The following is a 55,041-nucleotide window of genomic DNA, read 5'->3' on the forward strand; positions in this document are numbered from 1 at the left end:
CTTGGGAAAGAACGGCCGCAAGCGCTCAACCTGCTCGTCCGTCAGCCAAAAAAGGTCGCTCATCCTCGGTCTCCTCGCGGAACCTGAATCAGACCGCGGACCTCACATCAATGGGTCCTGACCCTAGCGGCCCTGGTGCTCCCTCAGCCTTCTGCTGGTGCAGCGCTGGTGGATCCAAGAACATTCCTGATGAAGGAGCTCGTCGAACTCGACGATAGCAACATCGTAGATCATTGCTTGCAAGAAAGTGGAGGGGTGACGTCGTAAATTCTACGATGCTCCTCCTACGAATACGATAGGAAGGATAATATATGGATCGACGTTCGTCATGAGATTGAGCGAGGGCATATAATGAGCCAAGAAGAAATTGAATTTCATGAGATGTTATGGGACATTAGAACATCGCATGGGTGTAAAAAGGAGCAGATGTTGGACACCGGTACATTTGGATTACTTATTTACGTGGATTGCTGGCACAATGCTTTAGCGAAAAAGATAAGGCAGTTTTCGGCGAAGTTGTCGCGGTGAAAAGCGGGGATGCAGCGGAAAATCTTTACATCGAAGGCTGTTCTGCCCATTCGCGCTCATTCGCAACCGCTTGCTCGAAAGAACCCGCACCGGCGCGGCCGCACCGACCGCGCCTCGCCGCCGCCACCTCAGCGCGGCGGCACGTCGTTCTGCGAGATCGGCACCACCTTGATCTCCACGCGGCGGTTGGCGGCGCGGCCCTGCTCGGTGTCGTTGGTCTCGATCGGCTGGGTCTCGCCGAAGCCGCGCGTCGCGATCCGCGCCGCCTGCACGCCGTGGCTCGATAGATAGTCCGCCACCGAGGTCGCGCGCCGCTCCGACAGATCCTGGTTGTACGAGTCGCTCCCGGTCGAGTCGGTATGGCCGTACACGTCGATATAGGTCTGCGGGTAGTCCGCCAGCACACTCGCCACCTTGTCGAGCGTGCCGCGGAACTGCGGCTGCACGTTCGCCGAATTGTACGCGAAGTTGATCCCCGACGGGATGTTGAGCAGCAGGTCGTCGCCTTGGCGGGTCACCTGCACGTCCGTGCCGCGGGTGCGCTCTCGCATCTCGCGCTCCTGCTTGTCCATGTAAGCGCCGATCCCGGCGCCGGCGATCCCGCCGATGCCCGCGCCCAGGATCTTCTCGGTCCGGTCGCGCCGTCCGCCGACGAGGTCGCCGAGCAGATAGCCGCCGAGCGCGCCGCCGAGGCCGCCGATCGCGGTCTTCGAGATGCGCCGCTCGCCCGTCTCCGGATCGGTGGTGCAGGCCGCGACCGACACCAGTGACAGCGCGGACGCGGCCGCGACCAGCTTCGACGAGAGCTTCATGCTGTTCCCTTTCCCCAGATCCTTGCCGGACAACCCGACGCGCGCGACCCTTGTTCCTCCCGCGCTGAATGCGCGATGACGGAGCGAACCGCCACTTTGCGGATTGTCGCGCGACCGCTTTACCGCCAAGAGGGCGCCACGAACATGCTACCGCCGTTCCCCTGGATCGACGTCGTCATCATCCTGGCGCTGGTCGCGCTCAACGGCGTGTTCGCGATGAGCGAGCTGGCGATCGTGTCGGCGCGCAAGGCGCGGCTGGAGGCGATGGCGCGCAGCGGCCGCCGCGGCGCCGCCATCGCGATCGAGCTCGCCGCCGATCCGGGCAAGTTCCTTTCCGCCGTCCAGATCGGCATCACGCTGATCGGCATCGTCGCGGGCGCTTACTCGGGCGCGAGCCTCGGCACGCCCACCGCGGCGCGGCTGGAAGCGCTCGGGCTCGGCCATGCCGCGGCGGAGCGGCTCGGCTATATCCTGGTGATCGGGCTCACCACCTACGCCTCGCTGATCATCGGCGAGCTCGTCCCCAAGCAGTTCGCGCTGCGCAAGCCCGAGACGGTCGCCGCGCTGATAGCGCTGCCGATGGCCTATCTGGCGCGCTTCACCAAGCCGATCGTGTGGCTGCTCGATTCGACCAGCGCGCTGGCCTTCCGTCTGCTCGGGCTGACGCGCGAGAACGAGGACCAGGTCACCGCCGAGGAACTTCACCTCATCGTCGCCGAGGCGAGCAAGTCGGGGGTGATCGAGGAGCATGAGCGCTCCATCATCTCGGGCGTGGTGCGGCTCGCCGACCGGCCTGTGCGCGAGGTGATGACGCCACGCACCGAGGTGGAATGGATCGACGTCTCGCTCGACGACGCCGCGATCCGCGCCAAGCTGCTCGACACCGCGCACAGCCGGCTGCCCGTGGCGGAAGGGTCGATCGACTCGGTGATCGGTGTTATGCAGGCGCGCGACGTGGCGATGGCGCTGTTCCGTGGGGAGCCGCTCGACGTGGCGCGGCTGATGCGCCGCGCGCCGGTGGTGATCGACCAGATCGACGCGATGGACGCGCTCGACGCGCTGCGCCGCGCCGAGGTGCCGATGGCACTGATCCATGACGAATACGGCCATTTCGAGGGGATCGTCACGCCCGCTGACCTGCTCGCCGCGATCGCGGGTGAGTTCGTCTCCGACGCCGATCCCGACGAGGCGCCCAACGTGGTCGAGCGCGACGACGGCTCGCTGCTGGTCGCGGGCACGATGGCGGCCGACGCGCTGGCGGAGCGGCTCGGCATCGACCTGCCCGAGGACCGCGACTATGCGACCGTCGCCGGCCTCGCGCTGGCGGCGTTCCGCAAGCTACCGGCGGAGGGTGAGAGTTTCGAGGAGCAGGGCTGGAAGTTCGAGGTGGTCGACCTCGACGGCCGCCGCATCGACAAGCTGCTCGTCAGCGCGGCGTGAGCGCGACGGCGCGCGACCGCCCTTAGAGCGGCGACTTTCACCGCGCGATCCTCAGCCGCCGACGCTCAGCACCTCGATCGCCTCCTCGCGGCCGTTGAAGGCGACGGCCTCACCCTCGCTCGCGCCGAGCAGCGCGCGCGCGAGCGGAGCCGAGAGCGCGAGCAGCCCGGCGGCGGGGTCGGCCTCGTCGTCGCCGACGATCGTCACCCGCCGCTCGCGCCCGTCGAGCGTGAAGGTCACGATAGTGCCGAACCCCACCACGCCGTCGGCGCGCGCGGCGGTCTCGATCGCGGTGGCGCGGCGCGTTCTCCAGTAGCGCAGGTCACGCGCCACCGCCTTGCGCGCCTCCTCGTCCTCGGCTGCGGCCAGCGCGCTCTCCAACGCGGCGACCCGCTCCTCGATCAGCGCGCGCCCGCGCGCGGTCACGAGATTGGGTCCTGGCGGGATCGGCAGCTCGAAGCGCGGTTCGAGGTGCTCGTCGTCGCTCTCTCGGCGGAAGGCGACGCTCATCCCAGCTTCCCGAACTGCGCCTCGTAGCCGGCGCGATCGCCCTGCGCGAGCAGACGCGCCTGCTCGCGCCAGCGGTCGCGCTCCATCCGGCCGGTGAAGACGCCGAGCTGCGAGTCGAGCTGGGCCGCCTCGGCGTCGTCGAGCCAGGCGATCTGGTCGACGCGCGTGACGCCGAGCTCGCCGAGCCGCGTCGCGATCTTGGGGCCGAGGCCCTTGAGCAGCGTGATCGACTGCGCGCCGGGCGTTTCGTCCGCCGCCACGCGCGGTGTGTCCGCCGCGGCGCTGGCGGGCGACGCGTCGAGCGGCGCCGCGGCAACGATCGGCTCGCCGGCGAGCGGCGGCTCGGGCGGTGCTTCGTCGGCTGGGCGCTCGTCATGGATCGGCGAGGGACGGGCAGCAGGCTGTGTCTCCTGCTCCGGCACCGGATGGCGTCGCTCCTCGCTCGCGCGGTCGTCGCCGCGCATGATCGGCGGCACGCCGTCGGCGGTGTTGGTGACCTCTACCCCGTCGGCGCGCAGCTCCTCGATACGCTGCTGCTCCTCCGCCTCGGCGGCACGGCGCTTGGCCTTGAGCCGGGCGCCCCAGACCATGCCGATCACGGTGAGCACCGCCAGCAGGGCGACCAGCGCGAGCGCGACGGTGACGAGCACCTGATCCTGCGAGATGGGTTCCAGAGCATAGCTGGAGGAGTTCATCGGCGAGTCCTAGCGTCGGTCAGCATGCGCGGATCAACCATCGGCGTGCGCCTTCGCTCCGATGTCGCGGCGGAAGAAGCCGGTGGGAAAGTCGATCGCCTCGACCGCGCGATAGGCGGCGGCGCGCGCGGCGGCGACGTCGGCGCCGGTCGCAGTGACCGCGAGCACGCGGCCGCCGCTCGCCACCAGCGTGTCGCCGTCCCGCCGCGTGCCCGCCTGGAACACGGACGCGCCGGCCGCCTCGGCAGCGTCGATCCCGGCGATCGCGCCGCCGGTGCGCGGCGTGCCGGGATAACCCTCGGCCGCCAGCACCACGGTCAAGGCGGCATCATCGGCGAAGGCGGGGGCAGGAAGATCGGCGAGCCGTCCCTCGGCCACCGCGAGCAGCACCTCGACGAGGTCTCCGGCGAAGCGCGCCATCAGTACCTGGCACTCGGGATCGCCGAAGCGGACATTATATTCGATCAGCTTGGGGCCGTCCGCGGTCAGCATCAGCCCAGCGTAGAGAACGCCGACATAGGGCGTACCCGAGGCAGCAAGCGCGTCGATCGTCGGACGTACGATCTCGCCGAGCGCCTGCTCCTCCAACTCGGGGGTCAGCACCAGCGCGGGGCTGTAGGCGCCCATGCCGCCGGTGTTGGGTCCGGTGTCGCCGTCGCCGACGCGCTTGTGATCCTGCGCCGAGCCGAAGGCGGCGACGGAGGTACCGTCGCTCAGCACGAACAGGCTCGCCTCGGGCCCCTCAAGCCGCTCCTCGATCACCGCCTCGACCGATCCCTGCGCGTAGAGGTCCCGGATGGCGGCCTCGGCCTCGGCGCGCGACATCGCGACGACCACCCCCTTGCCTGCGGCGAGTCCATCGGCCTTGATGACGCAGGTCTCGCCGAAATCGTCTAGGCAGGCGAGTGCGCCGTCGCGTGAGGTCACCTTGAAATAGCGTGCCGTGGGGATGCCGACGCGCGCGCATAGGTCCTTGGTGAAGCCCTTCGATCCCTCCAGCTTCGCTGCCTCGCGCCCGGGGCCGAACACCGGCACGCCGATCGCGCGGATATTGTCGGCGAGGCCGCGCACCAGCGGCACCTCCGGCCCGATCACGACCAGGCCGATCTGGTGGCGGCGGACGAAGTCGATCACGGCGCGATGGTCGTCGACGTCCAGCTCCGCGATCGTGGCGTGCCGCGCGATGCCGGGGTTGCCCGGCGCCGCGAAGAGCGTATCGAGACGGGGAGATTGCGCCAGTTTCCACGCGAGTGCGTGCTCGCGTCCCCCCGATCCCACCAGCAGGATGTTCATGGCCGACCCCCTCTACGATACTCAGGCGGGCCGGCTGGTAGCCGAGGCCACGCCCGGCGACAATGCGATGGCGGTCAGCGTCAGCGAGCTGTCGGGACGGCTCAAGCGGATGGTCGAGGGCGAGTTCGGCAGCGTGCGGCTGCGCGGCGAGATCTCGGGCTACAAGCGCGCGACCTCAGGGCACGCCTATCTGTGCCTCAAGGACGACGCCGCGGTGATCGACGGCGTGATGTGGAAGGGCAGCGCCGCCGGGCTCGCCTTCCGTCCCGAGGACGGCATCGAGGTGGTCGCGACCGGCCGGCTGACGACCTATCCGGGCCGTTCCAAATATCAGATCGTGATCGAACGGATGGAGCTCGCCGGCGCGGGCGCGCTGATGGCGCTGCTCGAGAAGCTTCGGCTCAAGCTGGCGGCGGAGGGGCTGTTCGACCGGGAGCGCAAGCAGGGGCTGCCGTTCATGCCCCGGACGATCGGCGTCGTCACCTCGCCGACCGGCGCGGTGATCCGAGACATCCTCCACCGGCTCGAGGACCGCTGCCCCACGCACGTGATCGTCTGGCCGGTGAAGGTGCAGGGCGCCGGCGCGGCCGAGGAAGTGGCGGCGGCGGTGCGCGGCTTCGACTCGCTGCCGGAGGACGGTCCGGTACGTCGCCCCGACCTTGTGATCGTCGCGCGCGGCGGCGGCTCGATCGAGGACCTGTGGGCCTTCAACGAAGAGGTGGTGGTGCGCGCCGTCGCGGCCTGCTCGATCCCGATCATCTCGGCGGTCGGGCACGAGACCGACACGACGCTGTGCGACCATGCGGCCGACCTGCGCGCGCCCACGCCCAGCGCGGCGGCCGAGATCGCGGTGCCCGTGCTGGCCGAGCTGCGGCTGTCACTCGACGCCATGCGCCAGCGCAGCGAGCGCTGCGCGCGTCGTCACGTCGAGCGCGGGCGCGAGCGGCTCGACGCGCTCGCGCGCGTGATGCCGACGCGCGATCGGCTGCTGGGGCCGCAGCGCCAGCGGATCGACGAGCTCGGCGTGCGCCTCGACCGCGGGCTGGAGCGGCGCGTGACCCGCGCGCGCGGCGAGCTCGACCGCACCGCCGGCGCGATCCGCCCGGCCGCGCTGGACCGCCGGCTGGAGGCCGGACGCGCGCGGCTCGCCGATCTGGGCCGGCTGGTCGAGAGCCTCAACCCGGACAAGCTGCTGGATCGCGGCTATGTACGGGTAGAGGCCGCGGCGGGCGGCATGGTGACCAGCGCGGACGCCGCGCGCGCCACGGGTGCGCTGCTGCTCCACTTCCGCGACGGCGCGGTGGCGGCGCAGGTGGGGGAGGGGGCGCCGGCGCGCGCGCCCAAGCTTGAGGCCAAGCCGCCGCGTGCCTATCCTGACAAGCCCGACCAGCCGCGCCTGATCTGAGAGTTGTCCCGATGTTGATGAGCCACACCGACCGACCCGCCAAGCTCCACTATCTCGCCAACGGCTTCCGCGTGCTGGTCCCGGGCGACCATGTGGTGTGCGCGGTGTCGGGCGCGCGCATCCCGCTCGAGGATCTGCGCTACTGGGACGCGGCGACGCAGCGTCCCTTCGCCAGCGCCGCGATCGCGACCGAGGCCTTGGCGCCGCGGTGAGCGGGCGTTCTTTCACGCTGGTGTTGGCGGGCGCAGCGGCGCTCGCCGCCTGCGTACCGGCGCCCGTGACCGCGCCTCCCGCTGCCCCGGTCGAGCGGGCGCCGGCGACGCGCGAAGAGGCGCCGACGCGGCCGACGCTGCCCCCGCCGCCAGAGCTGGTCGCGCCCGCGCGGTTCGGGCTCCCGTCCGCGATCGCGCAGGGCGGTCTCGCGCTCGGCACCGCCCCCGCGGCGACGACGCGGCTTACGCTCGACGGGGCTGCGGTCCCGCTCGCGCCGGACGGTCGTTTCCTCATCGCCGCCGACCGCGATGCGAGCGGCACGATGACGCTGATCGCCGCGCTGCCCGATGCGCGCACGGTCACCGCGACGCTGCCGGTGACGCCGCGCGCGTGGCGGCTCGAGCGGCTCGACCAGGTCGCCAAGGTGCCCGTGCCCGACGCCGACTTCGCGCGCCGCCGCCCCGCCGAGCTGAAGCAGATCGCCGCCGCGCGCGCGGTCGAGGCCGCCTCGGACGGCTGGCGCCAGCGCTTCCGCTGGCCGGTGACGGGGCGGATCTCCGGGTTGTTCGGCGCGCAGCGGATCTATCGCGGCGAGCCCGGTAGCTATCACGCCGGCGTCGACGTGGCGCGCGGCGAGGGCACGCCGGTGGTCGCCCCGGCCGACGGCGTGGTCACGCTCGCCGCCGACCCGCCCTTCACGCTGGAAGGGCGGCTGCTGATCCTCGACCATGGCGCGGGACTGACCAGCGCCTTTCTCCACCTCTCGCGGATCGACGTCGGGCTCGGCCAGCGGGTGCGCCAGGGCGAGCCGATCGGCCTGGTCGGCCACACCGGTCGCGCCTCGGGACCGCACCTGCACTGGGCGATGACGTGGCGCGGCAAGCGGATCGACCCGCAGCCGGTCGCGGGAGCGATGCCGGCTGGTTAGGGTTCAGCGCAGGCGCACCGCGCGGTAGCTCCGCCCGTCGACGTTGAGGAAGAAGGCGCCGATCGCGCCCTTGCGGATCCGCACTTTAGCCCCGGCCTTCGGCGGGAAGGGCATCGGATCGGTGGTCTGCCACACCGGGCCGCCCTCGTCCGCCAGCGTGATCTCCGCGCGGCCATTGCCACCGGCGCGCGCGCTGCGCACGGTGGTGTTGATCTCGCTGAACGTCTCGCGCTGATCGGCCTCGCCGCGATCGGTCGCACCGCCGAGCAGGCCGAGATCGGGCAGGTTGAGCCCGAACAAGGATCGCCGCGCGCGCCTGACCTCGGCGCGATCGACGATCCGGACGTCGTTCTGCTTGACCGCCTGCTCCAGCGCGGCACTCGCTTTGTCGTAGCAAGCGAGCCGCTCGCCCGGGTCCGGGATCGCGCGGCACGCCGCGAACCCGTCGAGCACGCGCTGCGCGCCGCCGCCCGATTGCGCGCTCACCGGCACCGCCACGACCACCGCACCCGTGGCGATCGCCGTCCAAAGTGGCCGCATCGTCACACCCCTTCTGCTCACCCGCATGCCCCGTTGGCTACCACACCATACTTCATCTGTGTCATTGAAGTTACACTCTTTCAAAAACGCGACGTGAGAGGCCTGCCATGTTGCTGTGCAGCGCGGCTTCACGCTAGCCATCGGCATCCCGGGTGGCCGCGCCGACCCGGAGCACATTCTGTGAATGCCGGAAAACCGGCCACAAAGGGGATAATTGATGCTGAACGCCTATCGTTCGCGCCTGCTCGCCTCGACGCTGCTGGTCGGCGCCGTCGCGATTGCCGCTCCGGCGACCGCGCAGACCGCGGATCCCGCCAGCCAGCCCAAGACGGGCGTGCAGAGCACCGATCCCAACGCGCCCGCCGCCGGCATCTCGAGCCAGGAATCCGCCCCGCCCGCGGGTGAGAACAGCTCGGGTGACATCGTCGTCACCGGCACGCTGATCCGTAACCCCAACCTCGTCTCCTCCAGCCCGGTCACCGTGGTCGGCCAGGAAGAGATCACGCTGCGCCAGAAGAACACCGCCGAGGAGCTGCTGCGCGACCTGCCGGGCCTGACCCCGAGCATCGGCTCGGCCGTCAACAACGGCAACGGGGGCGCCTCCTATGTCGACCTTCGCGGCCTCGGCAACTTCCGCAACGTCGTGCTGCTCGACGGCGCGCGCATCGCTCCCTCGGGGCTGGTCGGTCGCGTCGACCTCAACAACATCCCGCTGGCGCTGGTCGAGCGCGTCGACAGCCTGACCGGCGGTGCCGCGGTGACCTATGGCGCCGACGCGGTGTCGGGCGTCGTCAACTTCATCACCCGGTCGGATTTCTCGGGCGTCGAGGCCTCGGTCTCCAACTCGATCACCGAGCGCGGTGACGGCGCCTATTTCCGCGGCGACCTGACCGTGGGCGCCAACTTCGACGACGGCCGCGGCAATGCGGTGTTCTCGATCGGCTACCAGCAGGCCGACCCGGTGTATCAGGGCGCGCGTGACTTCTCGCGCAACAACTACACCTCGACCTCGGGCGGCCTCGGCGGCTCGGGCACGACGATCCCGTCGCGCTTCACCGGCGCGGCGCTGGGCACCGGCACGCCGACCAACTTCAACGACCCGAACTATCTGTCGGCGAACCGCATCTACAACCCGACCACGGGCGCGCTGCGCGGCTACACCGCCTCGCGCGACGCGTTCAACTTCAACCCGTACAACATCTTCCAGACGCCCTTCGAGCGTTTCAACATGTACGGCGCGGGTCACTACGACATCTCGGACAGCATCCAGGTCTACTCGCGCGGCCTGTTCTCGAAGAACACGGTGACCACGGTGCTCGCGCCGGCGGGTCTGTTCGGCGAGTCGCTGACGATCAACCTCAACAACCCGTACCTCCCGTCGACCGTGCGCCAGCAGTTCTGCGCGCTCAACGTCGCACCGGTCGGCGCCGATGGCACGCGCAGCGCCTACACGCCGCGCTTCACGCCGGCCGAGTGCGCCGCGGCGGCGACGGCGACCGGGCCGAGCGACCCGAACTACCGCACCGTCACCAGCACGGTCGCGCGCCGCACCACCGAGGCCGGCTCGCGCATCACCGACTACACGACCCAGATCTTCGACTATCGCGCCGGCGTGAAGATCGGCCTGACCGAGAAGATCGGCCTCGACCTCACGGGCGCCTATGGCGAGAGCCAGAACGACCAGGTCATCACCGGCTACCTGCGTCGCTCGCGCATCCAGCAGGCGCTGCTGGCGAACAGCACCACGGCGTGCATCGACACGTCGAACAACTGCGTGCCGATTAACCTGTTCGGGTCGGCGGGGAGCATCAACTCCGACATGCTCGGCTTCGTGACCGCCGACAGCCAGGTGACGACCAAGACCTCGCTGGCGCAGGCACGCGCCTTGCTCTCGGGCGACTTCGGCGCGACGCTGCCGTGGGCGTCCGAGCCGATCGGCTTCGCGGCCGGTGCCGAGTATCGCAAGTACCGCGCCTCGCAGATCGCCGACATCCTCTCGCAGCAGGCCGGCGAGCTCAGCGGCACCGGCGGCGCGACGCCCAACGTGTCGGGCGGCTATGAGGTGAAGGAAGCCTATGGCGAGCTCATCGCGCCGCTCGTCGCCGACGCGCCCTTCTTCAAGAGCCTGACGATCGAGGGTGGCATCCGCTACTCCGACTACAAGGTTTTCGCGGCCGGTTCGCCCTCGTACAATTCGACGACCTACAAGGGCGGCGGCAGCTGGGAGCCGGTCGACGGCATCAAGTTGCGCGGCAACTATCAGCGCGCGGTGCGTGCGCCGAACATCTCGGAGCTGTTCTCGCCGCAGAACACCGGCCTGACCAGCCTCTCGGCCGATCCGTGCGCCGGCACCGCGCCGAGCTCCAACGCCAACCTGCGCGCGATCTGTATCGCGCAGGGCGCGCCGGCGGGCACGATCGGCATCATCGAGCAGCCGAGCGCGTCGCAGATCAACGCGACCACGGGCGGCAACCTCAACCTGAGGCCCGAGAAGTCGGACAGCTTCACGGTCGGGCTCGTGCTACAGCCGCGCATCGTCCCGGGCCTGTCGATCACGGTCGATTACTATAACATCAAGATCAAGGACGCGATCTCGCAGCCCACGGTCAGTGATGCGATCGCCGCCTGCTTCGGCAACATCACCGCGGCCAGCGCGGCGAGCGCGGCCTGTACCCAGATCCGGCGTAATCCGGATACGGGTGGCCTCGACGGTAGCCCCGCGACCACGCCCGGCCTGCTGCTCGCGGCGTCCAACCTGGGCACGATCAAGACGGACGGTATCGACCTTCAGGTCTCCTACCGGCGCGATCTAGGTTTCGCGAAGCTCAACCTGAACTTCCAGGGGAATTGGACCAACCGTGCCGAGTTCCAGGCGACCCCGACCTCGATCAACCGCGAGTGCATCGGCTATTACAGCGTCAACTGCGGTTCGCCGGGTTCGGCGGGTCCGAGCTCGGCGCCGGGTTCGCTCCAGCCGGAGTTCACATGGAACCAGCGCACCACGCTGTCGTTCGGGCCGGCCGACATCTCGCTGCTGTGGCGTCACCTCAGCGGCCTGGAGGCGGAGCCGGGCGACGATCAGCCGGCGCGCTTCGTCGGCAACCTGACCGGCGGCGCGCTCGACGGCGTCGCGGTGGACTTCAGCAAGATCAAGGCCTTCAACTACTTCGACCTCGCGACGCGGGTCGGCGTGGGCGAGCAGGTCGATCTGACGCTGACGGTCACCAACCTGTTCGACAAGCAGCCGCCGCTCGTCGGCGGGTCGATCGGCTCGGTGTCGTTCAACAGCGGCAACACCTATCCCTCGACCTATGACGCGCTGGGCCGGCGCTTCACGGTGGGTGCGCGCTTCAAGTTCTGATCGCGCGCAGCCGGAACGAATGACCAGGGGGTGGGCTTCGGCCCGCCCCCTTCTCGTATGTACCGGACGGCCTTGCATCACCGGCTGCGGCCGCGCACATCGCGGCGGATGGATCCGGTGGTCACCCGCTTCGCGCCCTCGCCGACGGGTCGGCTCCACCTCGGCCACGCCTACTCCGCGATCCAGGCGCACGATCACGCGCGCCGGCACGAAGGGCGTTTCCTGCTACGCATCGAGGACATCGACCGCACCCGCAGCCGCCCCGAGCATATCGGCGCGATCCTCGCCGATCTCGCCTGGCTCGGCCTGACGTGGGACGGCGAGGTGGTCCAACAGTCGCACCGGCTGAGTCTGTACACCGTCGCGTTGGAGCGGCTGCGCGATATGGGGCTGCTGTATCCCTGTTTCTGCACGCGCGCCGAGATCGCCGAGGCGATGAGCGCGCCGCACGGCGCCGCGCCGCTCTACCCCGGCACCTGCCGTACGCTCGCGTCCGCCGACCTCTCGCGCCCGCACGCCTGGCGGCTCGACATGACCGTCGCGGTCGCGCGCGTCGGTGCGCTCGAGTGGCGCGATGGCGACCGCGTCATCGCCGCGGACCCGCTCGCGCAGGGGGACGTCGTCTTGGCGCGTAAGGATGCGCCCGCCAGCTACCATCTCGCGGTGACGGTCGACGACGCCGCGCAGGGCATCACCGACGTGGTGCGCGGGGTCGATCTGTTCGACGCGACCCACGTCCACCGCCTGCTCCAGGCGCTGCTCGACCTGCCGGTGCCGCGTTGGCACCATCACGCGCTGCTCACCGGCACCGACGGCGAGCGGCTCGCCAAGCGCCACGGCGCGCCCGCGCTGGCGACGCTGCGCGAGCGCGGCGACGCCGGGCGCGCGCTGGCCGATCGGCTGCGCGCGGGCGACTTCCCAAACGCCGCCATCATCCCTACCTTCGGCCTATGAACACCTTCCTCGTGATCCTGCTGGTGGCGGCGATGCTGGCCACTGTGGTCGCTCTGGTGCGCGGCATCGTCTCCTTCCTCCAGGAAGCCTCGGCGAACGCCCGCGGCGAGGGAGGCGGGCCTACCGCGGCGCAGCTCAAGAGCAACCGCATGATGCAGCAACGCATCCTGTTCCAGGCGCTGGCGGTGCTGGTCGTCGTGGTGATGCTGTTCGCCGCCGGCCGCACCTGACCCGGCGGATGGTCAAGCTCAACCGCATCTACACCCGCACAGGCGACGCGGGGACGACCGGACTGGTCGACGGTAGCCGCGTCCGCAAGGACGACACGCGCATGGTCGCGATCGGCGACGTCGACGAAGCGAATAGTGCGATCGGTGTCGCCGCCGAGACGCTCCCTGGCGCCGACCACGTGGCGGCGCTCCGTCGCGTGCAGAACGATCTGTTCGACCTCGGGGCCGACCTCGCCACGCCGGGCGACGACTTCACCCCGTCCGAGTTGGTGCTGCGGGTTGTGCCCGCGCAGGTAGAGCGGCTCGAGCGCGAGATCGACTCGCTCAACGCCGACCTGCCGCCGCTGACCAGCTTCGTGCTCCCGGGCGGCGCGGCGGCGTCGCTCCATCTCGCGCGCGCGATCGTGCGCCGCGCCGAGCGCAGCGCCGTCGCTGTACTGCCGCACGCCAACCCGCAGGCGGTGATGTACTTGAACCGCTTGTCCGATTTCCTGTTCGTCCTGTGCCGCGCGGTGAACAAAATGGGGAATGACGACGTTCTGTGGGTCGCGGGGGCCAATCGTTAACTTAGGATAAGGCCGTCGTGAGCGTCGCGCGGGCGCGGGGCTCAGCGCGATGGGTGGGAGACGATCCGATGGCAGCGCTGCCTGACCCGCTGACCGGCGCTGCGTCGCTGGGTGAGCGTTACCGCCGCGTCCGCTCGCTGAGCGAGGCACTGGTGGCGCCGCTCTCCGATGCCGACGCGACCGTCCAGTCGATGGACGATGCCAGCCCGGCCAAATGGCATCTCGCGCACACCACCTGGTTCTTCGAGACCTTCGTGCTGCGCGACCATGTCGCCGGCTATCAGCGCCACGACGAGCGCTTCCCCTTTCTGTTCAACAGCTATTACGAGGCCGAGGGCCGCCGCCACGCCCGCGCCCGGCGTGGCATGATCACGCGCCCGACGCTCGACGAGGTGCGCGCCTATCGCACCGCGGTCGACTCGGCACTGCTCGACGCCTTGCCGAAACTCGCGGCGGCAGCGCGTGACCTCGTCGCGCTCGGCTGCCACCACGAGGAGCAGCATCAGGAACTGCTCGTCACCGACATGCTCCACCTCTTCGGCGAGAACCCGCTCGAACCGGCGATCTGGCCGGCGGCGCGCAAGGTACCGGTAGCGATGCCGGGACCTATCCGCTGGATCGAGCGCGGCGAGAGCGTGGTCGAGGTCGGCCATGCCGGGGGTAGCTTCGCCTTCGATTGCGAGGGACCGCGGCATCGTGCGCTACTCGCGCCGCACGCGCTGGCCGATCGCACCGTGACCAACGGGGAGTGGGCCGCCTTCATCGCCGACGGCGGCTATCAGACCCCGCGCTGGTGGCTCGCGGACGGCTGGGCGTGGGTGCAGCGCGAGGGCGTTGGCGCGCCGCTCTACTGGGAGCAGCTGGACGGCATGTGGACGCGCTTCGGTCTCGACGGCCGCCGCGCGATCGACCCCGCGGCGCCGGCCACGCATGTCAGCTTCTTCGAGGCCGACGCTTATGCCAGCTGGGCGGGAGCGCGGCTGCCGACCGAGTTCGAGTGGGAGGCCGCGGCCTCAGCTTATGACCCTGCCGGCGGCAACCAGCTCGATCGCGCCGGCGCGGTCGAGCCGCGCCCCGCGAGCGACGGTCCGGCGTTCTTCGGCGACGTGTGGGAGTGGACCGGTTCGGCCTATCGCCCCTATCCCGGCTTCCGCGCGGTCGAGGGCGCCGTCGGCGAGTATAACGGCAAGTTCATGAGTGGGCAGTTCGTGCTGCGTGGCGGCAGCTGCGCCACGCCGCGTGGACACGCGCGCGCCAGCTACCGCAACTTCTTCTACCCTCATCAGCGCTGGCAGTTCACCGGCGTTCGTCTCGCGAAGGACCTCTGACATGCTCAAGCCCGAGATCGACGACGGCCAGGCCAGTCTCGCCGATCCGCAGTTCCGCGCCGACGTGCTCGCTGGCCTCGCGCGCCGCCCGCGCGCGATCCCCGCGCGCTGGTTCTACGATCATCGCGGCTCGCAGCTGTTCGAGCAGATCACCGAGCTGCCCGAATATTATCCGACGCGTACCGAGACCGCGCTGCTGCACGATCTCTGCCCCGAGCTGCGCCAGCTCGCCGGGCCGGGGCGCGCCGTGGTCGAGTTCGGCTCCGGCTCGTCGACCAAGACGCCCACTGTGCTGCGCTGCGTCGAGCCAGCCGCTTATGTGCCGATCGATATCTCGGGCGATTTCTTGCGCGAGTCGGCGCAGGCGCTGGCGCAGGCCTTCCCTGGCCTGCCGGTGCTGCCGTTCGAGGGCGATTTCACACGTCCGCTGACGCTGCCCGTGCAGGTGGCGGAGCTGCCGAAGCTCGGCTTCTTCCCGGGCTCGACGATCGGCAACCTGATCCCGCTCGCCGCGGTCGACCTGCTGCGCGCGATGCGCGCCTCGCTCGGCGAGGGAGCGATGCTGCTGGTCGGGATGGACCGGATCAAGCGCCCCGACGTGCTGCTGCCCGCCTATGACGACGCGCAGGGCGTCACCGCGGCGTTCAACCTCAACCTGCTCGATCGGATCAACCGCGAGTTGGCCGGTACGATCCCGCTCGACGCCTTCCGCCACTGCGCGGTGTGGAATGACGACCGCGCGCGCGTGGAGATGCACCTCGAGGCGCGCCGCGACGTCGCCTTCCAGGTCGACGGACGCGCGTTCGACATCGCCGAGGGCGAGACGATCCACACCGAGAACAGCCACAAATATGGCGAGCGCGACGCGCGTATCCTGCTCCGCAGCGGCGGTTGGACTCCCGTGCGCGAGTGGACCGACGACAAGGGCCTGTTCGCGGTGATCCTGGCCGAGGCGCAGCCCGAGCGGCCGGCGCCGTGACGCGGGGAACACCCATACGCTGAAGTGAGAACGGCCCCGGCATCGCTGCCGGGGCCGTTCTCACTCGTGAGCTAGCCTTCGCGGGCTCTAGGTGACCGTGCTCCGGCGTACGCCGGAGCCCAGGGCCGCGAGCGCGGAGGCTCCTGATCCTGGGCTCCTGCGTGTGCAGGAGCACGGCGTTCGCTCAGTCGCGGTCGCCGGTGAGGAAGGCCGGGGCGAACGCGGGCGCATCGCCCTCGTCGCCGCCTTCCTTGGCGCCGCCCTCGGCGCGCTCGCGGCGCGGGCCGCGGCCCTCGCGGCGCGGACCGCGGTCACCGCCCCTGTCACCACTGCGCTCACCACCGCGGCCGACGTCACGCCCGCCGCCCTCGCGGCGCGGGCCGCGATCGCTGCGCTCGGCGCGCGGCTCGCGCGCGGGGCGGGTGTCTTCCAGCTCGGCGCCGGTCTCCTGGTCGACGACGCGCATCGACAGGCGAACCTTGCCGCGCGGGTCGATCTCGAGGACCTTGACCTTCACTTCCTGGCCCTCGGTGACGACGTCACCCGGCTTCTCGACGCGCTCGTTCTTCATCTCGGAGACGTGGACGAGACCGTCCTTGCCGCCCATGAAGTTCACGAAAGCGCCGAAGTCGACGATATTGACGACCTTGCCGTTGTAGATCTTGCCGACCTCGGCTTCCTCGACGATGCCGCGGATCCAGTTCATCGCCGCCTCGATCTGCGCGCCGTCCGACGAGCTGATCTTGATCACGCCTTCGTCGTCGATGTCGACCTTGGCGCCGGTGGTGGCGACGATCTCGCGGATCACCTTGCCGCCGGTGCCGATCACGTCGCGGATCTTCGACTTGTCGATCTGCATCGTCTCGATCCGCGGTGCATGCGCGGACAACTCGGTGCGGGTCTCACCCAGCGCCTTGTTCATCTCGACGAGGATGTGCGCGCGGCCGTCCTTGGCCTGCGCCAGCGCGACCTTCATGATCTCCTCGGTGATCCCGGCGATCTTGATGTCCATCTGCAGGCTGGTGATGCCCTCGGACGTGCCCGCCACCTTGAAGTCCATGTCGCCGAGGTGATCCTCGTCGCCGAGGATGTCGCTGAGGACCGCGAAGTCCTTGCCCTCCAGGATGAGGCCCATCGCGATGCCCGAGACCGGACGCTTGAGCGGCACGCCCGCGTCCATCAGCGCGAGGCTGCCGCCGCACACCGTCGCCATCGACGACGAGCCGTTGCTCTCCGTGATGTCGCTGGTGACTCGGATCGTATAGGGGAACTCTTCCTTGGTCGGCAGCACCGGGTGCAGCGCGCGCCACGCCAACTTGCCATGGCCGATCTCGCGACGGCCCGGCGCACCGAAGCGGCCCACTTCACCGACCGAATAGGGCGGGAAATTATAGTGCAGCATGAAGTGCTGGTAGGAGAGGCCGTTGAGCCCGTCGATCATCTGCTCGGCGTCGCGCGTGCCCAGCGTCGTGGTGGCGATCGTCTGGGTCTCGCCGCGGGTGAACAGCGCCGAGCCGTGCGCGCGCGGCAGGAAGTGGACCTCGGCGGCGATCGGACGCACCGTCTTGGTGTCGCGCCCGTCGATGCGGCGGCCGCTCTTGAGGATCGCGCCGCGGACGATGTCGGCCTCGAGCTTCTTCACCAGCTTGAGCGTGCCGAGATACTGCGCCGGGTCGCTCTCCTTCAGGTCGGCGAACGCCTCGCGCGCCTTGGTGCGCGCGGCGTTGAGCGCGTTCTGGCGCGCCTGCTTGTCGGTCAGCTTGTAGGCTGCCTCGACGTCCTTGCCGATCGCCTTCTTCAGCTTGGCCATGGTCGCGGTCTTGTCGTCGACCGGGGCGAGCTCCCACGGATCCTTGGCCGACTGCTCGGCGAGATCGATGATCGCGTTGATGATCTGCTGCGACGCCTTGTGCGCGAACATCACCGCGCCGAGCATCACCTCTTCCGACAGCTCCTTGGCCTCGGACTCGACCATCATCACCGCGTCGTGCGTGGCGGCGACGACCAGGTCGAGCTCGCCCTCGGCGACCTCGCCGTCGGTCGGGTTGAGCTGATACTCGCCGTCCTTGTAGCCGACGCGCGCGCAGCCGATCGGGCCCATGAAGGGCACGCCCGAGATGGTCAGCGCGGCCGAGGCCGCGACCATCGCGACGATGTCGGGCTCATTCTCGCCGTCATACGAGAGCACCTGCGCGATGCAGTTGATCTCGTTGTAGAAGCCTTCCGGGAACAGCGGGCGGACCGGGCGGTCGATGAGACGGCTGATCAGCGTCTCGCGCTCGGTCGCGCCGCGCTCGCGCTTGAAGAAGCCGCCGGGGATACGGCCGCTGGCGGAGAACTTCTCCTGATAATGGACGGTGAGCGGGAAGAAATCCTGCCCCTCCTTGACCGTCTTGGCGGCGGTCACCGCGCACAGCACGACCGTCTCGCCGAGCGTCGCGATCACGGCGCCGTCGGCCTGGCGCGCGACGCGGCCGGTTTCCAGCGTCAGCGTCTTGCCGCCCCACTGGATTTCCACCTTCTTGGTATCGAACATATGATTTCCTTCACTCCCCGGTGCGGATCACCGGGGGGCCTGCGTACGGACCGACATTGGTCCGGGAAGATCGGGCCGTATTGCCCTCTCTTCCGTCACCCCGACGGTAGGTCGGGGTCCAGCTCCAGCGGCTGGGGGGAGGCGCTCCCGCGCCCGTTCTCATGCTGGATCCCGGATCGGAGTCCGGGATGACAAAAGGGGCGGACCTTGCGGGCCGCCCCTTTGTGTCACTTACGAAGACCGAGCTTCGCGATCAGGGCGACGTAGCGGTCACCGTCGCGCTTGCGGAGATAGTCGAGCAGCGAGCGCCGCTTGTTGACCATCATCAGCAGGCCGCGGCGGGAGTGGTTGTCCTTCGCGTGGCCCTTGAAGTGCTCGGTCAGATTCTTGATCCGCTCGGTCAGGATCGCGACCTGGACCTCGACCGACCCGGTGTCGCCATCGGCGCGGGCGTGATCCTTGATGACTTCCTGGCGGCGTTCAGCGGTGATCGTCATTTATTTTCCTAGCGACATCTTTGCGTTACAGGTTGAAGCCGCGGATGACGCGGGCAAGCCCGCTTTCCACCTCGACCAGCGCGACGGGCGTCTCACCCAGCAGCGCGAGGGCCTGGCCGTCATCGGCGGCGATCCCGGCCAGCACTCGCCCCTGACGGAGCGCCCCTGCCTGGTCGGGAGTGAGCGATAGAGCCGGGATGTCGTCCAGCCCCGCGCCCAGTGGCAGAAGGGAGTGTTCAAGACCGCGCGCCTTAGCGAGTTCGTCGAGTTTGTCCAGCGATATCGCCTCGGCGAGCGTGAACGGGCCGGCCTTGGTGCGGCGCAGATAGGTCACGTGGCCGACCGTGCCGAGCGCCAGCGCGATGTCGCGCGCCAGGCTGCGGATGTAGGTGCCCTTGGAGACGGAAGCGGTGAGGGTGACCTCTTGCAGATCCTCCCCTGCAAGGGGAGAGGGACCGCTCGGCGAAGGCGAGTGGTGGAGGGGGCTCTCCGCGAGCGACTCGCTCATGGCTGGCTCCCCTCCACCATCGCTGCGCGCTGGTCCCCGTTTCCGTGCCCGGGAGGATTTTCGGACATCAAGCCCATGCACCGTGACGTCCCGGGTCGCGAGCACCACCTCCTCGCCCGCGCGCGCGCGATCATAGGCCCGCGCGCCATCCACCTTGAGCGCCGAATAGGCCGGGGGCACCTGCGCGATCGGGCCGGTGAAGCGGGCCAGCACCGCCTCCAGCGCCGCGAACGTCGGCCGCGCCTCGCTCGTCGCGATCACCGCGCCCTCCGCATCCAGCGTGTCGGTCTGCTCGCCGAAGCGGATCGTGAAGTCGTACACCTTGTCGCCGTCGAGCATCCGCCCCGCGAGCTTGGTCGCCTCGCCGATCGCGATCGGCAGCACGCCGGTGGCGAGCGGGTCGAGTGTCCCGCCGTGCCCAACCTTGAGCTTGGGCGCGCCTGCGGTCCGCAGCGCGCGCTTCACCGCGGCGACGCCCTGCGTCGACCCCAGCCCGAGCGGCTTGTCGAGGATCAGCCAGCCATGCACGCGCTTAGCCCGCGATCGACTGGGCGAGGCCGAGATACCATTCGGTCAGCGCCTGCGCGGGCGGCGCGACCAGCCGCTGGACGATGTTGGCGCCCGGCACGATCGACGGCAGCACCAGCAGCAGCAGGATGAACAGCAGCAGCCCATAGCGCGCGAGCTGGTCCCAGCGCTGCGCGAGCCGCTCCGGCAGCAGCCCGGCGACGACGTGCCCGCCGTCGAACGGCGGCAGGGGAATGAGGTTGAAGATCGCGAGGAAGACGTTGATCATCACGAAGTTGAGCAGGTTGGCCGCGACGAACGCGGTGAGGCTGCCGGGCGCGATGCCGTAGAGGTTCGGCGTCAGCGCGCCGAGCAGCACCGCGCCGACCAGCGCGAGCACGAGGTTCGATCCCGGTCCGGCGAGCGCCACCAGCATCATGTCGCGCCGCGGATGGGGCAGGCGGCGCGCGTCGACCGGGACCGGCCTGGCCCAGCCGAACACCGGCGCCTTGGCCAGCGCGAGCAGGAGCGGCAGGATGACGGTGCCGACCGGGTCGACGTGGCGCAGCGGGTTGAGCGACAGGCGGCGCTGTTCCGCTGCGGTAGGGTCGCCGAGCGCGCGCGCGGCGAGGCCGTGGCTCACCTCGTGGAAGACGATCGCGAGCACCAGCGGGATGATCCACACTGCCGCTCGCCAGATGATGCCGGTGGGGTCCATGAGGCGCGAGATAGGGTAGGGGCGGCGGTTCGGCTAGCGGGTGATCCAAAAGGTTGGAACCAGCGGGGTGCTCCCGCGGACGCAGGAGCCCAGAGCCACGAGCGTCACGCCTGCGGCCCTAGGCCCCGGCGTTCGCCGGAGCACGGTTCACTGGCGGCGGTTCAGGCTGGAGGTGGCCGGCGCGTCCGGAGTAAACACGGTCACGCCCTTGCAGGATGGTCGCGATAGTGCGCCAACCGCGTCTCTAGCGACCCAAGGTGGATCTCCAGCTTGTGGCCGTCGGGATCGAGGAAATAGGTCGACGCGCCCTCGCTGCGGTCGGTTTTCCAGATCACGCACTCGGCCGTCAGGCGCGTGCTGAGCGCGGGATAGTCCGCCGCGGTCACGCTGAAGGCGAGGTGGGTATAGTCCGGGTGCGGCGTCGTGCGCGTCACGTCGTCGTGGAGCAGGCACAGCCACAGCGTGCCCGCCTCGACATAGGCGCCGCTCTACCAGCGCGCGCGCACGGTGCAGCCCAGCACGTCGCGGTAGAAGGCGAGCGAGCGCGTCACGTCGCTCACCGCGAGCGTGACATGGTTGATGCCGCTCACCCGCGGGGTCGGCGCAGCGCTCACCCCTCCGCCAGCGCCGCGTTGAAGTGGCGGCGGCACAGCGCGACATAGCGGTCGTTGCCGCCGATCTCGGTCTGGCGCCCGGCGGTGACCGGGCAGCCAGCGGCGTCGACGCGCAGGTTCATCGTCGCCTTGCGGCCGCACGCGCACACCGACTTGATCTCTTCCAGCGAGTCAGCGAGCGCGAGCAGTCGCGCCGAGCCGGCGAAGAGCTGGCCAACGAAGTCGGTGCGCAGGCCGTAGGCGAGCACGGGCACGTCCTCGACGTCGGCCAGCCAGGCGAGCTGGTCCACCTGCGGCGCGGTGAGGAACTGCGCTTCGTCCACCAGCACGCACGCCAGCGGCGCGCGCGCGTGCTCGGCCGCGACCAGTGCGGCGAGATCGGTCGTGGCGTCGAACATCGTCGCGGGGGCGGCGAGACCGATGCGCGACGTGATCGTGCCCGCGGCGAAGCGATCGTCCACCGCGGCGGTGAACAGCATCGTCCGCATCCCGCGCTCGCGATAGTTGAAGTCGGCCTGGAGCAGGTTGGTCGACTTCCCCGCGTTCATACTGGCGTAGTAGAAATACAGCTTGGCCATCAGGCGAGCGTCTCGATCGCGAGCGGCGCGTCGGCACCGGCGTGCTGTGCGAGGCGGCGGTCGAAGGTGATGAACGCGCGTGCCCCGATGGCAGCGACCAAATGGAGCATGTCCGGCAAGTCGCCGCCAGCGGCATGGCGGGCGAGTGCCCAGCGCACACCGACCTCCTGCTCGACGCTGACATGTTCGAGCGAGATCAGCGTCGCGAGTGCGGCGTTCAGCCCGGCGCGATCGAAGGCGTAGCGCTGCCGTAGCACCCAGGCGACCTCGATCAGAACGGTGAGGGTGATCAACGTCGGTGCGGACAGTACCGCGTCGGCGAGCGCGGCCTGCTGCTCCTCGTCTCGCGTCAACCAGCGGACTAGGACATTGGCATCGACGGATCTCACCGCGTGCGACGGTCCCGCTCGGCCACAGCTTCCGCGATCGCCTCGTCCATCTCCTCCAACGTCACAGGTGGGCCCTTGTGCGTGTAGATCGCGCGCATTCGCTCGACCGCCTCCGCCACGCTCAGACTCTTGTGCGTGCGTCGCGGCCGCAGCAGCACGCCGTCGCCGGCGTCGACCACCTCGAGGTCGAGCCCCGGCGCCCACCCTTTCAGGTCGCGGATCGCCTTGGGGACGACGACCTGGCCCTTGTCAGAGAGGCGTGTGACGGCGTTCATGCCGGTAAGATGCGTCTTACCGGCAGCAGCGTCAATCGTCCCCGCCCTCGGCAGGAAGGTCGCGCGCGACCTCAGGGCGACGCAGCAGCGAGTCGATGTGGCTGCCCTCGTCGAAGCTCTCGTCCGCTAGGAACTTGAGCTTGGCGGCATATTTCGTCCGCACGCGGTGCGCGACCTCGCGCTGGAGATAGGCGGTGTTGGTGCGCAGCGCCTTGAGCACCGCTTCCTCGTCGCGCCCGAGGAGCGGCTTCACGAACACCGTGGCATGGCGCAGGTCGGGCGACATGCGCACCTCGGTGATGCTGACCATGTGCGACGACAGCGTGTCATCGTGGACGTCGCCGCGCTGGAGGATCTCCGACAGCACGTGCCGCACCTGTTCGCCGACGCGCAGCGTGCGGACCGATTTTTCCTGGGGCTGGTTCATCTCATCCCTGACCCTCTCCCCGCCGGGAAGAGGGCCCTCCGTCGCTCGTTACAGCGTGCGCTCGCGCAGCTCGACCTCGTACGTCTCGAGATAGTCGCCGGCCTTGATGTCGACGAAGTTCTGCGAGAACGTCACACCGCACTCCAGGCCCGCGCGCACCTCGGCGACATCGTCCTTGAAGCGGCGCAGCGACGCGATCTCACCCTGGTAGATGATGACATCGTTGCGCGTGATGCGGGCCTTGAGCGCCTTGCGGATGACCCCCTCGGTGACGAGCAGACCCGCCGCCTTGCCGTGCTTGCCCGCGGAGAAGACCTCGCGGATCTCGGCGCGGCCGACGACCGTCTCGAACGCCTCCGGCCCGAGCTCGCCCGCCATGCCGGCGCGGATCTCATCGATCAGGTCATAGATGACGTCATAATATTTCAGCGCGACCTTCTGCCGCTCGGCGATCTCGCGTGCCTTGGCATTGGCGCGGACGTGGAAGCCGATGATCGGCGCCCCCGACGCACCCGCCAAGGTCACGTCGCTCTCGGTGATCCCGCCGACGCCCGAGTGCAGCACCCGCGCCTTGATGAGATCGGTCGAGATCTTGTTGATCGAGGCGACGATCGCCTCGACCGTGCCCTGCGTGTCGGCCTTCACCACGAGCGGATACTCGATCGCGGCGTTGGCGCGCAGCGCCGAGAACATGTTCTCGAGACTGGTGGGCGCCGCGGTGGTGCGCTTCTGAAGCAATACGCTCTGGCGGTACTCGGCCACCTCACGCGCACGCGCCTCGTTCTCCACCACCTGCAGCTGGTCGCCTGCCGACGGCGTGCCCGACAGCCCGAGCACCTCGACCGGAGTCGACGGGCCCGCCTGCTTGAGCTGGCGCCCCTTGTCGTCGACCAGCGCGCGGACCTTGCCGCTCTCGGCGCCGACGACGAAGACGTCGCCCACTTTGAGCGTGCCGCGCGTGACGAGCACGGTCGCGACCGGACCGCGGCCCTTGTCGAGCTTCGCCTCGATCACGCTGCCCTCGGCGGCACGATCGGGGTTCGCGGTGAGATCGAGCAGCTCGGCCTGAAGCTGGATCTTCTCGATCAGTTCGTCGAGCCCGGTCCGCTTGATGGCCGAGACCTCGACGTCCTGCGTCTCGCCGCCCATCATCTCGACCTGCACGTCATGCTCGAGCAGACGCTCGCGCACGCGCTGCGGATTGGCATCGTGCTTGTCGATCTTGTTGATCGCCACGATCATCGGCTTGCCCGCCGCCTTGGTGTGGTTGATCGCCTCGATCGTCTGCGGCATCAACCCGTCGTCGGCGGCGACCACCAGCACCACGATGTCGGTCACGTCCGCGCCGCGCGCGCGCATCGCGGTGAAAGCCTCGTGGCCCGGCGTGTCGAGGAAAGTGACCTTCGACTTGTCCTTCAGCGTGACCTGGTAGGCGCCGATATGCTGGGTGATGCCGCCGGCCTCGCCCTTGGCGACGTCGGTCCCGCGCAGCGCGTCGAGCAGGCTGGTCTTGCCGTGATCGACGTGGCCCATGATCGTGACCACCGGCGGACGCGGCTGGAGCTCGTCCGACGTATCCTCTGTCGTGTCGAGTGCGAGGTCGACGTCCGAGTCGGACACACGGACGATGTTATGGCCGAACTCGGTCACCAGCAATTCGGCGGTGTCCTGGTCGATCGTCTGCGTCATCGTGACGGGCATGCCCATCTTGAACAACGTCTTCACCAGATCGGCGCCGCGCTCCGCCATACGGTTGGCGAGTTCCTGCACGGTGATCGCCTCGGGCACCTGGACGTCGCGGACCTGCTTGGCCTGCGGCTCGCGCGGACCAGAGAAGCCGCGCTTCTCCTTCTCGCGCGCGCGCTTCAGCGCGGCGAGGCTGCGCGCGCGCGCGCCGTCCTCGTTGAGCGCGCGGGTGACGGTCAGCTTGCCGCCGCGGCGCTCATCGCCCTTGCGGTCGCGCTGCTGCGGTCGCGCCGCGGGGGCGGCATTGCGCGGGGTGGCCTGGCCGCTCGGCAGGCTGCGCGGCGCGCCGCCCGCGGTATTGCCGCCGCTGGCCGCGGGGGCGGCGCTGGCGGTCGGCACGGCTGCGGGCTTCGGCTCGGGCTTGGGCTGCGGCTTCGGGATCTCTGGGCGCGCGACGGGCGAGAAGCGGCGCGGCGCCGGCATGGCCGGATCGCGCCCCAGTTCGAGCGCCGGCGGCGGTGCCGCGGGAGTCGGAGTCGGCGACGGGCGCGACACGGCGACTCGTGCTGGCTCCGGAGCAGGTGCAGGCGCTGGCGGCGCACTCTGCACCTCAGCGACGGGAGCAGGATCGGGCGTGGGGGCAACGACCGGCGCCGGCGTCGGCTCGTCCGCCGGGGCCGGGGTGGGGGTCGGCTCCGGCGCGGGCGCTGCCGCGGCGGCGCGTGCCTCCGCCTCGCTGCGCGCGCGCTCCTCGGCACGGCGACGTTCATCCTCGACCGCCCGCTGGCGCTCGGCCTCTTCGCGGCGGCGCGCTTCCTCCAGCGCGTGCATGCGCTGGTCCTCAGCCTCGCGCAGCAGACGGGCCTGACGCTCCTGCGCGCTCTCGTTCGAGACTGGCGGGCGCGGCGCCGGACGCGCCGGGGCGGGCGCTGGCGCGGTGGCGACCGGCTCGGGTGCGGGCGCCTGCGTCGGCTCCGGCGTGCCCTGCGGACCGAGCACGCGGCGACGCTTCACCTCGACCACCACCGTATTGCTACGGCCGTGGCTGAAGCTCTGCTTCACCTTGCCGGTCTCGACCGTGCGCTTCAGCCCCAGCGGCGCGCGCATCCCGAGTTTCGGCTTGTCGTTGTCGGTCTCGCTCACTCAAATTCCTCGTGCAATCTCACGGCCGAAACGGGCCCGGCGGTGCCGGGCGCCGATGCGCCTTGCGCGGCCGTAGCGCAAGGTGCGGGGGTCAGTTCAGGGCCGATAAAGTGCAGCCAGCGGTCGAGCGCTTCGCCCAATCGTCCGGCCGCGGTGCGGTCTATGACGCCGATGTGTACCACATTCTCGCGGCCCAGCGCCAACGACAATATGGGGCGCTCGACCGGTAACGCCAAGCCCTTGAGGTCACTTCCTTCGCGATCGCTGCCGACGCGCCATGCCTGCGCCAGCTTGCGGCGCCCGTCCTCGCTCGCGTCGGCGGCGTGGTAGAGCGCGTGAAGCTTGCCCGAACGTGCCGCGGTTTCGATCCGCTCGGCACCGGTCGCGATCGCGCCGGCGCGCGCCTCCAGGCCGAGTCGGTCGAGCGCGTTGCGCTCCAGCGCGGCGGCGATCAGGTCGGGCAGGTCGTCGGGGACGCTGAGGTCGCCGGTCTTGAACGCACGCGCCAGCGCACCGCGCAGCTTGCCCTTGGCGATCGCCCGCTCGAGCTCGGGACGCGCGACGCCGATCCACGCGCCGCGTCCGGGCGCCTTGGCGCGGACGTCGGGCAGCACACGTCCGTCCGGCGCGAGCGCGAGCCGGATGAGCCGCGCCGGATCGGCACGCTCGCGTGTGAGGATGCAGGAGCGGACGGGATCGCTCATGCGGCGCGCTCCTCGGAGGCAAGAGGTTGCAGTCGCCGATCCCCATATCCCGTCATCCCGGGATTGACCCGGGATCCATCGCGACGCGAACGCCACAGCTGCGCGAAGACGGACGACACACCCCCGCTCCCCGCGCCACGACAGGCGACGCGGGTGAACGAACGATGCTGCGCGAGACCGCCTAGGGTCTCATCGCCCCGGTGCCGCATGCGCGTCTCCCTGGCTGGGAGACGCGGCACCCGCCACGCCCGCGTCGCGGTCGGCGAGCAGTTTCCCCCCCGCGCCATAATTCTCGGTCGACACTTCCTCGATCACGATCTGCACCGCGGCCGGGTTCTTACCCAGCCGCGTCACCAGCGAGGACGTGACATCGGCCACGATCCCCGCCTTCTGCTCACGCGTCGCGTTGCCCGTCAGTCGGATCGAGACGAACGGCATCAGGCCTCCGTCTCCTGCTCGGCGGTCTCGTCGCCGGCGCTGTCCGCGTCGGCCGCCTCGTCCGTGGCGCCGCCCTCGTCCTCGAACCAGTGCGCGCGCGCGGCCATGATGATCTCATTGCCCTGCTCGTCGCTCAGCCCGTACTCGCCGAGCACGCCGCCGTTGCCGCGTCCGTCGTTGCGCGAGTCGCGGCGCGGCGCGTCGTCGTTGCGGCGGCGCGGCTCGGCGCGCTTCTTCTCGACCAGCTCGTCGGTGGCGAGGTCCGCCAGGTCGTCCAGCGTCTTGATGCCCGCCTTGCCGAGCGTGACCAGCATCGCCTCGGTGAGATACGGCAGCTCGGCGAGTGCGTCCTCGACCCCCAGCGCCTGGCGCTCCTCGCGCGCGGCCTGCTCGCGGCGGTCGAGCGCCTCCTGCGCGCGGCTCTGCAGCTCCTGCGCGAGATCCTCGTCGAAGCCCTCGATCCCGGCGAGCTCGTCGAGCTCGACATAGGCGACCTCTTCCAGCGCGCCGAAGCCCTCGGCCACCAGCAGCTGCGCCAGCGTCTCGTCGACGTCGAGCTCGTTCTGGAACAGCTCGGAATTCTTCACGAACTCCTGCTGGCGCTTCTCGCTGGCGTCGGTCTCGGTGAGGATGTCGATCGCCTTGGCGGTGAGCTGCGAGGCGAGGCGGACGTTCTGGCCGCGACGGCCGATCGCGAGGCTCAGCTGGTCGTCGGGGACGACGACCTCGATCCGGTCCTCTTCCTCGTCGATCACCACGCGCGCGACATTGGCTGGCTGGAGCGCGTTGACGACGAAGGTGGCGGTGTCGGGCGACCAGGGGATGATGTCGATCTTCTCGCCCTGCATCTCCTGCACCACCGCCTGGACGCGGCTGCCCTTCATGCCGACGCAGGCGCCGACCGGGTCGATGCTGGAATCGTGCGAGATCACGCCGATCTTGGCGCGGCTGCCCGGGTCGCGCGCGGCCGCCTTGATCTCGATGATGCCGTCGTAGATCTCGGGCACTTCCTGCGCGAACAGCTTCTTCATGAAGTCGGGATGCGCGCGGCTGAGGAAGATCTGCGGCCCGCGGTTCTCGCGCACCACCTTGAGGATCAGCGAGCGGATGCGGTCGTTGACGCGCACCACCTCGCGCGGGATCTGCGCGTCGCGGCGGATCACGCCCTCGGCGCGGCCGAGGTCTACGACGATGTGGCCGAACTCGACCCGCTTGACGACACCGGTGATGATCTCGCCGGCGCGATCCTTGAACTCCTCATATTGGCGCTCGCGCTCGGCGTCGCGCACCTTCTGGAAGATCGTCTGCTTGGCGGCCTGCGCCTGGATGCGGCCGAACTCGATCGGGGGCAGCGGATCGACCAGATAGTCGCCCACGCTCGCGCCCGGCTGGAGCTTCTGCGCGCCGGCGACGTCGACCTGCTTGTAGATGTCGTCGACCAGCTCGACCACCTCGACGACGCGCCACAGCCGCAGGTCGCCGTTGTTGGGATCGAGCTTGGCGCGGATGTCCATCTCCTGGCCGTAGCGGGTTCGCGCGGCGCGCTGGATCGCGTCCTCCATCGCCTCGATGACGATCGCCTTGTCGATCATCTTCTCCGACGCGACCGAGTTGGCGATCGCGATCAGCTCGGCACGGTTGGCGGTGACCCCGGTGGCCATCAGTTCGATTCCTCTTCTTCCACGGTGTCCGCGTCGGCGGACAGGTCTTCTATCTCTTCGTCGGCGCCCTCCATCGAGAGCGGCACGGTCGCGGCGATCAGCCGGTCGGTGAGCACCAGCTTGGCGTCGGCGATCAGCGCGAACGGCACGCGCGCCAGCTCGTGCGTGCGCGAATGACGGATCGCGATCTGGCCATCGGCGTCGATGCCTTCCAGATCGCCCTTGAACTGCTTCTGCCCGTCGACCGGCTCAGTGAGCACGATGCGTGCCTCGTGACCCGCCCAGTCGGTGAAATCCTGGCGGCGAGTCAGCGGCCGGTCGATGCCGGGCGACGACACCTCGAGCCGATAGCCGCCCTCGATCGGGTCGCGCCCCTCGGCCTCGAGCTGGTCGAGCATGTCGGACAGCCGACGCGACAATTCGGCGCAGTCGTCGATGGTGAGCTGTCGCGTATCGGGGCGCTCGGCCATCACCTGGAGCGTGCGCTCGTCACCTTTGCCGAACAACCGGACGCGCACCAGCGCGAAGCCGAGCGCCTGCGCCTCGGGCTCGATCAGTCGGTAGAGGGAGTCGTTGTCGCTCAAGTGCACCTGCCGGACATGCGTTGGTCGCCGCCGCGGAGCGAGCCCCGCAGCCCCTTGCACCTCGCGATGTAAGAGAAAGCACGGCGGATATAGCCGCGTCGCGGCGCGGTCGCAAGCGGCAGGGTGGCGGTCGGGCATTTTACGCGACGCCTTCACCGCGGCGCGCCATCCCTACGTCCCGGCTCGCCTTGACGCTGCACCGCACAATCGCCAGCTAGCACCGACACAGCCTAATAACGGGGACACTCTATGGCGACCGCCATCGCCGACGTGCGCCAGGCGCCCGTCGGGCTGATCCATCTGTCGCTCGCGGTCGGCGGGTTCGCGATCGGCACCACCGAGTTCGCGACGATGAGCCTTCTGCCAGAGATGGCACATAGCCTCGGCGTCGACGCTCCCACCGCCGGTCACGTCATCAGCGCCTATGCGCTCGGCGTGGTGGTAGGAGCGCCGACGCTCGCCGTGCTGGGCGCCCGGATGGCGCGTCGTACACTGCTGATCGCGCTGATGACGCTGTTCGCCGTCGGTAACCTGCTGTCCGCGGTGGCGCCGAGCTACGCGACGATGATGCTGGCGCGCTTCGTGGCGGGGCTGCCGCACGGCGCCTATTTCGGTATCGCCATGCTGGTGGCCGCCTCGCTGGTCGAGCAGGGCCGGCGCACCCAGGCGGTGGCGCGGGTGATGCTGGGGCTGACGGTGGCGACGATCATCGGCGTACCGCTCGCCAACTTCATGGGCCAGGTGCTCGGCTGGAGGTCCTGCTTCGTCGTGGTGACGGCGCTCGCCGGGCTGACCGCCGCGCTAGTCGCCGCCTTCGCGCCGCGCGACCGCGGTGATCCCGCCGCCAGTCCGCTGCGAGAGCTCGGCGCGCTGCGGCGCGCGCAGGTGTGGCTGACGCTGGGCATCGGCGCGATCGGCTTCGGGGGATTGTTCGCGGTGTACACGTATCTCGCCGATACGATGGCGGCGGTGACCCAGGTCGGTCCGCGCACGGTGCCGCTCGCCCTGATGAGCTTCGGCGTCGGCATGACCCTCGGCAACATCGTCGTGCCGCGCTTCGCCGATCGCGCGCTGCTGCCGACCGCGGCGGTGGTGCTGGTGTGGGCGCTCGTCGCGCTGCTGCTCTGGCCGCTGGCGGCGCCGCATCTCTGGTCGGTGCTAGCGGCGATGTTCGCGATCGGGGTGAGCGGCGCGCTCGGCAGCGTGCTCCAGACCCGTCTGATGGACGTGGCGGGCGACGCGCAGGCGCTGGCGGCGGCGCTCAACCACTCCGCGTTCAACACCGCCAATGCGCTCGGGCCGTGGCTCGGCGGGATGGTGATCGCAGCGGGCTATGGCTGGACCTCGACGGGTTATGTCGGGGCGGGGTTGGCGTTATGCGGGCTGGCGGTGCTGGGTGTGTCGGCGCTGGTAGAGCGATCGTCAACTAGGACGCATCCTGCGCGCATTTGAGCAGACGATCCACGAGCGTAGCGCTCGAGCTTCAGCGTGCGTCCGTCTCCCAAGGCGACTATGTGACGGCGTGGCGTGGTTCCGGCCATAACACCAACGCTGCTGACTCATCGACTTCGGCCGTCCCTCCACAGCGCGACATGGTCTCACATCACGATACCGGGCTTGGCCTCCGCGATCGCGGCGAGCACCATCCGCTCCCACACCGCGACGTCACCCGCCGCCGCCATCGCCGGGCTGGGCGCGCGCAACGTGTGGAGCACCGCGATCGCGTCGTCGCGATAGTCTTTCCATGTCGCATCGACCTGCGCGCTCGCGGACTCCGAATCGCCGTGCCCGTTGGCACTTAGGTGCTGTCCGGCGAGCACGCGCGCGATGCGGTCGACGGCGGGCGAGGTGGCGGTGTCCATGCGAGCTGCTCCTTCTCTGCGGGAGCAAACGTCTTAGCACGAGCGCGGCTCCGCCGATGCATGCCGCCCTACGCGGCGAACGCGATTGACTCGGGCCGCGCTTGCCGTAGAGCAGCGGGACGTCGATGCCGGGTGACCGGCATGGGCAGGCGCGGGAGAGTGCGGCGGGCCTTGCAGGCCGGGAGCCGCCGCCGAAGGAGCAACCACCCCGGAATCTCTCAGGCAGCAGGGACCGCGCCGGCCTTCATTGACACTCTGGAAAGCGGCGGCGCGCACCCGCGGGATCGCGCCACCCACCGAAGGGGTAACCCGGTGTCGACCGGGGAAAGCTCTCAGGTCCCGTGACAGAGGGGGAACGGATCAGCGCCGGGCAGCCGGCACGATTCGCCCTCGCACGTACGGACATGATGATGAGCGACCCGGTCCTGGACACCGACGACGACCTCGAGCCGATCGAGATCCTCACCCTTCCGCTCGACGCCTGGCACCGCCATCGCGGTGCCCGCATGGTCGAGTTCGCCGGCTATCACATGCCCGTCCAGTATGAGGGCATCATGGCCGAGCATCTGTGGACGCGCGAGCATGCCGGGCTGTTCGACGTCAGCCACATGGGGCAGCTCAGCCTCACCGGGCCGGGCGTCGCCGTGGCGCTCGAGGCGCTGATGCCCGCCGCGATCAGCGACGCACCGCTCAACAAGGCGCGCTACTCGCTGCTGCTCGACGACGCGGGCGGCGTGCTCGACGACCTGATGCTGACTCCGCAGGCCGAGGACCGCGTCTACATGGTGGTCAACGGCGCGACCAAGTATGACGACGTCGCGCACATGATCGAGCGCCTGCCCGACGAGATCACGCTCAACCTGATGGAGGAGCATGGGCTGCTCGCGGTGCAGGGGCCGGAGGCGGTCGCCGCGGTGGCGCGGCTGATCCCGGGCGTCGACGCTCTGGTGTTCATGCAGGCGGGTGCGTTCGACTGGCAGGGCCATGCGCTGTGGATCAGTCGCTCGGGCTATACCGGCGAGGACGGCGTCGAGATCTCGGTCCCCGCCGAGGCGGCGGTGGCGCTCGCCGACGCGCTGGTGGCGCAGCCCGAGATCAGGCCGATCGGTCTCGGCGCACGCGACTCGCTGCGTCTGGAGGCGGGGCTGCCGCTCTACGGCCACGACCTCGATCCCACCACCACGCCGGTGATGGCCGATCTCGCCTTCGCGCTGGCCAAGCGCCGCCGCGAGGCCGCCGACTTCCCCGGCGCCGCGCGCATCCTGGCCGAGCGCGAGCAAGGCGCAGCGCTGCGCCGCGTCGGGTTGCTCGTCGAGGGGCGCCAGCCCGTGCGCGAGGGCGCGACCGTGGTCGACGTCGGCGGCGAGAGCGTCGGCCGCGTCACCAGCGGCGGCTTCGCGCCGAGCGTCGGTGCGCCGATCGCGATGGCCTATGTTCCCGCGGCGCTCGCCGCGCCGGGCACCCGAGTGACGCTGTCGCAGCGCGGCAAGCCGCACCAGGCGACCGTCGCGCCCATGCCGTTCGTTCCCCACCGTTACTTCCGAGGAGTGAAGTGAGATGAGCCGTTATTTCACCGAGGACCACGAGTGGATCGAGGTCGACGGCCAGACCGGCACGGTCGGCATCAGCGACTATGCGCAGGGCCAGCTCGGCGACATCGTCTTCGTCGAGGCGCCGGACTCGGGCCGCAGCCTGAGCAAGGGCGACGAGGCCGCGGTGGTCGAGAGCGTCAAGGCCGCCTCGGACGTCTACGCCCCGGTGTCGGGCACGGTGACCGAGGGCAATCCCGCGCTCGCCGACGAGCCGTCGCTGGTCAACTCGGATCCCGAAGGCGAGGGCTGGTTCTTCAAGCTCACGCTCAGCGATCCGAGCGAGCTCGAGGCGCTGATGGACGAGACCGCCTACGCCGCCTTCGTCGCCAAATTGTGATGTGACGCCCCTCCCGCGCGGGAGGGGCGCAACCCCTCCCTGAGTGGAGGCGGGAGAGACCAGACCATGCGCTACCTACCGCTCACCCCGGCCGACCGCAGCGAGATGCTGGCGGTGATCGGCGCTTCCACGATCGACGACCTGTTCGTCGACGTGCCCGAGTCCGCTCGGCTCGACGGCCCCGTCCGCGACCTGCCGCTCCACGCCAGCGAGCTGGCGGTCGAGCGCCACATGACCGCGCTCGCGCGCCGGAACGTGGTGGCGGGTGAGGTGCCCTTCTTCCTCGGCGCGGGCGCCTACCGCCACCACGTGCCGGCCTCGGTGGACCATCTGATCCAGCGCGGCGAGTTCCTCACCGCCTACACGCCCTATCAGCCCGAGATCGCGCAGGGCACGCTGCAGATGCTGTTCGAGTTCCAGACGCAGGTCGCGCGCCTGCTCGGGACCGACGTGGCCAACGCCAGCATGTACGATGGCTCGACCGCGTGCTGGGAAGCGATCGGCATGGCGCGGCGGATCACGCGGCGCGGCAAGGCGCTGCTCTCGTCCGGGCTGCACCCGCATTACGTGTCAGTCGCCAAGACGATGGCGCGCTACACCGGCGACCTGCTCGAGACCGGCGCGCCGGCGCTGACCGCTGAGACCGACGTCGACCAGCTGATCGCCGCGATCGACGCCGACACGTCGTGCGTGGTGGTGCAATATCCCGACATCCTCGGCCGCGTCGCCGACCTGACGCCGCTCGCCGAGGCGTGCCAGGCGAACAAGGCGCTGCTGATCGCGGTCGTGACCGAGCCGGTCGCGCTCGGGGCGCTGCGCGCGCCGGGCGAGATGGGTGCGGACATCGTCGTCGGCGAGGGCCAGTCGCTCGGCGTCGGGCTCCAGTTCGGCGGGCCGTACGTGGGGCTGTTCGGCTGCAAGGACAAATATGTGCGGCAGATGCCGGGCCGGCTGTGCGGCGAGACGATCGACGCCGACGGGCGCCGCGGCTTCGTGCTGACGCTGTCGACGCGCGAGCAGCATATTCGCCGCGAGAAGGCGACCAGCAACATCTGCACCAACTCGGGGCTGTGCGCTTTGGCCTTCTCGATCCACATGACGCTGCTCGGCGAGGCGGGGCTGCGCCGGCTCGCGGATGTCAACCACGCCGCGGCCTGCCGCGCCGCCGACCGGCTCGCGCAGGTGCCCGGCGTGCGCGTGATCAACGAGGCCTTCTTCAACGAGTTCACGCTCGACCTCGGGCAGGAGGCGCGGCCGGTGGTGCGCACGCTGGCGGAGCGCGGCGTGCTCGCGGGCGTGTCGCTCGGCCGGCTCTACCCGGGCAAGGCGGCGCTGGAGAACGGCCTGGTGGTGGCGGTGACCGAGACGGTGACCGACGAGGATATCGAGGCGCTGGCGACGGCGCTGACGGAGGTGCTGGCATGACGATCAATCAGAGCGGCTGGAAGCCGGCCGCGCCCGCGGGCCGCGGCGACACCGCGGGCGCGACCTTCACCGGCAACAAGGCGCTGATGCTGGAGGAGCCGCTGATCTTCGAGATCGGCGACGACCAGACCACCGGCGTCGACGTCGCCGCGACTGACACCGCGGTATCGCGGCTGGGCGGTCTCGCGCGGACCGCGCCGATCGGGCTGCCCGGCCTGTCGGAGCCCGAGACAGTGCGCCACTATACACGGCTCAGCCGGCAGAATTACGCGATCGACCTCGGGCTGTTCCCACTCGGGTCGTGCACGATGAAGCACAACCCGCGGCTCAACGAGAAGATGGCGCGGCTGCCGGGCTTCGCCGACGTCCATCCGCTCCAGCCGATCGACACGGTGCAGGGCGCGCTGGAGGTGATCCATCAGCTCGCGCACTGGCTGGTCACGCTCACCGGCATGCACTCGGTGGCGATGAGCCCCAAGGCGGGTGCGCACGGCGAGCTGTGCGGCATCCTCGCGATCAAGGCGGCGCTGGCGAAGCGCGGCGAGGGGCACCGCAAGGTCATCCTCGTGCCCGAATCGGCGCACGGGACCAACCCCGCCACCGCGGCTTTCGCCGGCTTCAGCGTGGAGGACATCCCCGCCACCGCCGAGGGACGCGTCGACACGGCGGCGCTCACGGCGCGGCTCGGCCCGGACGTGGCCGGGGTGATGATCACCAACCCCAACACCTGCGGTCTGTTCGAGCGCGACCTCAAGGCGATCTCGGACGCGGTTCACGCGGCGGGCGGCTACGTCTACTGCGACGGTGCCAATTTCAACGCGATCGTCGGCCGCGTGCGCCCGGGTGACCTCGGCGTCGACGCGATGCACATCAACCTGCACAAGACCTTCTCCACCCCGCACGGCGGCGGCGGGCCTGGCTCGGGGCCGGTGGTGTTCTCGCAGGCGCTGACACCATTCGCGCCGCTGCCCTTCGTCGAGCGCGACGGCGACCAGTTCCGCCTCGTCGAGGAGGAGAATGCGGAGGAGCATCACGCCGACAGCTTCGGTCGCATGGTCGCCTTCCATGGCCAGATGGGCATGTTCACGCGCGCGCTGACCTATATCCTCAGCCACGGCGCGGACGGGTTGCGCCAGGTCGCCGAGGACGCGGTGCTCAACGCCAATTACGTGCTCCGCCGGCTGGAGGACACGCTCGACGCGCCGTTCGCCGGCTCTGGCCCGTGCATGCACGAGGCGATCTTCTCCGACCGCGGGCTGGCGCCCGGCTTCTCCACGATCGATGTCGCCAAGGCGCTGATCGACGAGGGCTATCACCCGATGACCATGTACTTCCCGCTGGTCGTCCACGGCGCCATGCTGGTGGAACCGACCGAGACGGAGAGCAAGGCGGCGTTGGATCAGTTCATCGGCGCGCTGCGCTCGGTGGCGGAGCGCGCCAAAGCGGGCGACGAGTCGCTCAAGACCGCGCCGCATTTCGCCCCGCGCGCGCGGCTCGACGAGACGCTGGCGGCGCGCAAGCCGGTGCTGGTGTGGAAGCCGAAGCTGGCGGAGGCGCAGGCGGCGGAATAGCGGGCGCCTCGAGACGAGGCGTCGACGAGTTCAGCCACTCCTCAGCACGGTCGGAGATCGCCTCGCTCCGTCCGTGCTGAGGAGGCGCCTGTCACCCGATCCCCTGCGCCATCGCCTGCCGCGTCTCCTCGCGTCGGCGGACGTGCTCGCGCCACACGATGTACAGCCCCGCCGCGACGATCACCGGCGCGCCGAGCCAGGTGGCGCGATCGGGCAGGTGGCCGAACACCAGCCAGCCGAGCAGCGTCGCCCAGAGCAATGACGTGTAATCCATCGGCACGACGGCCGAGACGGGTCCGAAGCTCAGCGAACTCGTCATCGCCACCTGCGCCGCGCCGCCGAACAGCCCGCACGTCACGAGTACCAGCCAGAGCCACGGCGTGTGCGGCTGTGCCCAGATCGCATAGGCGATGCCGAGCGGCAGCAGCGATAGTGTCGAGAACCAGAAGACGGTGGTGAGCGGTCTCTCGGTGCGCCCGATCGTGCGCAGCAGGATCGTCACCACGGCGGTCAGTACTGCCGCCAGCAGCCCGCTCAGCGCGCCGTGGAGGGGGATCTCGTGTCCGCCCGGCTGCGCGACGATCACCACCCCGGTAAAGCCGACCGCCACCGCGGCCCAGCGGCGCCAGCCGGTCGGCTCGTGCAGCACCAGCGCGCCCAGCACGGTCGCGAAGATCGGCATCGAGAAGCCGATCGTCGTCGCCTCGGCGAGCGGCAGCACCGTCAGCGTGTAGAAGGTGAAGGCCATCGAGATCAGGCCCACGGTGGCGCGCGCCAGATGCGCGTCGAAGCGCCGCGTCGGCAGCGTCGCGAAACCAGGTCCGATCCCCACCACCGCGGTGACGAGCAGCGCCGCCCCGCACTGGCGCCAGAAGAGGATCTCGGCGAGATGCGCGCCGCCCGCCTCGGCCAGCTTGATGCAGGTGTTCATCAGCGCGAACAGCGCCACCGAGGTGAGCCGCAGCACGACGGCGAGGAGGATACGATCGGATGTCACGCGCGGCGCCATAGCGGCTTTCGTCGAGCGATGGTGGCGGAAGTGCGGCGCCTCGCCGGATGAGCGAGCCGGGAACGATGCGGCGTCTCGCGAGCTAGGAGGTAAGATGTTCCATATCGGCGAGCTCTCCATGTTCCCTGTACGCTATCTTGCCTCGCTCGCCCTCGTCACGGCGCCGATCGCGGTGGTGGCGGCACCGGCGCATGCGGCGGAGGTGTCGACCCATGTGCTCGATCTCGCGCGCGGGACCGGAGGGAAGGGCGTGCCCGTGCGCCTGGAGCGCCGGTCGGCCGCCGGTCGCTGGGAGCGCGTGGGCGAGGCCAGCACCGACGCGGAAGGGCGCGTCCGGCGGATCGGTGATCCGGCGACGATCGGGAGCGGCGTCTACCGGCTCACGTTCGACATGACCCGCTACCCTGACGCCGCCGCCCGGCCCTTCTTCCCCGAGATCGTGCTCACCTTCAGCGTGACGGACGCTGCGGCGCACTATCACGTGCCGGTCGCCGTGAGTCCGTACGGCTACTCGACCTATCGCGGCAGCTGAGCCGGACGCCACGGCAGTTTACGCGCGCCCGCCTTCGCGTGTACGGGCGCGCGATGATCAAGCACGCTCTTTCCGTCACGCGCGAGGCCGATTTCGCCGCCTGGTACCAGTCCGTCATCTCGGAGGCCGACATGGCCGAGGAATCGGGCGTACGCGGCTGCATGGTGATCCGGCCGTGGGGCTATGGCATCTGGGAGCGGATCCAGCGCCTGCTCGACGACCGCATCAAGGCGACCGGTCACGAGAACTGCTATTTCCCCGTCTTCATCCCGCTCTCCTATTTCGAGCAGGAGGCCGCGCACGTCGAGGGTTTCGCCAAGGAGATGGCGGTGGTCACCCACCATCGCCTGATCGCCGACGGCAAGGGCGGGCTGGTGCCCGACCCCGCGGCCAAGCTGGAGGAGCCCCTGGTGGTCCGTCCCACCTCCGAGACGGTGATCGGCCACGCCTTCGCGCGCTGGGTGCAGTCGTGGCGCGACCTGCCGGTGCTGATCAACCAATGGGCGAATGTCGTCCGCTGGGAGATGCGCACGCGCATGTTCCTGCGCACCGCCGAGTTCCTCTGGCAGGAGGGGCATACCGCGCACGCCTCGGCCGAGGAGGCGCGCGAGGAGACGCTGCGCATGCTCGAAGTGTACCGCGACTTCGCCGAGAGCGACCTGGCGCTGCCGGTCGTGGCGGGCGAGAAGCCGGAGAACGAGCGCTTCCCCGGCGCGGTCGCCACCTACTCGATCGAGGCGATGATGCAGGACGGCAAGGCGCTCCAGGCGGGCACCTCGCACTTCCTCGGCACCAATTTCGCCAGCGCGCAGAACATCCGCTTCCAGAACAGCGCGGGTGAACTCGAACTGGCCAACACGACGAGCTGGGGCGTGTCGACTCGCACGATCGGTGCGCTGATCATGGTCCACGGCGACGACGACGGGATGCGCGTGCCGCCGCGCGTCGCGCCGTGGCAGGTGGTGATCGTGCCGATGCTCCGAGACACGCCCGAGGACGAGGCGCTGGTGGGCTATTGCCGCGAACTGCAACAAGCATTGGCGCGGCAGACCGCGCTGGGCGAGCCGCTGCGCGCGCTGCTCGACCTCAAGCCGGTGAAGTCGACCACCAAGCGGTGGGGCTGGGTCAAGAAGGGCGCGCCGCTCGTGATCGAGGTCGGCGGTCGCGACATGGCGGCGGGCAACGTCTCGCTGATCCGCCGCGATCGGCTGTACCGCGCCGACGGCAAACTCGACAGCGTCGCCACGGCGCGCGACGCCCTCGTCACCGAGGCGCCCGCGCTGCTCGAGGCGATCCAGCGCTCGCTCTACGACGAGGCGGCGGCGCGACTGCGCGACGGGATCACGCCGGCGGCCGACTGGACCGCGGTCGAGGCGCATTTCGCGCCCGAGGCGCGCAACCCGGGCTGGCTCGAGGTGCAATGGGCACGCCCGACGGGCGCCGTGCTCGACGCGGTGGTGGAGAGGCTCAAGGCGCTCAAGCTGACGCTGCGCAACGCGCCGAGCGACCAGGCGCCGGTGGACGGCGCCTGCGTCTTCACCGGTGCGCCGGCGGCGGAGCGCGTGCTGGTCGGTCGCGCCTATTGAGCGAGCCCGACCGCTGCTCGCACGTGGCGAGGCGCGCCGATGATCAGCTGAAGCTGATCTCGAACGCGCTCGCGTGGCGGGTCGGCAATCGGTCGGGGCAGGCGATCATCAGCGCCGCCTCGGTCTGGCGATAGGAGAGGCTCCGCGGCCCGCCGAGAAGTCGCACGCCGCGCACACGCCGCGCTTCATGCGGGTTGCCCGCCGCGAGCGAGGCGATCGCCACCTCGCCGCGCGGCTCGCCCAACGTGATCGCGTAGAGGCGATCGCGCCGCGTGGTGAAGCGGATGTCCTGCGCGACATAGTCGCCGCTCTCCTTGAAGCTGCCCTCGGCCGCCTCGGTCGGCCCCTCTCCGTAGATCTTCCACGGTCGCGTCCCATGGATCGCCTCGCCGTTGGCCGGCATCCAGGCGGCGAGCTCGTCGAGCAACTCGGCCGAGGCCGGCGGCAGACTGCCGTCCGCGCGCAAGGCGACGTTGAGCAGCAGGTTGCCGTTCTTGCTGACGATGTCGGTGAGCATGGCGATTACCTGCGCCGGCGTCTTGTAGCGATCGTCCTCCTTCTCGAACCAGTCGCCGTTGGACGTGTCGGTCTGCCACGCGAACGGGTTGATGCCCTTGAGCACGCCGCGCTCGACGTCCTGCACACCCCACTCGCGGTGAAACTCGCCCGAGCCCAGGTCCTTGGAGGCGTAGACGGCGTCGAGCCGGCCGTGGCGCGCGATGCTGCTGTTGTAGAGGTGCGCCACCAGCGAGCGACCGACCGCGCCGAACGGCAGGCCGCCGTCGGAATAGAGCAGGTCGGGCTGATAGCTGTCGACCAGGTCGCGGATCCGCGCATACCAATGGGCGTGATAGGCCGGGTTCCTGGTGTACCAGGTGCCGGGCTTGTCGAGGAACGGCTCGTCGCGATTGTCGTGGTAGAGATCGGCGAAGCGTGGATCGGCACCGTCATAGCTGACGCCGAGCTTGGGCCAGAACTGATCGTAGAGGTGGTTGGGGTACCACCAATTATAGCTGGCGCCGAGATGCTCGGACACGCCGAAGCGGAGCCCGCGCCGCCGCGCCGCGTCGCGCCAGGCGCCGACGATGTCGCGCTTGGGCCCCATCGCGGCGGCGTTCCAGCGCTGGTGCTTCGAGCGCCACAGGTCGAAATTGTCGTGGTGGACGCCCATCGAGACGAAATATTTGGCGCCGGCCGCGGCATAGCGCGTCATCAGCGACTCGGGATCGAACCTTTCCGCCGTCCACAGCGGGATGATGTCCTTGTAGCCGAACTCGGCGGGATGACCGTATGTCTTGAGGTGATGCGCGTAATGCGGGTGGCCGGGGCAATACATGAAGCGCGCGTACCAGTCGCCCTGGCGCGGCACCGCCTGCGGTCCCCAGTGCGCCCAGATGCCGAACTTGGCGTCGCGGAACCAGTCGGGTGCCTGGTAGCCGAGCAGCGACTCGACCGTCGGCTGGAAGCGGCCCGGCGCGATCGGCGCGAGACCGGCGGTGGCGTCCGGCGCGGCCCGCGCCGCCCCGGCGACCGACGCCGCCAGTGACGCCGCGAACAGCTCGCGTTTGCTCAAGCCCGCCATGATCCTCTCCTCCCCTGGTTTGTTATCATACTTGCAAACGCACTCTCATCACGCAAGCGCCTGCGCGCGCGTTTGACAGCATCGCCGCGCTTTCCCATGCATCGGGCTGCCGGAGCGAGGGAGAGGCGAGTGGCAGCGGGGACAAAGGCGACCTATGCGGCGCCGGCGGTCGAGAAGACGTTCGAGATCCTGGAGCTGCTGACCGCACACCCGGCCGGGCTGCTCGTGAGCGAGATGGCGGCGCTGCTGGGGCGCTCGGTCGGCGAGCTGTTCCGCATCGTCGTCGTGGTGGAGCAGCTCGGCTATCTGCGGAAGTCGCCGAAGGACGATCGGTACTCCGTGGCGTACAAGCTGCTCGACCTCGCGCATCGTGCCACGCCCGCGCAGGACCTGGTCGACGCCGCGCGTCCGGTGATGCGTCGCCTCGCGGCGGAGACCGGTCAATCATGTCATCTGGTCGTCCTCAACGAGGGGCAGGGTCTCGTCATCGCGCGCGAGCACAGCCCCGGTACGCGCGGTTTCGCGCTGCGGCTGGGCGCCGGCGTCGACCTGCTGGCGAGCTGCTCGGGCAAGGTCCTGCTCGCCTTCGCTGCGCCGGAGACGCGCGACGCAGCGATCGCGCGGGCGGGGCAGCCGGGCGAGCCGCTCGACCGGGCGGCGCTCGATCGGCAACTGGCCTTGATCGAGAAGGCGGGGCACGCGCAGCGCAAGAGCCCGATCACGCTAGGCGTGACCGATATAAGTTATCCGGTGTTCGGCTTCGACGGTCTGATCGCCGCCGCGCTGACGATCCCCTTCCTGCGGCTGATCGACGGTTCGCAGAGCGTCGACCTCGACGCGGCGCGCGCGCTGCTGCAGGTCGCGGCAGCGGACGTGTCCGGCAGGCTCGGCGCCCCGGGGACGTGATAGTGATTGCGTGAGGCGGGACGGTCTTTCATAGGTGCAAGATCGCTCGCCTGGAAGGAAATTGGCGCCGTGCTGACGATCATCTGCGACCAGCCGCTCGCGCTACGCGTCGCCGAGCGCGAACCGCCGGCGCGCGGGGGCGACGATGTGCTGGTGCGGATCCGGCGCGTCGGCCTGTGCGGCACCGATTATCATATCTACGCGGGCAACCAGCCCTTCCTCAGCTACCCGCGGGTGATGGGGCACGAACTCGCGGGTGAGGTGGTCGAGGCGCCGGCGGGCTCGTCCTTTCACGCGGGTCAGGCGGTGACGATCAACCCTTATCTCGCCTGCGGCCACTGCGTCGCCTGCCGCGCCGGTAAACCCAATTGCTGCGCCAACGTCGCGGTGCTCGGCGTCCACACGGACGGCGGCATGGCCGAGCTGATCGTGGTGCCCGAGCACGCCGTGATCGACGCCACCGGCCTCTCGCCCGAGCAGGCCGCGATGGTCGAGTTCCTCGCGATCGGCGCGCACGCCGCGGCGCGGTCCCGGCTGCGGCCGGGCAGCCGCGCGTTGGTCAAGGGAGCGGGGCCGATCGGACTCGCCACCGCCTTGTTCGCGCGGCTCGACGGCGCCGCGGTGACGCTCTGCGACTCGCGTCAGCCGCGGCTCGATCGCGCCGCGCGCGACTTCGGCTTCGACTCGCTGGTGCTCGTTGACGAGGAAGCGCAGGCGCGCTTCGCCGCGATCACCGACGGCGACTTCTTCGAGACGGTGTTCGACGCGACGGGCAGTCTCGCCGCCATGTGCGACGGGCTGCACCAGGTCGCACACGGCGGCAGCTACGTGCTGGTGAGCGTGGTCAAGGGCGACCTGGTCTTCGCCGACCCGGAATTCCACAAGCGCGAGACGACGTTGATCGCCAGCCGCAACGCGCTCGCCGCCGATTTCGCGCGAGTCATTGCCGCGATCCGCGACGGCACCATCGCCACCGAGGCGCTCCACAGCCACAGCGTCGAGGCGGCGGACCTGCCGCGACGGCTTCCCGAGCTGATCGACGCGGCGGACACGGTGCTCAAGGCGATCGTTCGCTTCGACTGAGCGCGGGTCACACCCAGCCGAAGGCACGCGTGAGACGCGCGGCGCCGCCGCTCGCGAATGGCGCGCCGTGCGCCATTACCACGCGCTCGGGCGACGACGCCACCATCGCGCGGATCGCCGAGCGCATCGGCTCGCCGCCGAGCCGCAGCGCCGCGCGCAGGTAGAGCGGCGTGGTCCCCGCGGTGCCGCGGGTCGCGCGGGCGACCAGCGCGGTGATCGCGGGCAGCCGCTCCGGCTCCAGGTTCTGCACCAGGTCGGTGAGGATCAGCGTGCGCGTCGCCCGGTGCAGGAACCAGATCTCGCGGAAGCCGGCGCCGCCCTCGACCACGCCCTGGTCGATCGCGCTCGCCCAGGCGGGAGGCGCCGCGTCACCCAGCACCGCGTCGATCCGCAACCCGGCGCGACGGACCTGCGCGCGCTCGGCGAGGCCCGGCGCCGCCCACAGCGTCGCCCGCGGGAAGGCACGCTGCCAGCGCGGCAGATAGGTCCAGTGCGCCACATTGGGTGCGACGAGGTGCTGGATCGGCCCGAGCCCCTCCAGCGCCGCGGCGAGCGCGGGCGTATAGGGGGTGGGCGAGTGGAGCAGGAGCGCCCCATCGTCGAGCCGGACCACCGTCATGCGAACCGGCAGCGTCAGACCGCCGGCGTGGATCGGCCCGCTGTCGACGAGCCATATATTTTCGGCGAACGGCTTGGGCACGTCGAGCGGCGGATAGGTGGCAGGCGTGGCAGGGCGTCGGCTGGCGTAGAGATAGCCGGCGAGCGCGCCGGCGACGGCGATCGCGGCGAGCGCGGGCGCGGCGGCAGGGTAGGAGCGTTGCGTCATGCGGACAGAACGTCGCTCACGCATGGTCGTGCCGCGTCCCGCCGCAGCGGCGGCTCGCCGCGCCGGCTGGCGTTTCGCCGCCGCCTGGACCTATAGGCGCGGCGATGCAGCTGGCTTCGCACCGTGATCATCTCGCCGAGCTCGCCGCGCGCGACCGGCTCCGCACGCTCGCGCCGCGCCGCGGTATCGATTTCTCCTCGAACGACTATCTCGCGCTCGCCGCGGCGCCCCGGCTGCGCGGGGCGGCGGCGGCTGCGCTGGAGCGGGGCGTGGCGCTCGGCTCGGGCGGATCGCGGCTGCTGCGCGGCAACGACCCCGAGCATGAGGCGCTGGAGGCGGAGGGTGCGCGCTTCTTCGGGAGCGATGCGGCGCTGTTCTTCGGCAGTGGCTATGCCGCCAACACCGCACTGTTCGCGGCGCTGCCGCAGGCGGGCGATCTGGTGGTGTATGACGCGCTCGTCCACGCCAGCGCGCACGACGGGATGCGGCTGGGTCGGGCGGAGGCTGAAGCCACGCCGCACAACGACGCCGACGCCGTCGCCTCGACGATCGCGGCCTGGCGCGGGCGCGGCGGCACGGGCACGCCGTGGATCGCGGTGGAGAGCCTGTACAGCATGGACGGCGATCGCGCCCCGCTCGCCGATCTCGCGGCGGTCGCCGAGCGCCACGAGGCGATGCTGGTGATCGACGAGGCGCATGCCACCGGGGTGTGGGGCGAGCGCGGGAGCGGCCTCGCCGAGGTGCTCGACGGGCGCGAGAACGTCATCACGCTCAAGACCTTCGGCAAGGCGCTCGGCTGCGAGGGCGCGCTGGTCTGTTCCTCGCGGCTGGTGCGCGACTTCCTGGTGGCGCGCGCGCGGCCGTTCATCTTCTCGACCGCCCCCGCGCCGCTCGCCGCCGCAGTGGCGCGCGCGGCGCTGGCGATCCTCGCCGACGAGCCCGAGCGCCGCCTCCGACTCCACGCGCTGATCGCGCATGCGGGCGCCCGGCTGGGGCCGCTCGGCGCCACCGTGACGGGCACACAGGTGATGCCGCTGCTAGTGGGCGAGGATCGCGCCGCGCTCGATCTCGCCGCCGCGGTCCAGCGCGCCGGCTTCGACGTGCGCGCGATCCGTCCGCCGACGGTGCCGGCGGGGAGCGCGCGGCTGCGGCTGTCGCTGACGCTCCATGTCGGCGCGGCCGAGATCGACGCGCTCGCCAACGCGGTGGCGGAGGCGAGGCGATGAGCGTGATCGCGGTGACCGGCACCGATACCGGGGTGGGCAAGACCGTCTTCGCCGCGGCGCTCACGGCCGCGCTCGGCGCCTCCTACTGGAAGCCGGTGCAGGCGGGGCTGGAGGACGGCAGCGACGCGGCCAGCGTCGAGTCGCTCGGCGTTCCCCGCGCGCGGATCATGCCCGAGGCGTATCGGCTCACCACGCCCTGCTCGCCGCACCGCGCCGCCGAGCTCGACGGCGTCGCGATCGATCCCGCGCGGCTGGCGCTGCCCGCTCTCGACGACGACCTCGTGGTGGAAGGCGCGGGCGGGGCGCTGGTGCCGCTGACGCGCGACTGGCTCTTCGCCGACCAGATCGCGCGCTGGGGCTGCCCCACGGTGCTGGTGGCGCGCACGTCGCTCGGTACGATCAACCACAGCCTGCTCTCGATCGAGGCGCTGCGGGTGCGCGGCGTGCCGCTGCTCGGCGTCGCCTTCGTCGGGGACGCGCAGGAGGACAGCGAGGCGACGATCGCCGCGATCGGCCGCGTGCGCCGGCTCGGCCGGTTGCCGCTGCTTCCGCGGCTCGACGCCGCTGCGCTGGGGGGGGCCTTCACGGCGGCGTTCGACGTGGCGGCGTTCCGATGAGCGGCTCGCCGGTCTGGCACCCCTTCACCCAGCACGGCCTGGGCGAGCCGATCCCGCTCGTCACCCGCGGCGAGGGCGCGGCGCTGCACACGGCCGACGGTCGTCGCGTGATCGACGCGATCTCCTCCTGGTGGGTGACGACACACGGCCACAATCACCCCCGGATCGTCGCCGCGATCCGCGAGCAGACCGAGCGGCTCGACCAGATCATCTTCGCCGGCTGGACGCACGCGCCCGCCGAGGAACTGGCGCGCGGGCTCGTCGCGATCATGCCGGCCGAGCTGACCCGCGTCTTCTTCTCCGACTCGGGCTCGACCAGCGTCGAGGTCGCGCTCAAGATGGCGCTGGGTTACTGGCACGCGCGCGGCGGATCGCGCGACCGCATCCTGGTGATGGCGCACAGCTATCACGGCGACACGATCGGCGCGATGTCGGTCGGCGCGCGCGGGGTGTTCAACCGCGCCTACGCGCCGCTGCTGTTCGACGTCGGCACCATCCCCTTCCCCGCGGCGGGCACGGAGCAGGCGACGTTCGACTCGCTGGAGCGGGCGTGTGCGGCCGGCGCGGCGGCGTTCATCGTCGAGCCGCTGGTGCTGGGCGCGGGCGGGATGCTGTTCTACACACCCGCGGTGCTCGCCGAGATGCGCGCGATCTGCGCGCGGCACGGGGTGCTCTTCATCGCCGACGAGGTGATGACGGGCTGGGGCCGCACCGGCACGCTGCTGGCGTGCGAGCAGGCCGGGGTGGTGCCCGACATTCTGTGCCTCTCCAAGGGGCTGACCGGCGGCTCGGTGCCGCTGGCGGTGACGATGGCGACCGAGCCGCTGTTCGAGGCGCATCGCAGCACCGACCGTGCGCAGATGTTCTTCCACTCGTCGAGCTACACCGCCAACCCGATCGCCTGCGCCGCCGCCTGCGCCAATCTCGCGATCTGGCGCGACGAGCCGGTGCGCGAGCGGATCGCCGCGCTGGCGACCGCGCAGGCCGAGCGCTTGGCGGCGCTCTCCGCGCTGCCGGGGGTGAGCGGCGCGCGTTCGCTCGGCACGATCGCGGCGCTCGAGCGGGGGGAGGGGGCGGGCTATCTATCCGATCGTGCGCCGCGCCTGATGGCCTTCTTCCGCGAGCGCGACGTGCTGCTGCGCCCGCTCGGCGACACGCTCTACGTCATGCCGCCCTATTGTATCGGAGCGGACGATCTCGACCGGGTCTATGCGACGATCGGGGAGGCGGTGGAGACCTTCGGGTGAGGGGAGCGGCGCTTCCGCGAGAGTGGGGGTGTGGCACGATCACCTCGCCCTAGTCGGCGTCATCCTGAACTCGTTTCAGGGTCCACCAATCCGTGTACGCAGCGGCGGTGACGTGTGCGGACGAGTGAATCCTGACACAAGTTCAGGATAACGCCATGAATGTGGCAGAGCGTCGGTCGGCCAGGTACCATGATATGAGCGTCTCTCCCGCTCCTCAGTCGATCCGCTTCGCCAGGAAATAGCGCGACTCGCCCGGCGGATAGTCGTCGATCGTGCCGAACAGCGCGTAGCCGAGTTTCTCGTAGAAGCCGCGCGCTTGGAAGCTAAACGTGTCGAGCCAGACGCCGACGCAACCGAGTCGCGCCGCCTCGGCTTCCGCGGTGCGCATGAGCGCGCCCCCTTCGCCGCGACCGCGCCGCTCAGCGGGTAGCGCGAGATATTGCACGAACAGCCAGCGATAGCTCGCCGCCCCCCACAGTCCACCGACGATCGCGCCGGCCTCGTCGCGAACCACCAGCGCGATCTCCTCGCGCGGCATGGGCCCAACTGCCGAGTCGTTGTGCACGATCAGCGGCGCCAGGATCGCGGCACGCACCGCCGCGTCGGGCGCGGCGACTCGCTCGATCATTTCTTGCGCTTGAAATCCACCGCGACGACGTTCGAGCCGTCGCTCGCGCTGCTGGCGGGCGGACCGTCGTTCTCGGCCGGGTCGTGCCCGCCGGGACCGTCCCCCGGCCCCTCCTGCGCCTGGAAGCGCAGCTCGAAGTTCACCGCCGGGTCGTGGAAGCCCGTGATCGCCGAATAAGGGATCACCAGCTTGGACGGTACCTGGTTGAAGCTCAATCCCACAGAGAAGCGCTCATCGTCGACCGTCAGGTCCCAGAAGCGATTCTGGAGCACGATCGTCATCTCGTCGGGGAAGCGTTCGACGAGGCGCGACGGGATGTCGACGCCGGGCGCCTGGGTCTTGAAGGTGATGTAGAAATGGTGCTGGCCCGGCAGGCCGCCGGTCTCGGCGACCACGCCCAGCACGCGCCCCACGACCGCGCGCAGCGCTTCCTGCACGATCTCGTCATAGGGGATCTGGCTGTCGGGCAGCATGTCGTTCATGCGCTCATGGGTAGCGTGATGGGCTGAGCGGTCAAGGTTGCTTGGACCGTCCAGCGCGTTATGGACCGGCGTCATGCGCACCGCCACGCTTCGCCGCGACACCAGCGAGACCCGTATCAGCGTCTCGATCGACCTCGACGGCACCGGTCAGTACGACATCCACACTGGAGTCGGCTTCTTCGACCACATGCTCGAGCAGCTCGCGCGCCACTCGCTGATCGACGTCACGCTCCACTGCGACGGCGACCTCCACATCGACCAGCACCATACGGTGGAGGACAGCGCGCTCGCGCTCGGCAGCGCGGTGGCGCAGGCGCTCGGCGACAAGCGCGGCATCCGTCGCTACGCCGACGCGCTGTCGCCGATGGACGAGACGCTGACCCGAGTCGCGCTCGACATCTCGGGGCGACCGTGGCTGGTGTGGAAGACTGCCTTCACCCAGACCCGGCTCGGCGAGATGGACACCGAGCTTTTCCAGCATTGGTTCCACAGCTTCGCGCAGACCGCCGGGATCACGCTCCACGTCGAGACGCTGTACGGCGACAACAACCATCACATTGCCGAGAGCGCGTTCAAGGGGCTGGCGCGCGCGCTGCGCGAGGCGGTGGAGATCGACCCGCGCAAGATCGGCGTGATTCCCTCCACCAAGGGAACGCTGTGAGTCGCTTCCGCGCCGGTGGGGCGCTGAGCCTGATTCTGCTCACTTATGTGCGGCCGCTCGACGAGATCGACTCGTTGATGGCGGCGCATGTCGCGTGGCTCGACGCGGGCTTCGCCGAGGGCGCCTTTCTTGTCGCAGGCCGGCGCGAGCCGCGCAGCGGCGGGGTGATCGTGGTGCGCGGCGACCGCGCCGCGGCCGAGGCGATCGCCGCGACCGACCCGTTCGTCACCGCCGGCGCGGCGACCGCGGAGGTGGTGCCTTTCCATGCCAGCTTCGCCGCCGACCCGCTTCGCGCGTGGCTGGCATGACGCTGGCGCTGATCGACTATCAGGCAGGTAACCTGCACTCGGTCGCCAACGCGCTGCGCGCCGCCGGCTGCGACGACCTGGTCGTCACCGCCGACCCCGACGCGGTCGCGCGCGCCGACCGGATCGTGCTGCCCGGCGTGGGCGCGTTCGGCGCCTGCGCGGCGGCGCTGCGCGCGGTCGGCGGGCTGGTGCCCGCGCTGGAGCGCCGCGCGCTGGAGGAGGGCGCCCCCTTCCTCGGCATCTGCGTCGGGATGCAGCTGCTAGCGGCCGCGGGCGAGGAGCTCGGCCGCCACGCCGGGCTGGGCTGGATCGCCGGTACCGTGCGCCGCATCGACGTCGCGGGAACCGACGCCAAGGTGCCGCACATGGGCTGGAACGATGTGGTGCCGCAGGTCGAGCACGCGCTGATCGTGCCGGGCGAGGCCTATTTCCTCCACAGCTACGCCTTCACCGGCGCGCACGTGGTGGCGACCACCGACCATGCCGGCCCGGTCACCGCCGCGGTGGCGCGGGACAATGTCGTGGGAGTGCAATTCCACCCCGAGAAGAGCCAGCGCTACGGCCTCGCGCTGCTGGAGCGCTTCCTGGCTTGGCGGCCGTGAGGCACGCGGCGATGGTAGGTCGGTCGCTCTCTTCCGACCCATGGCGTCATCCTGACTCGACTCAGGACCCACTGCTCCGGGCGTCCGCAGGCCGCTGTATCCGTACGGTGCAACCCGGACCAAGTCCGGGATGACGGCGAAAGGGAAGGCAGCGCCGTACGCCAAAACGGCGCCTTTTTTCTCGTCCCATCACCTCGCCGAGTAAAGCCGTATGACCCTCATCGTCTTCCCCGCGATCGACCTCAAACAGGGCCAGGTGGTCCGCCTCGCAGAGGGCGACATGGCGCGCGCCACCGTCTACGGCGACGACCCCGCCGCGCAGGCGATGCTGTTCGCCGACGCGGGCGCGGAGCACCTCCACGTCGTCGATCTCGACGGTGCCTTCGCCGGCGCCAGCGTCAACGGCGAGGCGGTGCGCGCGATCGTCGAGCGCTTCCCCGGCCACGTCCAGCTCGGCGGCGGCATTCGCACGCGCGACAGCGTCGAGCGCTGGTTCGATCTGGGCGTGGCGCGCGTGGTGATCGGCACCGCCGCGCTGGAGGACCCGGACTTCGTCCGCGGCGCGGCGCGTGATTTCCCCGGTGGCGTGGTGGTGGCGGTGGACGCGCGCGACGGCATGGTCGCGACCAAGGGCTGGGCCGATGTCTCCACCACCAGCGTGGTCGAGCTCGCGCGCCGCTTCGAGGACGCGGGGGTCGCGGCGCTGCTGTTCACCGACGTCGGCCGCGACGGGCTGCTCAAGGGCGCCAACATCGAGGCCACGGTGGACCTCGCGCGCGCGGTCGACATCCCGGTGATCGCGAGCGGCGGCGTGGCCGGGATCGCCGACATCCACGTGCTGGCGCTGCACGCGCGCGACGGCGTGGAGGGCGTGATCACCGGGCGCGCGCTGTACGACGGCAGGCTCGACCTGGCGGCGGCGCTGAGCGTGGCGGCGACCGCGTAGCGGGTGGGTGAGCGGTGGCGTGGCGCCTCGTGCTCCCGCGCACGCGGGAGCCTAGGCGAACCGGGCGCCACGAGCCGTTGCTCTGCGTGACCCTGGGCTCTGGCGTTCGCCGGAGCACAGCTCAGCCTGGACAGGCCGGTACCTGACCCGCGCCGCTGCGTGCGACCGATTCGCGCGCGGCGCCTCGTCGCGCGTGCGGCGCGTGCAGCCAGAAGCGCTCCTCCCGCTCCAGCCCGGCTTCTCACGCGCGCTGCCGAAACCAGGACCAGTGCGTGATCGTACGGCGCTCGTGCGCCCACTCGGTGGGGAAGGCGCCGCGCGGGTTGGCGAGGATCACCAGAAGCGCACAGAAGCGGCATCGCATCGCCCGACTCTCCTCGGCCAAGAGAAAGCGATGATGCCGCCAAGCGCGCTCCAAGGAACCCCGGCGCTGACCGACTTCGGCGGCGCGCTTGCTCCCGGCCGCGCCTGCGGGCATGAGCCGGACGCATGACCGTCCGTGCCCGCGTGATCCCGTGCCTCGACGTCGCCGAGGGCCGCGTCGTCAAGGGGGTCAACTTCGTCGACCTCATCGACGCCGGCGACCCGGTCGAGCAGGCGCGCGCCTATGACGCCGCCGGCGCGGACGAGCTCTGCTTCCTCGACATCACCGCCAGTCACGAGGCGCGCGGCACGCTCCTCGACGTGGTGCGCCGCACCGCCGCGGTCTGTTTCATGCCGCTCACCGTCGGCGGCGGGGTGCGCAGCGCCGAGGACGCGCGCGCTTTGCTGCTCGCCGGCGCGGACAAGGTCGCGGTCAACTCCGCCGCGGTGGCACGCCCCGAGCTGGTGAGCGACATCGCCGAGCGGTTCGGCAGCCAATGCTGCGTCGCCAGCGTCGACGCGCGCCGTGTCGGCGAGGGCTGGGAGGTGTTCACCCATGGCGGGCGCCGTGCCACCGGGATCGACGCGGTGGCGCACGCGCTGCGCCTTGCCGAGCTGGGCGCGGGCGAGCTGCTCGTCACCTCGATGGACCGCGACGGCACGCGCGGCGGCTACGACCTCGCGCTGGTGCGCGCCATCGCCGACCGCACCGAGGTGCCGGTGGTGGCCTCGGGCGGGGTCGGCACGCTCGACGATCTCGTCGCGGGCGTGACCGAGGGCCATGCCTCGGCGGTGCTCGCCGCCTCGATCTTCCACTTCGGCCAGGCCACGGTGGCGGAGGCGCACGCCGCGCTCGCCGCCGCGGGCGTGCCGGTGCGCGCGCATTGAGGCGCGCCGCGCGGCGGGCGGGAGCGGCGCTGCTGGCGACGTTGCTCGCCGGCTGCAGCGGCCACTACCGTCCCGTGAGCGACGGGCCGGTGCGGCTCGGCCGACCGTATGTGGTGCGCGGCGTCACCTACACGCCCGCGGCCGACCCCAGCTACGACATGCTCGGCTACGCCAGCTGGTACGGTAGCGAGTCGGGCAACCGCACGGCGCTCGGCGAGCGGTTCCGCGCCAAATGGGTCACCGCGGCGCATCCGACGCTGCCGCTCCCGAGCTACGTCGAGGTCACCGCGATCGACACGGGGCGCGTGATCCTGCTGCGTGTCAACGACCGCGGCCCGTTCGCGCGCGACCGGCTGATCGACCTGTCGCGCGGCGCGGCCGAACTGCTCGGCGTGCGTGCCAGCGGCCATGTCGCGGTGCGCGTGCGCGTCGTCGAGCCGCCCGAGCGCGACCGCGAGCGGCTGCGTCGAGGCAAGGCCGCGGCGCAGCGACCCGACGTCTCGCCCGAGGTCGCCGCCAACCTGCGCGCCCAGCTCGACGCCGGCCTGCGCGCGATCGGTCGCTGAGGGCAGGGACCGCACCGCTCCGGCTTGACCAGCGACGCCTCGCGCGGCACGCCGCGCAGCATGGACCAGCCCGACCCGCTCGACCGGCTCTTTGACACGGTCGCCTCGCGCCGCGGCGCCGACCCTGCCTCCTCCTACACCGCCTCGCTGTTCGCGAAGGGGCGGCCGCGCATCGCGCAGAAGCTCGGCGAGGAGGCGGTGGAGACGGTGATCGCGGCGCTGCGCGGCGACGAGCGCGCGATCGTGCCGGAGGCGGCGGATCTTATATACCACCTCCTGGTGCTGCTCGCTGACGCCGGGCTGACGCTCGACGAGGTCCGCGCCGAGCTGGCGCGGCGCGAGGGGGTGTCCGGGCACGACGAGAAAGCCGCGCGCGGCGGCCCCCTGCCGCTCTCCTTCCCGCCCGAGTGAGGATCGCCCGATGACCGTCGACGCCACCGAGCCCTATGACGACGCCAACATCTTCGCCAAGCTGGTGCGCGGCGAGATCCCGTCGCGGCGCGTCTATGAGGACGAGCACAGCATCGTCTTCCACGACATCGCGCCCTGGGCACCGGTCCATCTGCTCGCCGTGCCCAAGGGCCACTACGTCAGCTGGGACGATTTCTCGGCGAGCGCGAGCGCGGACGAGATCGTCAGTCTCACCCGCGCGATCGGCCAGGCGGCGCGCGAGGCGGGGCTGGTCGGGCGCGGCTATCGCCTGATCGCCAACACCGGGCTCGACAGCCACGCCGAGGTGCCCCACCTGCACGTCCACATCCTCGCCGGGCGCGCGCTCGGCCCGATGCTGGCGCAGCGCGACGGGTGAGCGCGGGGCACTGGACGTTCTAGGTGGATTGCCCGTTACCTCGGCGCCGCGGCACGCCCTAACGCGTCATGCGCCGTGAGGACGTGCTTCTCTGCCCCGCCGTCATCCCGGACTCGGTCCGGGATCGACTCTTCCGCGAGAGCGGCACTGAGGAGTGTGCGGCACGGTCAATCCAGGACCAAGCCCGGGATGACGGACGTGTGTAGGGGCATGACGTCGCGACGGCCTGGGTGGGCACCATCGTCTCCCCCACGCTCTCTCCGCCTCCGATGTCATCTCCGCGCAACACTATTGCGCGTCGCCGCACACCCGCTACGCTCCTGTCCAGCAATTTTCCCTTGGGGGCATCGAACCTAATGATCTTCGGGCGCGTCAAACCTCTCGACGCCATTCTCGCGACCGCGGAGCGCAAGTCGCTCCACCGCACGCTCGGCTGGTTCCAGCTGACCCTGTTCGGCATCGGCTGCGTGATCGGCACCGGCATCTTCGTGCTCACCGCGGCGGGCGCGCAGAAGGCCGGGCCGGGCCTGATGCTCGCCTTCGCCATCGCCGGCGCGATCTGCATCGTCGCGGCGCTGTGCTACGCCGAGATCGCGGCGATGATCCCGGTCGCGGGATCGGCCTATACCTACACCTATTCCACCATGGGCGAGCTGCTCGCCTGGACGGTCGGCTGGGCGCTGATCCTCGAATATGCCGTCGCCGCCAGTGCGGTGGCGGTCGGCTGGTCGGGCTATTTCAGCGGGACAATCCTCAATCAGTTCCTCGGCATCCATCTGCCCGCCTGGCTCTCCGCCGCGCCGCTCGCGCTGGGCGGTGCGCCCGGCGGCTTCATCAACCTGCCGGCGGTGGTGATCGCGGGGCTGATCACCTGGCTGCTGATGATCGGCACCACTGAGAGCGCGCGGGTCAATGCGGTGCTGGTGGCGATCAAGGTCGTCGCGCTCACCGCCTTCGTCGCGCTGACGCTGCCGAGCGACTCGTTCAGCAGCGCCAATTTCAACCCCTTCCTGCCGGCGGGCGTGTTCGGCGGCTTCGGCACCGGCGTCGGCGCGGTCGGCGCGGCGGCGACGATCTTCTTCGCCTATGTCGGCTTCGACGCGGTCTCCACCGCCGCGGAGGAGACCAAGAACCCGCAGCGCAACGTGCCGATCGGTCTGATCGGCTCGCTGCTGTTCTGCACGATCTTCTACATCCTGGTCGCCGCCGGGGCGATCGGCACGATCGGCGGCCAGCCGATCATGGGGCCCAACGGCATCCCCTTCCCGACCGGCTCGGAAGAGCTGGCGCGCCAGTGCGCGCTGCCGCAATATGCCGACATGCTGGTCTGCTCGAACGAGGCGCTGGCGCACGTGCTGCGCGCGATCGGCTGGTCCAAGGTGGGCAACATGCTCGGCATCGCCGCCTTCCTGGCGCTACCCTCGGTGATCCTGATCCTGATGTTCGGCCAGACGCGCATCTTCTTCGTGATGAGCCGCGACGGACTGCTGCCCGAGAAGCTGTCGGCGGTGCACCCGAAATGGAAGACGCCCTATGTCGTCACCGCGATGACCGGGATCGGCGTGGCCTTCGCGGCCGCGTTCCTGCCGGTCGGGCAGCTCGCCGACATCGCCAATGCCGGGACGCTCTACGCCTTCATGATGGTGGCGATCGCGGTGATGATCCTGCGTCGCACCGCGCGCGACCACAGGCGCGACTTCCGCACCCCCGCGCTGTGGCTGGTCGGGCCGCTGACGATCGTGGGCTGCGTGTTCCTGTTCTTCAACCTGCCCTCGGCGGCGATGCTGGTGCTGCCGATCTGGGGCGCGGTGGGGCTGGTGATCTACTTCGCCTACAGCCGCCACCACAGCCATGTCGGCCGCGGCATCGTCGACGCCGACGATGCCGCGGCGACGCTGCACTGAGAATTTGAGCCACACCGCGGCGCTCTCCCGGTGAGGGGAGAGCGCCCGGCTCACGCCGGCTCAGACGAGCGGAGGAGGAGTGCGGGTGCTTGTGCCCGCGCGCAGCTCGTCACGGATCTCGCGCAGCAGCGCGACCTCGGCCGCCTCGGCGGCGGGCTCGGCGGTGCCATCCTTCTTCTCGCGCTCGGCCGCGGCGATCACGCGGTTGACGCTGCGCATCAGCAGGAAGACGATGAAGGCCAGGATGACGAAGTTGATCACGACCGTGATGAACTCGCCGTATCCGAACAGGGGTACCCCCGCCGCCTTGAGCTGGGCATAGCTCGACAGCGAGCCGGTGTAGTTCGCGGGTACCGTTCCCAGCTTCACGAAGTAGCTCGAGAAGTCGAACCCGCCGAAGATCGCGCCGACGATCGGCATGATGATGTCGTCGGTCA

57 protein-coding genes, 1 pseudogene and 2 riboswitches (1 of these 60 only partly in view) are annotated in these 55,041 nt (G+C 70.3%); of the genes and pseudogenes, 31 read left to right on the forward strand and 27 right to left on the reverse strand.

Annotation, left to right across the window (positions count from 1 at the left end):
- Positions 1-656: 656 nt before the first annotated feature.
- A complete protein-coding gene (locus K7957_RS12115; protein WP_223012281.1) occupies positions 657-1,340 on the reverse strand; it encodes a YiaD family glycine zipper/OmpA-like lipoprotein in 684 nt (227 codons plus the stop codon).
- A gap of 144 nt (positions 1,341-1,484) precedes the next feature.
- On the opposite strand from K7957_RS12115, the gene K7957_RS12120 reads away from it, so the two are divergent.
- Positions 1,485-2,780, forward strand: a complete 1,296-nt coding sequence (locus tag K7957_RS12120) for a hemolysin family protein (RefSeq protein ID WP_223012282.1) — start codon at positions 1,485-1,487, stop codon at positions 2,778-2,780.
- A gap of 51 nt (positions 2,781-2,831) precedes the next feature.
- Here K7957_RS12120 and K7957_RS12125 read toward each other — a convergent pair whose 3' ends face one another.
- Genes K7957_RS12125 through purD form a run of 3 tightly spaced genes read right to left on the reverse strand, consistent with a single transcriptional unit; the run spans position 2,832 to position 5,278 of the window.
- Positions 2,832-3,290 carry a GreA/GreB family elongation factor gene (locus tag K7957_RS12125; RefSeq protein ID WP_223012283.1) on the reverse strand — a complete coding sequence of 153 codons (459 nt, stop codon included), beginning with the start codon at positions 3,288-3,290 and terminating at the stop codon, positions 2,832-2,834.
- Positions 3,287-3,985, reverse strand: coding sequence for a hypothetical protein (locus K7957_RS12130; protein WP_246617053.1), 699 nt, complete (start codon positions 3,983-3,985; stop codon positions 3,287-3,289). The genes K7957_RS12125 and K7957_RS12130 overlap by 4 nt, the downstream gene beginning before the upstream one ends.
- A gap of 33 nt (positions 3,986-4,018) precedes the next feature.
- Positions 4,019-5,278, reverse strand: coding sequence for a phosphoribosylamine--glycine ligase (purD, locus tag K7957_RS12135; protein ID WP_223012284.1), 1,260 nt, complete (start codon positions 5,276-5,278; stop codon positions 4,019-4,021).
- Between purD and xseA the strand changes: the two genes are divergently transcribed.
- From xseA to K7957_RS12150, 3 genes are read left to right on the forward strand one after another with little or no spacing between them, the layout of a single operon-like run.
- Positions 5,277-6,683, forward strand: a complete 1,407-nt coding sequence (gene xseA / locus K7957_RS12140; protein ID WP_223012285.1) for an exodeoxyribonuclease VII large subunit — start codon at positions 5,277-5,279, stop codon at positions 6,681-6,683. The two genes, purD and xseA, sit on opposite strands and share 2 nt — an antisense overlap.
- Before the next feature lie 11 nt (positions 6,684-6,694).
- Entirely contained in the window at positions 6,695-6,895 is a 201-nt protein-coding gene (locus K7957_RS12145) for a DUF2093 domain-containing protein (RefSeq protein ID WP_183921222.1), read from the forward strand.
- Positions 6,892-7,824, forward strand: coding sequence for a M23 family metallopeptidase (locus K7957_RS12150; protein WP_343228393.1), 933 nt, complete (start codon positions 6,892-6,894; stop codon positions 7,822-7,824). Before K7957_RS12145 ends, K7957_RS12150 begins: the two co-directional genes overlap by 4 nt.
- Before the next feature lie 3 nt (positions 7,825-7,827).
- Here K7957_RS12150 and K7957_RS12155 read toward each other — a convergent pair whose 3' ends face one another.
- A complete protein-coding gene (locus tag K7957_RS12155; protein ID WP_223012286.1) occupies positions 7,828-8,364 on the reverse strand; it encodes a type VI secretion protein in 537 nt (178 codons plus the stop codon).
- A 217-nt stretch (positions 8,365-8,581) separates the two neighbouring features.
- On the opposite strand from K7957_RS12155, the gene K7957_RS12160 reads away from it, so the two are divergent.
- The 6 genes from K7957_RS12160 (at position 8,582) to egtD (ending at position 15,782) form a co-directional block, all read left to right on the forward strand.
- A complete protein-coding gene (locus K7957_RS12160; RefSeq protein ID WP_223012287.1) occupies positions 8,582-11,725 on the forward strand; it encodes a TonB-dependent receptor domain-containing protein in 3,144 nt (1,047 codons plus the stop codon).
- 108 nt (positions 11,726-11,833) lie between these two features.
- The gene (gluQRS, locus tag K7957_RS12165) at positions 11,834-12,679 is read left to right on the forward strand and encodes a tRNA glutamyl-Q(34) synthetase GluQRS (protein WP_223012288.1); all 846 of its coding nucleotides are present in this window, start codon (positions 11,834-11,836) and stop codon (positions 12,677-12,679) included.
- The gene (locus tag K7957_RS12170; protein ID WP_223012289.1) at positions 12,676-12,909 is read left to right on the forward strand and encodes a twin transmembrane helix small protein; all 234 of its coding nucleotides are present in this window, start codon (positions 12,676-12,678) and stop codon (positions 12,907-12,909) included. Before gluQRS ends, K7957_RS12170 begins: the two co-directional genes overlap by 4 nt.
- An 8-nt stretch (positions 12,910-12,917) precedes the next feature.
- Positions 12,918-13,475 carry a cob(I)yrinic acid a,c-diamide adenosyltransferase gene (locus K7957_RS12175; RefSeq protein ID WP_223012290.1) on the forward strand — a complete coding sequence of 186 codons (558 nt, stop codon included), beginning with the start codon at positions 12,918-12,920 and terminating at the stop codon, positions 13,473-13,475.
- A gap of 68 nt (positions 13,476-13,543) precedes the next feature.
- The gene (egtB, locus tag K7957_RS12180; protein ID WP_223012291.1) at positions 13,544-14,803 is read left to right on the forward strand and encodes an ergothioneine biosynthesis protein EgtB; all 1,260 of its coding nucleotides are present in this window, start codon (positions 13,544-13,546) and stop codon (positions 14,801-14,803) included.
- Position 14,804: 1 nt separating this feature from the next.
- The gene (gene egtD, locus K7957_RS12185; protein WP_223012292.1) at positions 14,805-15,782 is read left to right on the forward strand and encodes an L-histidine N(alpha)-methyltransferase; all 978 of its coding nucleotides are present in this window, start codon (positions 14,805-14,807) and stop codon (positions 15,780-15,782) included.
- 184 nt (positions 15,783-15,966) lie between these two features.
- On the opposite strand, the gene pnp is transcribed toward egtD, so the two are convergent.
- The 14 genes and pseudogenes from pnp to rimP all read right to left on the reverse strand — a co-directional run bounded on the left by pnp (position 15,967) and on the right by rimP (position 29,047).
- Positions 15,967-18,318: a polyribonucleotide nucleotidyltransferase gene (pnp, locus tag K7957_RS12190; protein ID WP_223012293.1), complete on the reverse strand. Its 2,352-nt coding sequence runs from the start codon at positions 18,316-18,318 to the stop codon at positions 15,967-15,969.
- A gap of 227 nt (positions 18,319-18,545) precedes the next feature.
- On the reverse strand, positions 18,546-18,815 hold the full coding sequence (gene rpsO / locus K7957_RS12195; RefSeq protein WP_219753998.1) for a 30S ribosomal protein S15: 270 nt from the start codon (positions 18,813-18,815) through the stop codon (positions 18,546-18,548).
- A gap of 25 nt (positions 18,816-18,840) precedes the next feature.
- Entirely contained in the window at positions 18,841-19,851 is a 1,011-nt protein-coding gene (gene truB, locus K7957_RS12200) for a tRNA pseudouridine(55) synthase TruB (RefSeq protein ID WP_223012294.1), read from the reverse strand.
- Between the two features lie 4 nt (positions 19,852-19,855).
- Entirely contained in the window at positions 19,856-20,548 is a 693-nt protein-coding gene (locus tag K7957_RS12205) for a site-2 protease family protein (RefSeq protein ID WP_223012295.1), read from the reverse strand.
- A gap of 200 nt (positions 20,549-20,748) precedes the next feature.
- Positions 20,749-21,138: pseudogene (locus K7957_RS12210) on the reverse strand (VOC family protein).
- Between the two features lie 20 nt (positions 21,139-21,158).
- Positions 21,159-21,740, reverse strand: a complete 582-nt coding sequence (locus K7957_RS12215) for a thymidine kinase (RefSeq protein ID WP_223012296.1) — start codon at positions 21,738-21,740, stop codon at positions 21,159-21,161.
- On the reverse strand, positions 21,740-22,129 hold the full coding sequence (locus K7957_RS12220; RefSeq protein ID WP_343228394.1) for a type II toxin-antitoxin system VapC family toxin: 390 nt from the start codon (positions 22,127-22,129) through the stop codon (positions 21,740-21,742). Before K7957_RS12220 ends, K7957_RS12215 begins: the two co-directional genes overlap by 1 nt.
- Positions 22,126-22,404 carry an AbrB/MazE/SpoVT family DNA-binding domain-containing protein gene (locus K7957_RS12225; RefSeq protein WP_223012298.1) on the reverse strand — a complete coding sequence of 93 codons (279 nt, stop codon included), beginning with the start codon at positions 22,402-22,404 and terminating at the stop codon, positions 22,126-22,128. Before K7957_RS12225 ends, K7957_RS12220 begins: the two co-directional genes overlap by 4 nt.
- Before the next feature lie 31 nt (positions 22,405-22,435).
- Positions 22,436-22,831 (reverse strand): 30S ribosome-binding factor RbfA, encoded by a 396-nt coding sequence (rbfA, locus tag K7957_RS12230; RefSeq protein WP_223012299.1) that lies wholly within the window; start codon positions 22,829-22,831, stop codon positions 22,436-22,438.
- Positions 22,832-22,879: 48 nt separating this feature from the next.
- Positions 22,880-25,660 carry a translation initiation factor IF-2 gene (infB, locus tag K7957_RS12235; RefSeq protein ID WP_223012300.1) on the reverse strand — a complete coding sequence of 927 codons (2,781 nt, stop codon included), beginning with the start codon at positions 25,658-25,660 and terminating at the stop codon, positions 22,880-22,882.
- Positions 25,657-26,364, reverse strand: coding sequence for a DUF448 domain-containing protein (locus K7957_RS12240; RefSeq protein WP_223012301.1), 708 nt, complete (start codon positions 26,362-26,364; stop codon positions 25,657-25,659). The genes infB and K7957_RS12240 overlap by 4 nt, the downstream gene beginning before the upstream one ends.
- Before the next feature lie 189 nt (positions 26,365-26,553).
- Entirely contained in the window at positions 26,554-26,802 is a 249-nt protein-coding gene (locus K7957_RS12245) for a tautomerase family protein (RefSeq protein WP_223012302.1), read from the reverse strand.
- The gene (gene nusA / locus K7957_RS12250) at positions 26,802-28,463 is read right to left on the reverse strand and encodes a transcription termination factor NusA (RefSeq protein ID WP_223012303.1); all 1,662 of its coding nucleotides are present in this window, start codon (positions 28,461-28,463) and stop codon (positions 26,802-26,804) included. The genes K7957_RS12245 and nusA overlap by 1 nt, the downstream gene beginning before the upstream one ends.
- Positions 28,463-29,047, reverse strand: a complete 585-nt coding sequence (rimP, locus tag K7957_RS12255; protein ID WP_246617054.1) for a ribosome maturation protein RimP — start codon at positions 29,045-29,047, stop codon at positions 28,463-28,465. Before rimP ends, nusA begins: the two co-directional genes overlap by 1 nt.
- A 249-nt stretch (positions 29,048-29,296) precedes the next feature.
- Between rimP and K7957_RS12260 the strand changes: the two genes are divergently transcribed.
- Positions 29,297-30,499, forward strand: coding sequence for an MFS transporter (locus K7957_RS12260; protein WP_223012305.1), 1,203 nt, complete (start codon positions 29,297-29,299; stop codon positions 30,497-30,499).
- A gap of 146 nt (positions 30,500-30,645) precedes the next feature.
- Here the strand turns inward: K7957_RS12260 and K7957_RS12265 are convergent, their stop codons facing one another.
- Positions 30,646-30,909 (reverse strand): hypothetical protein, encoded by a 264-nt coding sequence (locus K7957_RS12265; protein WP_223012306.1) that lies wholly within the window; start codon positions 30,907-30,909, stop codon positions 30,646-30,648.
- Positions 30,910-31,051: 142 nt separating this feature from the next.
- A riboswitch (glycine riboswitch) is annotated at positions 31,052-31,154 on the forward strand.
- Positions 31,155-31,267: riboswitch (glycine riboswitch) on the forward strand.
- Positions 31,268-31,319: 52 nt separating this feature from the next.
- Between K7957_RS12265 and gcvT the strand changes: the two genes are divergently transcribed.
- From gcvT to gcvPB, 4 genes are all read left to right on the forward strand, one after another.
- Positions 31,320-32,465, forward strand: a complete 1,146-nt coding sequence (gene gcvT / locus K7957_RS12270) for a glycine cleavage system aminomethyltransferase GcvT (RefSeq protein WP_223012307.1) — start codon at positions 31,320-31,322, stop codon at positions 32,463-32,465.
- A 1-nt stretch (position 32,466) separates the two neighbouring features.
- Positions 32,467-32,838, forward strand: a complete 372-nt coding sequence (gene gcvH / locus K7957_RS12275; RefSeq protein ID WP_223012308.1) for a glycine cleavage system protein GcvH — start codon at positions 32,467-32,469, stop codon at positions 32,836-32,838.
- A gap of 66 nt (positions 32,839-32,904) precedes the next feature.
- Complete coding sequence (gcvPA, locus tag K7957_RS12280; protein WP_223012309.1) at positions 32,905-34,263, forward strand: aminomethyl-transferring glycine dehydrogenase subunit GcvPA; 1,359 nt, start codon at positions 32,905-32,907, stop codon at positions 34,261-34,263.
- On the forward strand, positions 34,260-35,834 hold the full coding sequence (gcvPB, locus tag K7957_RS12285) for an aminomethyl-transferring glycine dehydrogenase subunit GcvPB (RefSeq protein WP_223012310.1): 1,575 nt from the start codon (positions 34,260-34,262) through the stop codon (positions 35,832-35,834). The genes gcvPA and gcvPB overlap by 4 nt, the downstream gene beginning before the upstream one ends.
- Positions 35,835-35,925: 91 nt before the next feature.
- Here the strand turns inward: gcvPB and K7957_RS12290 are convergent, their stop codons facing one another.
- Positions 35,926-36,831: a DMT family transporter gene (locus tag K7957_RS12290; protein ID WP_343228395.1), complete on the reverse strand. Its 906-nt coding sequence runs from the start codon at positions 36,829-36,831 to the stop codon at positions 35,926-35,928.
- 106 nt (positions 36,832-36,937) lie between these two features.
- Here K7957_RS12290 and uraH point away from each other — a divergent pair, with 106 nt between their 5' ends.
- Together uraH and K7957_RS12300 are read left to right on the forward strand one after the other, a co-directional pair.
- Positions 36,938-37,375 carry a hydroxyisourate hydrolase gene (gene uraH / locus K7957_RS12295; protein WP_343228396.1) on the forward strand — a complete coding sequence of 146 codons (438 nt, stop codon included), beginning with the start codon at positions 36,938-36,940 and terminating at the stop codon, positions 37,373-37,375.
- A 53-nt stretch (positions 37,376-37,428) separates the two neighbouring features.
- On the forward strand, positions 37,429-38,961 hold the full coding sequence (locus K7957_RS12300; RefSeq protein WP_223012312.1) for an aminoacyl--tRNA ligase-related protein: 1,533 nt from the start codon (positions 37,429-37,431) through the stop codon (positions 38,959-38,961).
- Between the two features lie 43 nt (positions 38,962-39,004).
- Here the strand turns inward: K7957_RS12300 and K7957_RS12305 are convergent, their stop codons facing one another.
- A complete protein-coding gene (locus K7957_RS12305) occupies positions 39,005-40,543 on the reverse strand; it encodes an alpha-L-fucosidase (protein ID WP_223012313.1) in 1,539 nt (512 codons plus the stop codon).
- 129 nt (positions 40,544-40,672) lie between these two features.
- On the opposite strand from K7957_RS12305, the gene K7957_RS12310 reads away from it, so the two are divergent.
- Both K7957_RS12310 and K7957_RS12315 read left to right on the forward strand, forming a co-directional pair.
- Positions 40,673-41,449, forward strand: coding sequence for an IclR family transcriptional regulator (locus K7957_RS12310; protein ID WP_343228397.1), 777 nt, complete (start codon positions 40,673-40,675; stop codon positions 41,447-41,449).
- A 69-nt stretch (positions 41,450-41,518) separates the two neighbouring features.
- Positions 41,519-42,532, forward strand: coding sequence for a zinc-binding alcohol dehydrogenase family protein (locus K7957_RS12315; protein WP_223012315.1), 1,014 nt, complete (start codon positions 41,519-41,521; stop codon positions 42,530-42,532).
- 7 nt (positions 42,533-42,539) lie between these two features.
- On the opposite strand, the gene K7957_RS12320 is transcribed toward K7957_RS12315, so the two are convergent.
- Positions 42,540-43,358, reverse strand: coding sequence for a DUF4336 domain-containing protein (locus K7957_RS12320; RefSeq protein ID WP_223012316.1), 819 nt, complete (start codon positions 43,356-43,358; stop codon positions 42,540-42,542).
- A gap of 104 nt (positions 43,359-43,462) precedes the next feature.
- On the opposite strand from K7957_RS12320, the gene K7957_RS12325 reads away from it, so the two are divergent.
- The 3 genes from K7957_RS12325 to K7957_RS12335 are packed head-to-tail and all read left to right on the forward strand — an operon-like array spanning position 43,463 to position 46,448.
- The gene (locus tag K7957_RS12325; RefSeq protein ID WP_223012317.1) at positions 43,463-44,584 is read left to right on the forward strand and encodes an 8-amino-7-oxononanoate synthase; all 1,122 of its coding nucleotides are present in this window, start codon (positions 43,463-43,465) and stop codon (positions 44,582-44,584) included.
- Positions 44,581-45,201 (forward strand): dethiobiotin synthase, encoded by a 621-nt coding sequence (bioD, locus tag K7957_RS12330; protein WP_223012318.1) that lies wholly within the window; start codon positions 44,581-44,583, stop codon positions 45,199-45,201. Before K7957_RS12325 ends, bioD begins: the two co-directional genes overlap by 4 nt.
- Entirely contained in the window at positions 45,198-46,448 is a 1,251-nt protein-coding gene (locus K7957_RS12335) for an adenosylmethionine--8-amino-7-oxononanoate transaminase (RefSeq protein ID WP_223012319.1), read from the forward strand. Before bioD ends, K7957_RS12335 begins: the two co-directional genes overlap by 4 nt.
- A gap of 214 nt (positions 46,449-46,662) precedes the next feature.
- Here the strand turns inward: K7957_RS12335 and K7957_RS12340 are convergent, their stop codons facing one another.
- Positions 46,663-47,076: a GNAT family N-acetyltransferase gene (locus tag K7957_RS12340; protein ID WP_223012320.1), complete on the reverse strand. Its 414-nt coding sequence runs from the start codon at positions 47,074-47,076 to the stop codon at positions 46,663-46,665.
- A complete protein-coding gene (locus K7957_RS12345; RefSeq protein WP_223012321.1) occupies positions 47,073-47,558 on the reverse strand; it encodes an SspB family protein in 486 nt (161 codons plus the stop codon). The genes K7957_RS12340 and K7957_RS12345 overlap by 4 nt, the downstream gene beginning before the upstream one ends.
- Positions 47,559-47,631: 73 nt before the next feature.
- Between K7957_RS12345 and hisB the strand changes: the two genes are divergently transcribed.
- From hisB to hisA, 4 genes are all read left to right on the forward strand, one after another.
- The gene (gene hisB, locus K7957_RS12350) at positions 47,632-48,219 is read left to right on the forward strand and encodes an imidazoleglycerol-phosphate dehydratase HisB (RefSeq protein ID WP_223012322.1); all 588 of its coding nucleotides are present in this window, start codon (positions 47,632-47,634) and stop codon (positions 48,217-48,219) included.
- Complete coding sequence (locus K7957_RS12355; RefSeq protein ID WP_343228398.1) at positions 48,216-48,527, forward strand: YciI family protein; 312 nt, start codon at positions 48,216-48,218, stop codon at positions 48,525-48,527. Before hisB ends, K7957_RS12355 begins: the two co-directional genes overlap by 4 nt.
- Entirely contained in the window at positions 48,524-49,129 is a 606-nt protein-coding gene (gene hisH, locus K7957_RS12360) for an imidazole glycerol phosphate synthase subunit HisH (protein ID WP_223012323.1), read from the forward strand. Before K7957_RS12355 ends, hisH begins: the two co-directional genes overlap by 4 nt.
- 211 nt (positions 49,130-49,340) lie before the next feature.
- Positions 49,341-50,075, forward strand: a complete 735-nt coding sequence (gene hisA, locus K7957_RS12365; protein ID WP_223012324.1) for a 1-(5-phosphoribosyl)-5-[(5-phosphoribosylamino)methylideneamino]imidazole-4-carboxamide isomerase — start codon at positions 49,341-49,343, stop codon at positions 50,073-50,075.
- Between the two features lie 241 nt (positions 50,076-50,316).
- Here hisA and K7957_RS20565 read toward each other — a convergent pair whose 3' ends face one another.
- The gene (locus tag K7957_RS20565) at positions 50,317-50,439 is read right to left on the reverse strand and encodes a hypothetical protein (RefSeq protein WP_281422868.1); all 123 of its coding nucleotides are present in this window, start codon (positions 50,437-50,439) and stop codon (positions 50,317-50,319) included.
- Positions 50,440-50,564: 125 nt separating this feature from the next.
- Here K7957_RS20565 and hisF point away from each other — a divergent pair, with 125 nt between their 5' ends.
- The 5 genes from hisF to K7957_RS12390 all read left to right on the forward strand — a co-directional run bounded on the left by hisF (position 50,565) and on the right by K7957_RS12390 (position 54,604).
- Entirely contained in the window at positions 50,565-51,326 is a 762-nt protein-coding gene (gene hisF / locus K7957_RS12370; RefSeq protein WP_223012325.1) for an imidazole glycerol phosphate synthase subunit HisF, read from the forward strand.
- Positions 51,323-51,892, forward strand: a complete 570-nt coding sequence (locus tag K7957_RS12375; RefSeq protein ID WP_223012326.1) for a septal ring lytic transglycosylase RlpA family protein — start codon at positions 51,323-51,325, stop codon at positions 51,890-51,892. Before hisF ends, K7957_RS12375 begins: the two co-directional genes overlap by 4 nt.
- A 60-nt stretch (positions 51,893-51,952) precedes the next feature.
- A complete protein-coding gene (locus K7957_RS12380; RefSeq protein WP_223012580.1) occupies positions 51,953-52,303 on the forward strand; it encodes a phosphoribosyl-ATP diphosphatase in 351 nt (116 codons plus the stop codon).
- A gap of 10 nt (positions 52,304-52,313) precedes the next feature.
- Entirely contained in the window at positions 52,314-52,700 is a 387-nt protein-coding gene (locus tag K7957_RS12385; RefSeq protein WP_223012327.1) for an HIT domain-containing protein, read from the forward strand.
- A 356-nt stretch (positions 52,701-53,056) separates the two neighbouring features.
- The gene (locus tag K7957_RS12390) at positions 53,057-54,604 is read left to right on the forward strand and encodes an amino acid permease (RefSeq protein WP_223012328.1); all 1,548 of its coding nucleotides are present in this window, start codon (positions 53,057-53,059) and stop codon (positions 54,602-54,604) included.
- Between the two features lie 60 nt (positions 54,605-54,664).
- On the opposite strand, the gene mscL is transcribed toward K7957_RS12390, so the two are convergent.
- Positions 54,665-55,041 carry the 3' portion of a large conductance mechanosensitive channel protein MscL gene (mscL, locus tag K7957_RS12395; RefSeq protein WP_223012329.1) on the reverse strand. Its footprint extends 100 nt past the window's final position, so the window shows 377 of its 477 coding nt (coding positions 101-477); its start codon lies off the right edge, out of view — the gene reads right to left on this strand; the stop codon is at positions 54,665-54,667.

This window comes from Sphingomonas yunnanensis (genome assembly GCF_019898765.1).
Lineage (GTDB): Bacteria > Pseudomonadota > Alphaproteobacteria > Sphingomonadales > Sphingomonadaceae > Sphingomonas > Sphingomonas yunnanensis.

Bases quoted from the DNA above. Each gene is read 5' to 3' on its own strand.
- hisH (WP_223012323.1), top strand. From the start codon at position 48,524: ATGACGCTGGCGCTGATCGACTATCAGGCAGGTAACCTGCACTCGGTC.
- K7957_RS20565 (WP_281422868.1), bottom strand. From the start codon at position 50,439: ATGCGATGCCGCTTCTGTGCGCTTCTGGTGATCCTCGCCAACCCGCGC.
- K7957_RS12120 (WP_223012282.1), top strand. From the start codon at position 1,485: ATGCTACCGCCGTTCCCCTGGATCGACGTCGTCATCATCCTGGCGCTG.
- K7957_RS12390 (WP_223012328.1), top strand. From the start codon at position 53,057: ATGATCTTCGGGCGCGTCAAACCTCTCGACGCCATTCTCGCGACCGCG.
- K7957_RS12335 (WP_223012319.1), top strand. From the start codon at position 45,198: ATGAGCGGCTCGCCGGTCTGGCACCCCTTCACCCAGCACGGCCTGGGC.
- K7957_RS12215 (WP_223012296.1), bottom strand. From the start codon at position 21,740: ATGGCCAAGCTGTATTTCTACTACGCCAGTATGAACGCGGGGAAGTCG.
- K7957_RS12245 (WP_223012302.1), bottom strand. From the start codon at position 26,802: ATGCCGTTCGTCTCGATCCGACTGACGGGCAACGCGACGCGTGAGCAG.
- bioD (WP_223012318.1), top strand. From the start codon at position 44,581: ATGAGCGTGATCGCGGTGACCGGCACCGATACCGGGGTGGGCAAGACC.
- K7957_RS12385 (WP_223012327.1), top strand. From the start codon at position 52,314: ATGACCGTCGACGCCACCGAGCCCTATGACGACGCCAACATCTTCGCC.
- K7957_RS12325 (WP_223012317.1), top strand. From the start codon at position 43,463: ATGCAGCTGGCTTCGCACCGTGATCATCTCGCCGAGCTCGCCGCGCGC.
- K7957_RS12345 (WP_223012321.1), bottom strand. From the start codon at position 47,558: ATGAACGACATGCTGCCCGACAGCCAGATCCCCTATGACGAGATCGTG.
- K7957_RS12260 (WP_223012305.1), top strand. From the start codon at position 29,297: ATGGCGACCGCCATCGCCGACGTGCGCCAGGCGCCCGTCGGGCTGATC.
- K7957_RS12340 (WP_223012320.1), bottom strand. From the start codon at position 47,076: ATGATCGAGCGAGTCGCCGCGCCCGACGCGGCGGTGCGTGCCGCGATC.
- K7957_RS12320 (WP_223012316.1), bottom strand. From the start codon at position 43,358: ATGACGCAACGCTCCTACCCTGCCGCCGCGCCCGCGCTCGCCGCGATC.
- pnp (WP_223012293.1), bottom strand. From the start codon at position 18,318: ATGTTCGATACCAAGAAGGTGGAAATCCAGTGGGGCGGCAAGACGCTG.
- xseA (WP_223012285.1), top strand. From the start codon at position 5,277: ATGGCCGACCCCCTCTACGATACTCAGGCGGGCCGGCTGGTAGCCGAG.
- K7957_RS12145 (WP_183921222.1), top strand. From the start codon at position 6,695: ATGTTGATGAGCCACACCGACCGACCCGCCAAGCTCCACTATCTCGCC.
- K7957_RS12125 (WP_223012283.1), bottom strand. From the start codon at position 3,290: ATGAGCGTCGCCTTCCGCCGAGAGAGCGACGACGAGCACCTCGAACCG.
- K7957_RS12155 (WP_223012286.1), bottom strand. From the start codon at position 8,364: ATGCGGCCACTTTGGACGGCGATCGCCACGGGTGCGGTGGTCGTGGCG.
- K7957_RS12305 (WP_223012313.1), bottom strand. From the start codon at position 40,543: ATGGCGGGCTTGAGCAAACGCGAGCTGTTCGCGGCGTCACTGGCGGCG.
- purD (WP_223012284.1), bottom strand. From the start codon at position 5,278: ATGAACATCCTGCTGGTGGGATCGGGGGGACGCGAGCACGCACTCGCG.
- K7957_RS12240 (WP_223012301.1), bottom strand. From the start codon at position 26,364: ATGAGCGATCCCGTCCGCTCCTGCATCCTCACACGCGAGCGTGCCGAT.
- K7957_RS12265 (WP_223012306.1), bottom strand. From the start codon at position 30,909: ATGGACACCGCCACCTCGCCCGCCGTCGACCGCATCGCGCGCGTGCTC.
- rbfA (WP_223012299.1), bottom strand. From the start codon at position 22,831: ATGAACCAGCCCCAGGAAAAATCGGTCCGCACGCTGCGCGTCGGCGAA.
- egtB (WP_223012291.1), top strand. From the start codon at position 13,544: ATGGCAGCGCTGCCTGACCCGCTGACCGGCGCTGCGTCGCTGGGTGAG.
- gcvPB (WP_223012310.1), top strand. From the start codon at position 34,260: ATGACGATCAATCAGAGCGGCTGGAAGCCGGCCGCGCCCGCGGGCCGC.
- uraH (WP_343228396.1), top strand. From the start codon at position 36,938: ATGTTCCATATCGGCGAGCTCTCCATGTTCCCTGTACGCTATCTTGCC.
- K7957_RS12205 (WP_223012295.1), bottom strand. From the start codon at position 20,548: ATGGACCCCACCGGCATCATCTGGCGAGCGGCAGTGTGGATCATCCCG.
- hisA (WP_223012324.1), top strand. From the start codon at position 49,341: ATGACCCTCATCGTCTTCCCCGCGATCGACCTCAAACAGGGCCAGGTG.
- gcvH (WP_223012308.1), top strand. From the start codon at position 32,467: ATGAGCCGTTATTTCACCGAGGACCACGAGTGGATCGAGGTCGACGGC.
- nusA (WP_223012303.1), bottom strand. From the start codon at position 28,463: ATGGCCACCGGGGTCACCGCCAACCGTGCCGAGCTGATCGCGATCGCC.
- hisF (WP_223012325.1), top strand. From the start codon at position 50,565: ATGACCGTCCGTGCCCGCGTGATCCCGTGCCTCGACGTCGCCGAGGGC.
- K7957_RS12115 (WP_223012281.1), bottom strand. From the start codon at position 1,340: ATGAAGCTCTCGTCGAAGCTGGTCGCGGCCGCGTCCGCGCTGTCACTG.
- rpsO (WP_219753998.1), bottom strand. From the start codon at position 18,815: ATGACGATCACCGCTGAACGCCGCCAGGAAGTCATCAAGGATCACGCC.
- K7957_RS12160 (WP_223012287.1), top strand. From the start codon at position 8,582: ATGCTGAACGCCTATCGTTCGCGCCTGCTCGCCTCGACGCTGCTGGTC.
- gcvT (WP_223012307.1), top strand. From the start codon at position 31,320: ATGAGCGACCCGGTCCTGGACACCGACGACGACCTCGAGCCGATCGAG.
- egtD (WP_223012292.1), top strand. From the start codon at position 14,805: ATGCTCAAGCCCGAGATCGACGACGGCCAGGCCAGTCTCGCCGATCCG.
- hisB (WP_223012322.1), top strand. From the start codon at position 47,632: ATGCGCACCGCCACGCTTCGCCGCGACACCAGCGAGACCCGTATCAGC.
- K7957_RS12130 (WP_246617053.1), bottom strand. From the start codon at position 3,985: ATGAACTCCTCCAGCTATGCTCTGGAACCCATCTCGCAGGATCAGGTG.
- K7957_RS12300 (WP_223012312.1), top strand. From the start codon at position 37,429: ATGATCAAGCACGCTCTTTCCGTCACGCGCGAGGCCGATTTCGCCGCC.
- gcvPA (WP_223012309.1), top strand. From the start codon at position 32,905: ATGCGCTACCTACCGCTCACCCCGGCCGACCGCAGCGAGATGCTGGCG.
- K7957_RS12170 (WP_223012289.1), top strand. From the start codon at position 12,676: ATGAACACCTTCCTCGTGATCCTGCTGGTGGCGGCGATGCTGGCCACT.
- K7957_RS12175 (WP_223012290.1), top strand. From the start codon at position 12,918: ATGGTCAAGCTCAACCGCATCTACACCCGCACAGGCGACGCGGGGACG.
- K7957_RS12380 (WP_223012580.1), top strand. From the start codon at position 51,953: ATGGACCAGCCCGACCCGCTCGACCGGCTCTTTGACACGGTCGCCTCG.
- K7957_RS12225 (WP_223012298.1), bottom strand. From the start codon at position 22,404: ATGAACGCCGTCACACGCCTCTCTGACAAGGGCCAGGTCGTCGTCCCC.
- gluQRS (WP_223012288.1), top strand. From the start codon at position 11,834: ATGGATCCGGTGGTCACCCGCTTCGCGCCCTCGCCGACGGGTCGGCTC.